Source organism: Mastigocoleus sp. MO_188.B34 (assembly GCF_030065675.1).
In the GTDB taxonomy this organism is placed as follows: domain Bacteria; phylum Cyanobacteriota; class Cyanobacteriia; order Cyanobacteriales; family Nostocaceae; genus Mastigocoleus.
On record NZ_JASJDK010000030.1, the window covers coordinates 1 to 49,842 of the forward strand.

The 49,842-nt window shown below is 36.5% G+C and carries 38 protein-coding genes, 1 tRNA gene and 3 pseudogenes; 24 read left to right on the plus strand and 18 right to left on the minus strand.

The genetic code is table 11. The features are described from left to right. Window positions 1–124 precede the first annotated feature (124 nt). The 3 genes from QNJ50_RS09875 to QNJ50_RS09885 all read right to left on the minus strand — a co-directional run bounded on the left by QNJ50_RS09875 (window position 125) and on the right by QNJ50_RS09885 (window position 2,450). Window positions 125–640, minus strand: coding sequence for a YdcF family protein (locus QNJ50_RS09875; RefSeq protein ID WP_300634800.1), 516 nt, complete (start codon window positions 638–640; stop codon window positions 125–127). 515 nt (window positions 641–1,155) lie between these two features. After that, a tRNA-Arg gene (locus QNJ50_RS09880) sits at window positions 1,156–1,229 on the minus strand. 45 nt (window positions 1,230–1,274) lie between these two features. Further along, window positions 1,275–2,450, minus strand: coding sequence for a tocopherol cyclase family protein (locus QNJ50_RS09885; RefSeq protein ID WP_300634802.1), 1,176 nt, complete (start codon window positions 2,448–2,450; stop codon window positions 1,275–1,277). A gap of 41 nt (window positions 2,451–2,491) precedes the next feature. Here QNJ50_RS09885 and QNJ50_RS09890 point away from each other — a divergent pair, with 41 nt between their 5' ends. Then, on the plus strand, window positions 2,492–3,214 hold the full coding sequence (locus QNJ50_RS09890; RefSeq protein WP_300634803.1) for a DnaJ domain-containing protein: 723 nt from the start codon (window positions 2,492–2,494) through the stop codon (window positions 3,212–3,214). A gap of 24 nt (window positions 3,215–3,238) precedes the next feature. Here QNJ50_RS09890 and QNJ50_RS09895 read toward each other — a convergent pair whose 3' ends face one another. From QNJ50_RS09895 to QNJ50_RS09900, 3 genes and pseudogenes are all read right to left on the minus strand, one after another. Further along, window positions 3,239–3,733, minus strand: a complete 495-nt coding sequence (locus tag QNJ50_RS09895) for a thiol-disulfide oxidoreductase DCC family protein (RefSeq protein WP_300634805.1) — start codon at window positions 3,731–3,733, stop codon at window positions 3,239–3,241. Window positions 3,734–3,836: 103 nt separating this feature from the next. Continuing rightward, a pseudogene (locus QNJ50_RS28560) lies at window positions 3,837–3,926 on the minus strand (ImmA/IrrE family metallo-endopeptidase); the annotation flags it as partial. 342 nt (window positions 3,927–4,268) lie between these two features. After that, the gene (locus QNJ50_RS09900) at window positions 4,269–4,421 is read right to left on the minus strand and encodes a helix-turn-helix domain-containing protein (RefSeq protein ID WP_300634807.1); all 153 of its coding nucleotides are present in this window, start codon (window positions 4,419–4,421) and stop codon (window positions 4,269–4,271) included. Between QNJ50_RS09900 and QNJ50_RS09905 the strand changes: the two genes are divergently transcribed. The 4 genes from QNJ50_RS09905 (at window position 4,407) to QNJ50_RS09920 (ending at window position 12,928) form a co-directional block, all read left to right on the plus strand. Beyond that, the gene (locus tag QNJ50_RS09905) at window positions 4,407–6,914 is read left to right on the plus strand and encodes a hypothetical protein (RefSeq protein WP_300634809.1); all 2,508 of its coding nucleotides are present in this window, start codon (window positions 4,407–4,409) and stop codon (window positions 6,912–6,914) included. The genes QNJ50_RS09900 and QNJ50_RS09905 overlap by 15 nt on opposite strands. 268 nt (window positions 6,915–7,182) lie before the next feature. Then, window positions 7,183–8,868, plus strand: a complete 1,686-nt coding sequence (locus QNJ50_RS09910) for an NAD(P)H-quinone oxidoreductase subunit 4 (RefSeq protein WP_300634811.1) — start codon at window positions 7,183–7,185, stop codon at window positions 8,866–8,868. Between the two features lie 538 nt (window positions 8,869–9,406). Then, window positions 9,407–10,960, plus strand: a complete 1,554-nt coding sequence (locus tag QNJ50_RS09915) for an ATP-binding protein (RefSeq protein WP_300634813.1) — start codon at window positions 9,407–9,409, stop codon at window positions 10,958–10,960. A gap of 387 nt (window positions 10,961–11,347) precedes the next feature. Continuing rightward, window positions 11,348–12,928, plus strand: coding sequence for a hypothetical protein (locus tag QNJ50_RS09920; protein WP_300634814.1), 1,581 nt, complete (start codon window positions 11,348–11,350; stop codon window positions 12,926–12,928). A gap of 89 nt (window positions 12,929–13,017) precedes the next feature. Here the strand turns inward: QNJ50_RS09920 and QNJ50_RS09925 are convergent, their stop codons facing one another. Continuing rightward, window positions 13,018–13,506: an NADAR domain-containing protein gene (locus QNJ50_RS09925; protein ID WP_300634815.1), complete on the minus strand. Its 489-nt coding sequence runs from the start codon at window positions 13,504–13,506 to the stop codon at window positions 13,018–13,020. A gap of 401 nt (window positions 13,507–13,907) precedes the next feature. On the opposite strand from QNJ50_RS09925, the gene QNJ50_RS09930 reads away from it, so the two are divergent. The 9 genes and pseudogenes from QNJ50_RS09930 (at window position 13,908) to QNJ50_RS09970 (ending at window position 21,805) form a co-directional block, all read left to right on the plus strand. Next, entirely contained in the window at window positions 13,908–14,528 is a 621-nt protein-coding gene (locus QNJ50_RS09930; protein WP_300634817.1) for a DUF4129 domain-containing protein, read from the plus strand. After that, window positions 14,528–15,868: a DUF4350 domain-containing protein gene (locus QNJ50_RS09935; RefSeq protein WP_300634819.1), complete on the plus strand. Its 1,341-nt coding sequence runs from the start codon at window positions 14,528–14,530 to the stop codon at window positions 15,866–15,868. Before QNJ50_RS09930 ends, QNJ50_RS09935 begins: the two co-directional genes overlap by 1 nt. A gap of 349 nt (window positions 15,869–16,217) precedes the next feature. Further along, window positions 16,218–17,729, plus strand: coding sequence for a hypothetical protein (locus tag QNJ50_RS09940; RefSeq protein ID WP_300634821.1), 1,512 nt, complete (start codon window positions 16,218–16,220; stop codon window positions 17,727–17,729). A gap of 159 nt (window positions 17,730–17,888) precedes the next feature. After that, window positions 17,889–18,299 (plus strand): hypothetical protein, encoded by a 411-nt coding sequence (locus QNJ50_RS09945; RefSeq protein ID WP_300634823.1) that lies wholly within the window; start codon window positions 17,889–17,891, stop codon window positions 18,297–18,299. Next, window positions 18,251–18,988 carry an NACHT domain-containing protein gene (locus QNJ50_RS09950; RefSeq protein ID WP_300634825.1) on the plus strand — a complete coding sequence of 246 codons (738 nt, stop codon included), beginning with the start codon at window positions 18,251–18,253 and terminating at the stop codon, window positions 18,986–18,988. The genes QNJ50_RS09945 and QNJ50_RS09950 overlap by 49 nt, the downstream gene beginning before the upstream one ends. A gap of 12 nt (window positions 18,989–19,000) precedes the next feature. Further along, window positions 19,001–19,336 (plus strand): hypothetical protein, encoded by a 336-nt coding sequence (locus QNJ50_RS09955; protein ID WP_300634827.1) that lies wholly within the window; start codon window positions 19,001–19,003, stop codon window positions 19,334–19,336. A gap of 23 nt (window positions 19,337–19,359) precedes the next feature. Then, on the plus strand, window positions 19,360–19,944 hold the full coding sequence (locus tag QNJ50_RS09960; protein WP_300634829.1) for a hypothetical protein: 585 nt from the start codon (window positions 19,360–19,362) through the stop codon (window positions 19,942–19,944). Between the two features lie 449 nt (window positions 19,945–20,393). After that, entirely contained in the window at window positions 20,394–20,552 is a 159-nt protein-coding gene (locus QNJ50_RS09965) for a transposase DNA-binding-containing protein (protein ID WP_300634831.1), read from the plus strand. A 54-nt stretch (window positions 20,553–20,606) separates the two neighbouring features. Beyond that, window positions 20,607–21,805: pseudogene (locus QNJ50_RS09970) on the plus strand (IS4 family transposase). Between the two features lie 250 nt (window positions 21,806–22,055). Here the strand turns inward: QNJ50_RS09970 and QNJ50_RS09975 are convergent. Further along, window positions 22,056–22,433, minus strand: coding sequence for a DUF4870 domain-containing protein (locus tag QNJ50_RS09975; RefSeq protein ID WP_300634833.1), 378 nt, complete (start codon window positions 22,431–22,433; stop codon window positions 22,056–22,058). Between the two features lie 116 nt (window positions 22,434–22,549). On the opposite strand from QNJ50_RS09975, the gene ureE reads away from it, so the two are divergent. From ureE to QNJ50_RS10000, 5 genes are all read left to right on the plus strand, one after another. Continuing rightward, a complete protein-coding gene (gene ureE / locus QNJ50_RS09980) occupies window positions 22,550–22,999 on the plus strand; it encodes an urease accessory protein UreE (protein WP_300634836.1) in 450 nt (149 codons plus the stop codon). Then, window positions 22,971–23,687, plus strand: coding sequence for an urease accessory protein UreF (locus QNJ50_RS09985; RefSeq protein ID WP_300634838.1), 717 nt, complete (start codon window positions 22,971–22,973; stop codon window positions 23,685–23,687). Before ureE ends, QNJ50_RS09985 begins: the two co-directional genes overlap by 29 nt. Window positions 23,688–23,821: 134 nt before the next feature. Continuing rightward, entirely contained in the window at window positions 23,822–24,418 is a 597-nt protein-coding gene (gene ureG, locus QNJ50_RS09990; protein WP_300634840.1) for an urease accessory protein UreG, read from the plus strand. Window positions 24,419–24,764: 346 nt separating this feature from the next. Then, the gene (locus QNJ50_RS09995; protein WP_300634842.1) at window positions 24,765–25,736 is read left to right on the plus strand and encodes an acetamidase/formamidase family protein; all 972 of its coding nucleotides are present in this window, start codon (window positions 24,765–24,767) and stop codon (window positions 25,734–25,736) included. A 262-nt stretch (window positions 25,737–25,998) separates the two neighbouring features. Beyond that, complete coding sequence (locus QNJ50_RS10000) at window positions 25,999–26,934, plus strand: sulfite exporter TauE/SafE family protein (protein ID WP_300634844.1); 936 nt, start codon at window positions 25,999–26,001, stop codon at window positions 26,932–26,934. 248 nt (window positions 26,935–27,182) lie between these two features. Here the strand turns inward: QNJ50_RS10000 and QNJ50_RS10005 are convergent, their stop codons facing one another. Both QNJ50_RS10005 and QNJ50_RS10010 read right to left on the minus strand, forming a co-directional pair. Further along, window positions 27,183–27,713 (minus strand): GAF domain-containing protein, encoded by a 531-nt coding sequence (locus QNJ50_RS10005; RefSeq protein WP_300634846.1) that lies wholly within the window; start codon window positions 27,711–27,713, stop codon window positions 27,183–27,185. 499 nt (window positions 27,714–28,212) lie between these two features. Then, window positions 28,213–29,397: an NAD(P)H-quinone oxidoreductase subunit H gene (locus QNJ50_RS10010; RefSeq protein WP_300634848.1), complete on the minus strand. Its 1,185-nt coding sequence runs from the start codon at window positions 29,395–29,397 to the stop codon at window positions 28,213–28,215. 310 nt (window positions 29,398–29,707) lie between these two features. Between QNJ50_RS10010 and rsmH the strand changes: the two genes are divergently transcribed. Continuing rightward, window positions 29,708–30,574, plus strand: coding sequence for a 16S rRNA (cytosine(1402)-N(4))-methyltransferase RsmH (gene rsmH, locus QNJ50_RS10015; protein ID WP_300634850.1), 867 nt, complete (start codon window positions 29,708–29,710; stop codon window positions 30,572–30,574). A gap of 66 nt (window positions 30,575–30,640) precedes the next feature. Here rsmH and QNJ50_RS10020 read toward each other — a convergent pair whose 3' ends face one another. From QNJ50_RS10020 to QNJ50_RS10030, 3 genes are all read right to left on the minus strand, one after another. After that, entirely contained in the window at window positions 30,641–32,920 is a 2,280-nt protein-coding gene (locus tag QNJ50_RS10020) for an EAL domain-containing protein (protein ID WP_300634852.1), read from the minus strand. A 410-nt stretch (window positions 32,921–33,330) separates the two neighbouring features. Next, window positions 33,331–34,725 (minus strand): HAMP domain-containing sensor histidine kinase, encoded by a 1,395-nt coding sequence (locus QNJ50_RS10025; protein ID WP_300634854.1) that lies wholly within the window; start codon window positions 34,723–34,725, stop codon window positions 33,331–33,333. Between the two features lie 556 nt (window positions 34,726–35,281). Next, the gene (locus QNJ50_RS10030) at window positions 35,282–35,578 is read right to left on the minus strand and encodes a GH3 auxin-responsive promoter family protein (protein WP_300634856.1); all 297 of its coding nucleotides are present in this window, start codon (window positions 35,576–35,578) and stop codon (window positions 35,282–35,284) included. 89 nt (window positions 35,579–35,667) lie between these two features. On the opposite strand from QNJ50_RS10030, the gene QNJ50_RS10035 reads away from it, so the two are divergent. Continuing rightward, a complete protein-coding gene (locus QNJ50_RS10035; protein ID WP_300634858.1) occupies window positions 35,668–35,931 on the plus strand; it encodes a hypothetical protein in 264 nt (87 codons plus the stop codon). After that, window positions 35,894–36,706: a CHAT domain-containing protein gene (locus QNJ50_RS10040; RefSeq protein WP_300634860.1), complete on the plus strand. Its 813-nt coding sequence runs from the start codon at window positions 35,894–35,896 to the stop codon at window positions 36,704–36,706. The genes QNJ50_RS10035 and QNJ50_RS10040 overlap by 38 nt, the downstream gene beginning before the upstream one ends. A gap of 111 nt (window positions 36,707–36,817) precedes the next feature. On the opposite strand, the gene QNJ50_RS10045 is transcribed toward QNJ50_RS10040, so the two are convergent. Both QNJ50_RS10045 and QNJ50_RS10050 read right to left on the minus strand, forming a co-directional pair. Continuing rightward, window positions 36,818–37,369: an RNA 2'-phosphotransferase gene (locus QNJ50_RS10045; RefSeq protein WP_300634861.1), complete on the minus strand. Its 552-nt coding sequence runs from the start codon at window positions 37,367–37,369 to the stop codon at window positions 36,818–36,820. 608 nt (window positions 37,370–37,977) lie between these two features. Beyond that, window positions 37,978–38,442 (minus strand): annotated as a pseudogene (locus tag QNJ50_RS10050) (S41 family peptidase); the annotation flags it as partial. A 131-nt stretch (window positions 38,443–38,573) separates the two neighbouring features. On the opposite strand from QNJ50_RS10050, the gene QNJ50_RS10055 reads away from it, so the two are divergent. Next, complete coding sequence (locus QNJ50_RS10055; protein WP_300634862.1) at window positions 38,574–40,061, plus strand: NAD(P)/FAD-dependent oxidoreductase; 1,488 nt, start codon at window positions 38,574–38,576, stop codon at window positions 40,059–40,061. Between the two features lie 115 nt (window positions 40,062–40,176). On the opposite strand, the gene QNJ50_RS10060 is transcribed toward QNJ50_RS10055, so the two are convergent. Together QNJ50_RS10060 and QNJ50_RS10065 are read right to left on the minus strand one after the other, a co-directional pair. Then, complete coding sequence (locus QNJ50_RS10060; RefSeq protein ID WP_300634864.1) at window positions 40,177–42,033, minus strand: DUF3685 domain-containing protein; 1,857 nt, start codon at window positions 42,031–42,033, stop codon at window positions 40,177–40,179. Between the two features lie 1,336 nt (window positions 42,034–43,369). After that, window positions 43,370–43,816, minus strand: coding sequence for a Fur family transcriptional regulator (locus tag QNJ50_RS10065; RefSeq protein ID WP_300634866.1), 447 nt, complete (start codon window positions 43,814–43,816; stop codon window positions 43,370–43,372). Between the two features lie 1,027 nt (window positions 43,817–44,843). On the opposite strand from QNJ50_RS10065, the gene QNJ50_RS10070 reads away from it, so the two are divergent. Beyond that, complete coding sequence (locus tag QNJ50_RS10070) at window positions 44,844–47,096, plus strand: S8 family serine peptidase (protein ID WP_300634868.1); 2,253 nt, start codon at window positions 44,844–44,846, stop codon at window positions 47,094–47,096. Window positions 47,097–47,437: 341 nt separating this feature from the next. Here QNJ50_RS10070 and QNJ50_RS10075 read toward each other — a convergent pair whose 3' ends face one another. Next, the gene (locus QNJ50_RS10075; RefSeq protein WP_300634869.1) at window positions 47,438–49,261 is read right to left on the minus strand and encodes a vanadium-dependent haloperoxidase; all 1,824 of its coding nucleotides are present in this window, start codon (window positions 49,259–49,261) and stop codon (window positions 47,438–47,440) included. Between the last annotated feature and the right edge of the window lie 581 nt (window positions 49,262–49,842).

Here is a 49,842-nt window from a genome sequence, read left to right on the forward strand (position 1 = left end):
AGTGTAGAGAATTTGTGCATTACATAGATTTTGACTGACCATTAATCTTTCGGACAATACATCCTTTGGATCTGAGCAAAAGTTAATTAACAGCTATAGATACCTACTCCGAAGGTAATTAACGTTATTTGATTTTGAGAGACTTTTTGGTCACAGTGTAACCTGTTGTAACCCACAGTAAAGCTCTTGCACCGTCACGAATTGATGTCGCTACAGGTTCGGACTGTTTTCGGGAAGGAACCGGTACCGCTTTAAAATTAATTCCTCTGCTACCCAATATAATCTCACCGATGACTTTAGCCCGTCCCATATGGTATTTAGAGGTAATTAAATAAACACTTCTTATCCCGCGCCTTTCTAGATCATCAACCAATGTTGTAAAGTTACTAACCGTATCCACTGCTTCATGATCCAGATAGAGACGTTTTACATCAACTCCAGCTTTAGCAAATATTTTCTTTGTAGCTCCGTTGGGACTTCCACCAGAAATTAAAATTGGTAAATTGGGGTATTTACGAGCAAAACCAGCGGTAAATTTTTCGCGTTCTAGTCTTTTAGTTGAACCACCTAATACTAAAATTGCTTGGGGTTGAGTCAAGTTATTACGAATCTCTTTATATCCCCATAGTGATAACAACATGAGGAAAATTAAGGGAAGTTGGAAAGAAAAAACGTTGGGAAGTTTTTTATTCAAGGTTCTATAACTTCAGCCTATACAAGGTTTTTGAGGAAATAGTAATCTTAGATAATGAGCAAAGCTCGGCAAATAGTTTTAAGTATATTAAAATATGAGCCTAATTGACTAAGGTGTTTAACCCCTGACAATAATTGATTTATATAAAATAGAAACTAAGAAAATAGAGACTGACTGGAAGTATTAAATATCCAGTAGCGTTATTAACTTCATTATTGAACAGTAAAATTACGGTAAGTTCAGCCTTAAATGAAAAGCTCAAGTTTACCTAATATCAACTGCCAAGAGTATTTCACAAGTTCAAACGATTTTCAACAACTGCACCCTACAAGATTCAATTTAAATCAAATTGAGCGCCAAACAATTATCAAAATAAATACACAAATCAGATACCCAATTGTATCGACAATTGGAATCATGATGAAGTTTGGAAAACTACTTTATTTGATTTTTATGAACTACGGGACTGGCCAGATTCGAACCGGCGACCTACCGCTTAGGAGGCGGTTGCTCTATCCAGCTGAGCTACAGCCCCAATTACTATCACACTTAATTACTATCACGCTTAATATGATAGCACTTAAGATAAAGATGACCATGGGTCATTCCAAGAGCCGCCGCCTATTTCTAATCCACACAAGGAACTACGTGCCGTCAGGATAGTTTTTATTTTTTTACTATTTATTTCTCGCAATTCTAATTCTAATTTTCCTTGCATGGTATCGCGACAGCAAAATATCAAGCCATCTTGCGTAGGTGCGCGTAGTGGAGTTCCGGGTAAATCAGTCGTTCCAATTAACTTTATCTCGTAGTTGTCGTTTCTAGCACTCATTTCCCATTTACCCCAAGGTTGAATATCCCAAGTTACATGAGAACTCCAAGGAACAAATTCGTAGAATTTACCTTGGTAATGTAAGCCAATCATGGCGACAGATTCCATCCACCACAAAACACCACGTTTTCCACCACCTGCTGTTAATGCTAAGTCAGATTCGTTGTCAAAACTATTACAATTTAGCCAAAACCATTTTTGAGGAAAAGCACCGCCCCAATTTTTTTCGCCGTAGGCTGGAGCGTTAGTAAATTCATAAATTTTACCATTCCAGTCTATTACACCACTAGCTAAACCATGAGCCATCAAAATCTGCCAACCAGGTTCAAATATTTGTAAAAATGATACCCACCCAGCTGTTGATTGTTGAATGTTTCCTTGGTTACCCCAGCCGTAAATTGGTTTGATTTCATATTCCCAATAACAATACTTATTTGTACCCCGATCGCGAATTAAACCTTGGTTTAAAGTTGCTGTTGCTTGATACCCTTCTTTGATATGAGTCTTAAATTTTTCAGGGGAAAGATAACAGGGTTTTGAAGTAATATTTCCTGAACCAATATTTCCTGAACCAATATTTGTTGAGCCTATAGTTCTAGAATCTGTATTTTTCGAGTAAAAATCTGTTTTCCCCCAGTGACCTAAGGCTAATACATCAGGACTAGCCCAAAATTGATTCACATTAGGAAATGTTCTTACCAAATATTCGTCATTGGGTCCAAGTATTTGTGCTCCACCACCACTATGCTCTCGCTCGCCAACAGGATCTTCGATAGAGTACATAAAAGCAAAAGTTTGCTTCTGAGCAGGTAAAGTGACGCGGTAATACCAACCTTCAAAGAACCGGCGAGCACTACCGTCCCAATGATAACCACTATGAGGTGTTTGAATTGACAATAAGGAAGTTGTAGAAGGAACTATCATAGAAAAAGATTAACAAGATTGATTATTATTATTTTCCCTATATGAAAAAGCACCTGGATATAAAAAGTGCTTACTATATCTTGGGATTGGAACCAGGTGCATCTTTCGCCCAGGTTAAGCAAGCTTACCGTCAGTTAGTAAAGATTTGGCATCCTGACTGTTTTTCTGACCTCGATAAAAAACAACAAGCAGAGCAAAAAATTAAAACTATTAATGAGGCTTACGAGTTACTCAAATCTTATCAAGCGGACTCATCCAATCAACCCAAATTTTCTTCTAAGCAGCAAACAAATAAACCTGGTACATATAAACCTCGAACAAATAAACCCCAAGCAGATACAACTCAATCGAGTAAAGAAGAAAGTGAACCTCAAACAGAGAAAAAAACAACTAAAGTATATGTTTATCGTTCTAACGCCCAAACCTTTTATCAGTCAGGGGTAGACAAGGCTAATGAGGGCAGATACGAAGAGGCGATCGCAGATTTTAGTAGAGCAATTCACCTCAATGCTCATTATGTTGAAGCATATAAATATCGTGCTTTTGTTTGTCATAAGTTGGGATACAAACATAGAGCTAATGCCGATTTAAATCAAGCTGCTAGGATCGAAGAAAATTTTCAATTTAACCGAACGAGAGACTCTAGTCCAGATTTAAACTCGACCTGGAGGGAAGCTGTACGTTACCGAAAGAAATCATTTCTAGAAAGATTGTGGGATAATTTCAAAGCATTTTGGAAAAAAATTTTTTTGGGAAAGTTTTAGTTTGGGAGATTGAGTAATAGTTAATTAATCAGTTCGACAGCGTCCCTCAGTGTCAATGCTACACTCAAGTCGCTGCTGACGTTCTCGAATAATAGTTTCTAAATTCGGTCTTCCGGTTAGAGCAAGTCGCCATTCAGCCCAAATACCATAAATGAAATTTGCGATCACGCCAATTATAGGTAATTTGGTGATTGCATAAACCCAACCCATTCCCAAAGCTTCATAAACGCGGCGAAAGACTTCCACATTTTTAATTACTGTACCGTCGGGTAAGACTGCATGAATCCGTCCCATTGCAGCTTCAAAATCAACTCCACCATTTTCCTCTGGGTTGTAATCATCATCTGCAATATCTACAAATGCGACTAAATTTCTCCCAGCATCGCGTTTCTGTAAAAAGTTAACTTCACGCACGCACAGGGGACAATTACCGTCGTAAAGTAGCTTAATTTCCCATGATGATGAAGACTGATTCAAGTTTTGGTCTGAGTCATGGACAACAGTATTTGGTGAAGACATAGAAATTCTAAATTATCTTAACGAGTCTAGTCAGGGAAAAACCTCCACTATCTAACTTATCTCAGATCGTTAAGAAAAGTAAAAATATAAAACTAAATGTAAATTATTTAATCGTTAGTAGAAAATGTCCTATCTCATGGGTGATTGTAAATCTTCGTCTATTTAGAGGGTGAGAACTATTTACACCAATAACAGCACGGTGTTTTTTTAAATCTCAAAGCAAAAACCCAGATAGTTTATCATCTGCGGGTTCATATTGTATTGCTATCCCTAAAGCGCCTACCAATTCTTCTACAATCACTGGGGGTGCTTTAATATTATATTCATTGAGAAGTTTCTCTGCAGTAGAGCTTATATACTTACGTCTAACTGGCACTAATTTTCTTTTTCCTCTATAGACGTGACTGCAGCTTTAATCCAGTCTTGTTCTTCTGGGGGACGATTTTTCAATAAATCTTAAGTTCGACTTCAAATTTTGCGCGATAGTTAGGAAGCAAATCAACAGGCTCAACCTGCAATGCTACAGCTAGATCCATTAAGGTGTGAACCAAAATTTTTCAATATTTGTCACCGATGTTCTAGTAATCGAAACAAGGGAAGCAAGTGCTTCTTGACTCAATCCTATGTTTTTTCTCGCTTGCCGAATACTACTACCGACTTCTGCATAAAATTTTTGGTTATCAATCATATTCAATCTGGAGATGAATCGAAACAAAAACTAACCTGGAAATATCGGATATCCAGAGTTATTTTAGAGCTTGTTAGTGAAGACGCTAAAAGTCTCTTACTTTCAGAGAATCTAACTATAGAGGGATTGATAAATCTCATCGGTATGGTTTCATATGGTAAATCTACACTGATGATAGTATTGTCCGTGCTATTGGCAAGACGTGGACTTTATACAAGTATTGTTCTTGGAGATGTAATTAGTGTTTTAGAACAAGCAAAAATATTTCATAAATTGGGTATTTCAGTTGCTCCTGTGTTAGGGGCTTCAAATCGGGATAGACATGCTAATCGTTTACATAGAGCATGGCATTCACAAAATTCGAAGCAGCCTTTAAACTTAGCACATCCCGGATTTCAATGGTTGAGTACCTCTTGTCCTCTAAGCGAATTACGTAGAGATGCACCTCGTCCTTTTAAGATGAGAGAGCAACCCTGTATTGGATTAACGACTTTAAGCAACGATGAAGAAAGAGAAAAAGAGGCTGAAGATACTGAGGATGAATATGCTTGTCCGATTTATAGTGCTTGTCCATTTCATAAAGCACAACGGGATTTAGTCAAAGCACAAGTATGGATTGCAACACCGGCAAGTTTGGTATATACTCGTGTAGCTTCGCAGATAAATCGCGAGAGTATTCGATTTTTAGAGTTGGTTTATCTTCGTAGCGATTTAGTAATTATTGATGAAGTTGACCAGGTACAGGTGCAACTCGACAATATTTTTTGTCCCAATCAAAAGTTATTCGGTGCTGGAGGAGATGGCTGGTTTAGCAAAGTTCAGCAACCTGTAGTGGAACAGTTGAATTTTAAAGGACGAGTACAACTTGCAGACGATGATACAGATAATTGGTCGCAAGCTCATGCAACCGCACAAATTGCAGTTGACCGGATTTATAATTTGTTACTAAAGAATCCTCCAGCTTTGAAAAAATGGAGCGAACGTGGCGATTATTTTACTTACTGGTTGATTTTATCAGAAATTGCAAATTCTTTATGCGGAAAAATTACAAGTAGTGGAAACGACGATCAGGTTAGTGAAAGACTAGTAGACTTATTTGGTAGCTATCTTAATGACCCCCTTGGCGATCACAGCAACCATCCTCTCGCTGAAATTAGCCACAAACTTCTATTAACAACAGATAAAGATTTGGCTCGACAGAATTTACGAGAATGGATTCTCAATCATCAAGAGTCTAGTGGTCTGAGTGAAAAGGTGTTAGATAATACTGTTGTGAAGATGGAATTTGCCCTGTTAGTAGCGGTACTTCAACAACGGTTTAATTCGATGCTGCGGGATTGGAAGTTGGCGGAAGAAGTATATAAATTAGAAGGTGGAAGTTCCCTACTGTTTCAGACTCCACCCAGAGATTATGAACCAGTAGTACCGACAGCACCTATGGGTAATATACTGGCATTTCAATATGTACAGTCTACTGAAGACGCACCTGGGGACTTACGTTTTTTCAAATGTTTGGGTGTGGGACGCTGGTTATTACTTCATCTCCACGAACTTTATGCTGGTGAAGGTATTATTGGACCGAATGTATTGTTACTTTCAGGTACGAGTTGGGCTGGTAAATCGCCAGGATATCACATTCAAGTTCCCGTGGCTGGAGTGTTGCGTTCCCCAGAAGAAGAGTTAAAAGCAATAGAAAAAAGTAAATTTCGTTTTGAGCCTTATTTTTATGACGATTTGCAACAACTTCCAATTAGAGTATCGGGAAGCAAGAATAACGAACGCGATATGGCTTTAAAGGAATTGCTCAATCAATTAGCGCAGCAGGGTGGCTTGGGAGGACCGAGTAAATTAGAAGAAGAACGCACGAAACTACCGAAACATCGTCAGCGAATTTTATTACTTGTAAGTAGTTACGAACAAGCAAAATTAGCACAGGAACATTTAGAGAAAATCCGTCCGGAATGGCGCGAACAGGTGATGCGTTTGGTATGCGACGATGACCAATTTGAAACTGACTGGTGTGGTAGTGGACAAAGCATACAGCGCGGACTTGTAAGTAAATTCCCCAGCACGGAAGCTTGGATTTTAATTGCACCTTTGATGGCAATCGAACGCGGACATAATATTCTGAATGAATTTGGTAAAGCTACATTTGGTGCAGCTTATTTCCTTGTTCGTCCCCATCCCCGTCCAGATGATATCAATTATGCCATCCACTCTATCAATCGCTGGGCTGTAGAAAAGCATAATGATGCTTTCTGGTTAACCGATAAGTGTGAAAATGATTTACTAACAGTTAACAATGCCTTTCTCAATGCTACATATCGACATTGGCGTTATCTACTGCGATTGCCAATGATTTACAGTTTGGGCAATCTTGGTAACGAGCTTCAACTCGATTCAAATATTAGCAGCATAAGACAGCGACGACGTGAAGCAATAAATCAACGCTGTAGAGATAGAACAATATATTCCTTAGTTTTAAAATATTGAGATTGAAATTACATATCTCGAACTTCTCTCGAATAGATTTTGTGAAATATAAACAGAATTTACCTAATTTATAAGTATTTAAACTTTTTTACAGCCTATTAATTTGTAAACTCACAATACAAGTAACCTATCAAAGCCTTGTAGCTCATAGCTTATAGATTGCTCCCAAACATATCTATAATTATCCATGACAAATATCTATACATAAATTGTTACAAATTTTAGTATGATGAGATCATAAGCAAAATGAGTATTTATTCTTATTCACATGACAGCGGAACAATTTCCTTGGCTTACCGCGATTATCTTGTTACCACTCCTTGCAGCTCTCCTCATTCCCTTGCTGCCTGATAAGAATGGTAAATATGTACGTTGGTACGCCTTAGGCGTAGGTATAGCAGATTTTGTCTTAATGTGTGTTGCCTTTTGGCAAAATTATGATTCCAGTAGTGCAACTTTCCAACTAACAGAAAATTATGCTTGGGTTCCTCAATTAGGAATAGACTGGGCTGTTTCGGTTGATGGTCTATCTGTTCCCTTAGTGCTTTTAGCAGGTTTTGTCACAACCCTTTCCATGTTTTCAGCTTGGCAGGTTGACCGTAGACCCCGTTTATTTTACTTCCTAATGTTAGTGCTATATGCGGCACAAATTGGGGTTTTTGTAGCTCAAGACTTGTTGCTATTTTTCATCATGTGGGAAGTAGAACTAGTTCCTGTGTACCTACTGGTATGTATTTGGGGTGGTGCTAGACGTCGTTATGCAGCAACTAAGTTTATTATTTATACAGCAGCAGCTTCCATATTTATTTTAGTCGCAGCGATCGCAATGGCATTTTATGGTGGCGGTGATGTGACCTTTGATATGGCTGCTTTGAAGATGAAGGATTTTCCACTAGCTCTGGAATTACTTCTGTATGCAGGTTTATTAATTGCTTTTGGCGTTAAACTGGCTATCTTCCCATTGCATACATGGTTACCAGATGCTCATGGCGAAGCTTCTACTCCAGTGTCAATGATTTTGGCAGGCGTACTCCTCAAAATGGGTGGATATGGATTAATTCGCCTTAATTTAGAACTTCTTTCCGACGCACATATTTACTTCGCACCTGTTTTAGCAATTCTTGGTGTAGTCAACATTATCTACGGCGCGTTGAATTCTTTTGCTCAGACAAATATGAAGCGTCGTTTAGCATATTCCTCCGTTTCCCATATGGGTTTCGTCCTACTAGGTATTGCATCCTTCACTGACTTGGGAATCAATGGGGCAATGTTGCAGATGATTTCCCATGGTTTGATTGCTGGAGTGCTATTCTTCTTAGCTGGTGTGACCTACGACCGTACCCATACAATGGCAATGAAAGAAATGGGTGGTCTGGCGTTAGCAATGCCAAAAGTATTTGCTCTATTTACTATAGGTGCAATGGGGTCTTTAGCCCTTCCCGGTATGAGTGGTTTTGTTGGCGAACTTTCTGTCTTTATAGGCTTGACAAGTAGTGATATCTATAGTTCAACATTCTGTACCGTAACTGTTTTTCTGGCAGCAGTAGGAATTATTCTGACACCGATTTATCTTCTCTCAATGCTCAGAGAAGTATTTTATGGTACAGGTAAAATGACCTGTGACATTACTAATGCCTTGCTCGAAAACAAGGAAGATGAAGGAACAGTATGTTTTGGTACAGATTGTCTCTTACCTACTGAGTCTGTTTATCGCGATGCTAGTACCCGTGAAGTGTTTATTGCAGCCTGCTTCTTGGTACTGATTGTTGGTATTGGATTTTATCCTAAGTTTGTCATGCAGATGTATGACGTCAAAACAGTCGCTATCAATACTCAAGTCCGTGAATCTTATACCTTAGTTGCTGAAACAAATCCTAATATTTACGAGAAAGGATTTTTGACGCAGGAACTTGCTAAAGCTGAAATGTCTTCTGTTTTGGGGACTTTAGATTAACCCGTTTGCAATCCTGGTACTGCTGCGCGGAAGTAAAAAGTAAAAAGTAAAAAGTAAAAAGTAAAAAATCATTAGCATAGGGTGTCCGTAGGACATAAGTATTGTGTTCTTTAGCTTTGAAGTTTTCTAAATGGTTGGTTCATTTCCACCAACCTGTACTAGTTTATTACTTGTACCTGTGTTATTCGCTGAATTTTAATTTACAACAGTGAAACCAGAAAAAATAAGCTTCAAAATATAAGCGTCAAAACATAAGCTTAGAAAAAATGTTCCAGACGCAGGTTAAAGATTAAGAGAGAAGAGAGTAGGAACACTAAGTTAATTCCGATGTTCAAAACTAAGCGGTTGCTTTTCGGGAGTGAAAGGCGATCGCTTCGAGGCGCTTTAAGCGTTCGGCTTGGCGCGTTAAAACGCCTATGCACTGAGCCGCACCTGCGGTGAATGTGCTTATCGCTATTTTAATTGTTATTTGTTTAGATCCAGGTATTTCTCTAATTGCTAAACTGAATGCATCTCCCTTGGTTGTGAAATTCCTATTATGACTCGTTGGTTCAATACTGCTGGTCCTTGTAAAGCTGATATCCACTACATGTTACCGCCGACGCTTCGGTTACCCAATTTAGAGCGGTTAATTGACCAACAAAGTTATTTTGTCATTCATGCACCTCGCCAAACTGGTAAAACTACCGCGATGTTGGCGCTAGCAAAACAACTAACAGAAAGTTGTAAATATATAGCTGTTATGGTTTCTGCAGAAGTTGGTGCACCTTTTAGTAATGACCCAGGTGAAGCTGAAGTTGCGATTCTTGATGCTTGGGTGTCAAGCACTCAGTTAGATTTAGCTCAAGATTTACAACTTCCTTTAAAATGGAAGAATGCAGAGCCAGGAAGAAGAATACAAGCTGCTTTACAGTCTTGGTCACAAGCCTTATCAAAGCCTCTAGTATTATTTGTTGATGAAATTGATTCCTTACGAGATGAAGCTCTAATTTCAGTTTTACGACAATTACGCGATGGTTATCGCCTCCGTCCTAACAATTTTCCCATATCACTTGGTTTAGTAGGTTTACGTGATGTCAGAGATTACAAGGTCGCGAGTGGGGGTAGTAACAGATTAAATACTGCAAGTCCATTTAATATAAAAGTCCGCTCCCTAACCCTGAGGAATTTTACTGCTACAGAAGTTGGGGAACTATACCAACAACACACTGATGATACCGGACAAGTTTTCACAGAGTCGGCAATCGAAACAGCCTTTCATTTGACTCAGGGACAGCCTTGGTTAGTAAATGCTTTGGCTAAGGAAGTTGTTGAAGAGATGGTAACAGATACGAATGTCGCCATTACATCAGAGCATATTCATAAAGCCAAGGAAATTTTAATTAAAAGACAAGATACTCATCTCGACTCCCTTGCAGAGAAATTACGAGAACCAAGGGTAAAAACAATTATTGAACCGATATTATCAGGACAAACATTGGGGGTGACCTCATCGGACGATCGACAATATTTGCTGGATTTGGGTTTGTTAAGAAGAGATCCTGCGGGAGGATTGATAATTGCAAATCCGATTTACCGAGAAGTTATTCCCCGCGTGTTAGTACAAGGAACTCAAGATACATTACCTCACATCAGTCCGAGTTGGTTAACTCCATCAGGGGAATTAGATACAGATGCTTTACTCAAGGCATTTATAGCATTTTGGCGACAACATGGCGAACCGTTGCTTGGTAGTGCTGCTTACCATGAGATTGCCCCACATTTAGTATTAATGGCATTTTTGCATCGCGTTGTGAATGGGGGTGGAACCTTGGAGCGGGAATACGCAATTGGGCGCGATCGCATGGATTTATGTTTGAAATATGGAAATGTAACTTTGGGAATAGAACTCAAGACTTGGCGAGATAAAAAAGGAGATCCGTTAGAATCGGGTCTGGAACAGTTAGATTCCTATTTGGCGCGGTTGGGAGTAAATTTTGGTTGGTTGGTGATTTTTGATTTGCGTGGGAAGGCTTTACCCATAGAGGAGCGTTTGAGTACTGAGGTTGTGACCAGTGAGAATGGGCGCTCTGTTACCGTTGTTCGGGCGTGAAGTATAAATTTTAGATGTCTTCACGAGTAATCAAGTAGTAATCCGGGTATTACTATCGAAAATATTGGTTAAAGTGCTTGATCGCAGCTTGTAGAGAATCTAGAAAGCTGTTTGAAAGATAAAGTAGATTTATATACAAAAAACAAATACTAACAATAGTAACAATACATACTTGATACACCTGCGAAAGCGTGTTAAATAACTGTTACTTGATTGATTATGCGAGCAGTTAATAACATTAAATGTAACTATTTCCGGAATTTAAATGGCTAGTAATATAGTTATTTATACTTATAAATTAAATAGCATCATAATAGGTTAGTATTTCCTTTTAATAACAACTTTTATCTTCTTATTGAAATAAAAATTATATTTAGGAGTTCTAGTATGAGTTTATATATTTATGAACCTAGAATACATTTGTTTGCTTTTTCTAATAAAGAAAATACAGAAAATAATAAGAATAAAAATTGGTTTTGGGATAAATGCAATGAAATTATTTCTAAAGCAACTCTAAGTCAAAATTTTGATATATTCGAGCACATTAATCTGGATACAAATAATACAAATTTAATCAAAAAATTTCAAGACGAGGATGCTTACCAACCGATTTTTTTTGATGAAAATACTAATATAATTACTGATAAATTTAACAAAGATGAAGATTTAATTTTACAACATACTAGTAATAGTAGTATTTATGCCGTACAAGTTGATGATAATTATGGATTATGTATTAATTTCAATTTCAATCATCCAAGAATAGTAACTCAGGGGGTTGAAGTTAATCAATTAAGATTTTTAAATCCAAATAATGTTTTAACTCTAGAAAATGAAAGAAATGAAAGTTGTCAATTTGTAGGTCAAACCTTAATAGTTACTGCTCAGCTTTTAGAACAAGATAATAATAAAACAAATAAAGAACTTAGAAATTTAGCTAAACAATGTATTAAAGCTATCTTTCCCAATAAACACTATACTTTTAACAGACAAGGTCAGTTATTTAATAGTCCAATTTTTGAATACGGTAGTCTTAGGCGTAAAAGCTTAGGACGTTATCAACATATTTTAATTTGGTTCTTCTATGATAGGCAAGAAAGAGAAAAATTTTATAAAAATTATAATGATTTTTTAGACTTGTTTTTATACAGATCTAGAATAATAAGTGCTTTTAAAGAGATTCGTCGTCAAGAAAACTTAATAGCAAAAGACCTTAAAGAAATTAACGATCAGATAGATAGTTTACATTCTCGCAAAAATAATAAAAACCCAACGGAAGAAGAGTTATTCTTTTTAAAAGATAAGCTTACTAAGCTTCCAAAAATGGCAATAGAATACGGCAAAAAAATTGGCGCAATGTATGATTTGCAGTCTAGAACAGTAGTTGAAGATAACTTGTTACTTTATAATCATAAACTGATAGATTTAGAAGATACCACAAATATTTTTAGCGAAAAAGACATTGACTATTTCATAAAATTTACGGAAACAAATTGTAGAACTTTTCTAGAAAAAACTATTGCAAAAAGTAGGTATTTTGAACACAGTTCTACACTAACAGATAATGCGATCGCATCAGTCAGAGGTCAAATTGCAATTGAACAAACAGAACTAGAAATTCAGCGACAAAAACGTGAAGCAAAAAGCCAGTATAAACAGCAAATCACAATCCTAGCCATAGGTAGTGGTATTGCTGCTGGAGAAATTTTTGCATCTAGTTACGATCTAATAGGTGAAGAGAAATTACCCCTACTAACTTCATCCTATATTCATCCCTTTTTCTTATCTATTTTCTACAGTTTACTATTCGGCTCCTTTGTAGCAATACTTATTTGGACAACACCTAACATATGGAATTTTAGAAATCAGACACGGGAGTTAACAAAGATAAAAAAAATTCCAAGCTTTAAAGTTGTTCAGAGACTCCTACATAATAAAAATAATAGAAGAAATAATTCCTCCCGCTAATCTTCTTTTGCTTGTATAGTTGTGTTCCTTATTCTCTCGCTTCAAAGCAATCCACTCACTACCTACCTAAATTTTCTGTTGCTTTATAACTAGGTTTTATGGGATATATTTCTGACTGCTGTAGACAAAGGTAGTAAATTACGAATTTCTTCCCTAACACTCATCAGGATTTTACCAAGATGATTTTGTCCGCTTCTATCCGCACCACATCCCCAAAAATAATCCCTAGCAGAATCTTCCACTAATAATCTATCCCCAGTACCTAACAATATATCCCTGATATCGGCGTGGGTAATAAATTTGGTCAAGACAGCTTTTCGCATCACTTCAATTTTGCGTATATCCCACTCCGGATGTGGTTTCCGTGTCGAACAACGTCCTAAACTAGCTGCTTCTTCTGGGGTACTTACTTTGTGAATTATTGGTATTACAGCTTCATACTCAGTGTCAACAAATTTTTGTGCTTGGTAGTAGTGTTCAACCGTTGACCAGTAAGCACCTTGAATGAAGATTCCATGCTTCGAAAAATTGGAAAAACAGCCGTAAGGTTGCCAAACTTTGTAAAAATAAATAGTCATGTAAAATGTGTTTTTTATGAATCGATTTCTAAGATTTTGCAGACAGTCGCAAAGTTTCGGAAGATAAAAATTAAGGGTTTTAAGTTCAAGGTTGTAGATTCAAGGTTGTAAATTCAAGGTTGTAGATTCAAGATTTTAAATATAAAGATTTTTACATTATCACCGCTATCGTACATCTATTTTTTCTTATCGCAAAAACCACCAGTTAAGCAGTTACTTTTCAATCTATTAACATTTTAGTTATTAAATATAATAATAGATAATTTTTGTAAAGATGTAATAATTTATATCAAACTTCAGATATTTGATAATGGGTAATAAGTCATTGGTAATAGGTAAAGAAAAGCAATTACCATACTATGGACTGAGGAGTCTTCATAGTAAATATCCTCTAATGTCGTATGCTTGCAAGCAATTATGAAATAAGTGGCTATGAAAAAAGTAATTGGGGCTGGGTTCTGTCGCAGTGGCAAAAACAAATAGGAGAATGGATTCAGTATCAGTTACAGCGCTTCGATCGCACTTTACCTGACTGGTCACCTAATTGGTCGATTAGTAAAAACTTTGTAGATTTTCTCGGTATTTTATATTGGATTATTTTGGGCTTATTTTTCATTTGGGTCATTTGGCGTTTATGGCGAGAGTTTAGCCCTTATATTTATGCTTGGTTAGCTGATGAGCGTTTTTCACCCGAACAAAATGGAGAAAAATCTACCCCGGATTTATCTGTAGAATCATTAATTTCGCGATCGCAAAGTTTGTATCGTCAGGGAAATTACTCAGAAGCTTGTCGCTGTTTGTATGTTGCGATGCTGCAAAAATTACACGAAAAGAAAATTTTACGTCATAAATCCAGTCGCACCGATGGAGAATATTTACAGTTACTTCAATTATCTGTTACTCCAATGCAACCCTATGAAACTTTGATTACGACTCACGAGCAATTATGTTTCAATAATGCAGAAATTCAAGCGGAAAATTACCAACAATGTCAGCAAGCATATCGGGAAATTGAAGACTAATGAAACGTTCAAATCGCCTTGCTTGGTTTGGAGGAATTGTCATTCTTGCGATCGTTATTTTGACTTTGTTTAGCGCTCCTTCAGCGAACAAAATCCGTCAAGGTTCTACCTACAGTCGCTCTCCCGATGGTTATGGTGCTTGGTATGCTTATATGCAACAGCAAGGAATTAATATTCAACGCTGGCAAAAACCTTTTGCACAATTAAAGCAAAATAAAGTAAATCAAGCAAAGCAAAAAAGTTTAAAGTCAGAAAGTTTGAAGTCAGAAAATTTAAAGTCAGAAGATTTAAATTCAGAAGATTTAAATTCAGAAAGTCTAACATTAAAAGAAAATCCAACTACTTTATTACAAATTTATGGTGCTTTGGTACCATCAGAACCCAATGACTTGGAACGAAAATGGGTTAAAGCTGGTAATACTTTAATTGTGCTTGGCGTTAATCAACCTCCAACCGGTGCAAATTTTTCTACTTTACAGAAATCTTCCCAGGGTGAGATCAAAATCGAAACTACCAGACGCTATCAAGCTGAGGGAAGAAAATCGACCAGTACGAAACCCAAGGAACAAGTACAAATATCTTTAGGCGATCGCTTTGGGGCTATAGTTTGGGAACAGAAATTTGGTAAAGGAAAAATTATTTATTCAACTACTCCTTATTTAGCAGCTAATGCTTATCAGGATTATCAAAGTAATTATCAATATTTAGCTGAATTGGTAAATCAACAAGGTCATCAGCTATTTGTAGATGAATATATTCACGGTTATAGAGATAGTAAACAAAATGAAACTAAGAAAAACAGCGGTGCTGCTCAAATATGGGAATATTTAGCAAATACACCAGTTTTTCCCATATCTATCCAAGCAGGAGTTTTACTTTTAGTATTGGTATTTGCTCAGAACCGTCGGCTAGGAAAAGCTATTTTTTTAGATAAACCTGTTGTTGATAATAACGAAGCTTATATCGAAGCTTTAGCAGGAGTACTACAAAAAGCCGAATCTGCTAATTTTGTTGTAGAAATGGTCGGTAAAGAAGAATTAATTCAGTTACAAAAAAAGTTGGGATTAGTTACCAGTCGTAGTGATGGAAATCCTCAAATAGATCGTGAAGAGTTACTGAAAGCTTGGCGAAATCATACAGGAACTTCTGACACTCAGCTAAGTAAAATTTTACAGGTTTATTCTCGGTATTCTCAAAATTCTCAAAAGCGTTCAATTAAAGATAAAGAATTAATAGATTGGTTAAATAATTGGGAGCAAGTAAAACAAATTTTGTCTCACAAGGGAAAAGGGAACAGGGAACAGGGAAAAGAAAAAAGCTTTTTAACCCCTAACTCTTAACTATTTACTCACGGTTTGCTCATTTAAAATCGAGTTAGAAAAAAGCTCAACGATTAAATCAGGGTTTTTGGCTATAACAAAGATCCACTACTCCACCTTAATTATGAGATTGGATAAAAATAGAGTTTTTAGAGTTGGGTGATTGTTTGAGAAGAATTATTATAAATCGTTCAAATCCTTACAGTAAATAGATTTTTCTATTTTTTGGCGATTTCTCTAACTCCAAAAAAAATGGGCGAACCGGGAGTATTTACTCCTTATTTCTTACTTTTTACTTTTTACTTTTTACTTCTTACTTCTCACTCCTGACTCCTGGGAAAACTTAAAATATAAGATACCAGGTGTTCAAATGTACCGCCTTAATAAACAAGCCTATAATATCCTCATAGAAGAAGTTCAAAGATGCGCTGCAAAAGACGAAATTGGTAAAACTGAAAAACAAATTGTCGTCAAGCGTTTAACAAAAATGCGCCTCCAGAAAGGTGAACCAGCAAAATTAGACGAACTACGCGACACCATATTTGATGTATATCCCCAATTTAGCGAAAAGGTACTCAAGCAAGCTGCTGCATTAAATCAACCCCCAAATGGGTTCAATAAATTCATCAATCAAACTATTTGGATCGCTGCATTAATCTCGATTCCAGCAGGAATATTATGGGTTATCAATTTACCCTACCCAATGATTCGTAAACCTGTAGCTCAAAAAGCACCCATTTTACTTTTTCCCAGCTTTTGGACTATGGATCGCAGTTATCGCGGTGCAATTAATTCTCTAAAACAAGCAGAACAATTATTAAATAAATCTACCAGCACCGCTGACATTGAAAGAGGTTCTAAGAAAGTTAAGCAAGCACAAAAGCATTTAAATAATCTTCCTGTCTGGTTTTTGGGATACTATCCCCAGACATATTGCACCATGTTTGGCTGTGTTTGGAAATTTACTTTTGATGAGTTTAAAGTTGCGCGAGAACGCGCAGCACGGTTAGAAGCGATCGCATTTCAAGATACAAACGCTTTAAAACCACTCAAAGCAGTAGAAGAAAGTATTAAAGAAGCAAAAAAACAATATCAACAAGCAAAAAATATTTCAGATCGAGAAAAAGCGATCGCTAAATGGCAAATATCAATTAATCAGTTAAATTTAATACCTCAACAAACCCTTGCAGGAAAAACAGCAAAAGCTAAGCTCAAAGTCTATCAACAAGATTTTCAAAATGCTGTGGTTTCTTCCTTTATCAGTGCTGCTGAGGAATTTAATACCGAAGCGGAAAAAATTACAGCTACACAACCTCAAGTTGCAGCAGAGTTATTAAAACAAGCTGTCACGCATTTGAATAAAGTACCTACAGATAATCCCCGATATTTAGAAGCACAAAAACTGTCAGCGATTTACCAAGTAAAAACAAAAACACTTGCTAATTCTAATGGTGGTAATTATATTAAAGCAGCAAAAGGATTTGCGATCGCAGCGGCTAAAGCATCACAAAACCCACCTCATAGGGCTGAAACTTGGGGAGAAATCGCTAAGTTATGGCAAAAAGCAATTGAAAAACTGGAAAAAATTCAAGTTAGGGAACCAAGTTACAGTGAAGCACAAAATTTACTAGCAACATACCAGACAAATTTAGGTACGATTAAAACTCGCCAAAAGTTGGAAATTGAAGCTCAACAAAAATTACAGCAAGCTCACAGACAAATTCAAAATTTAATTGCAAATCCTGGCTCAAATCCTCAACAATTTAAGGCTCAAATTCAAGGTGTAATCAATCAATTGAAAACGATCAGTGCGGGAACTACTGCTTATAAAGAAGCGGAACAGTTATTAAAGTCAGCATATGACAAACTAAAACAAACTTGAAATTGATATTAGGCGTTAACCAACAATCCTTTGTAGAGACGTAGCATGCTACGTCTCTACATTTTTGGGATTTACTGAAAAATGCTTAATTTATGGACTATTAACACATCAATGTGCTAGCAATTAATTCGCACTAAGTCTTATCCTTGAGTCTCCTCTATGAAAAAGCTGCTTATAAATCCCTTATTTTTATTCATATTTGGTGCGATTGCAGCTACGGTCATTGGCTATTTAATCAATCAATTACCTAACATTCCTAATTTCCCTCACAAAACCGAAATACTGTTTGCTGCTGTATTTATCTTCACTATATTGACTGCTTTAGTTGCATATCAACAATCACAGCAAAAACCAGAAGATGCATCTGCAGATATTGACCCCACAATTCGTCCCAGATTACTCGAAGCAGAAGGTACAAAAGTCAAACAAAGACTGCATGATTCTTTACATCACTCGCTAATGCTCGATTTGAGACGGGAAGAACAACCGCAGCAAGTTGGTCGAAAACCGCTTCAGACTTTTTGTATACAGTATCGGTTAACAACACCACTAGTCAGCCGAAGGTACTAGACAAAATAATAGATGTATTGCGACGGGATGATATTGGTGGACGTTTATTAATTTTAGGAAAACCAGGAAGTGGAAAAACCACAACCTTACTGGATTTAGCTGAAGAATTACTCGAGCGAGCAAACAATAATGATAGCAAACCTATACCGATAATTTTTGAACTTTCAGCTTGGCGCGATGACAGTATAGATATTTTAGATTGGTTAATTATTCAACTCAAGCAGGAATATAACCTTGCACCAGGGATAAGTCGATTTTGGTTGGAACGGGGTGAAGTTTTACCATTATTGGATGGTTTGGATGAATTGGGTTTAGAAAAACAGAGAAAATGTATTCGAGCAATTAATGAATATTTAGCAAAAGATGCGAAGCGGAATTTGGTAGTTTGCTGTCGAGAGGAAGAATATATTGCAGGGGATGAACAACTTTCGGAGTTGCATAGTGCTGTGTGTTTGCAACCGTTAAGCAATAAACAAATTCAAAATTATTTAGAAGTATTTGATCGAGGGGATTTATGGCAAAGTATAGAAAATAATCCTGAGTTTTTGGAGTTAGCAAAAACTCCTTTGTTACTGTCAATTATGGTGGTTGCTTATCAAGGACAAGCAATACAAACTAAGGAAGAATTATTTGATGCTTATATTGAGCGTAGGTTTGAGGTTAATCCTGCAAATAAAGAGGAGCCATAGCGTAGAAAAATAATGCAGTTTTTGAAGTTTTTAGCAAATAAACTTCGAATAACACAGACAGAATTTTTAATTGAGAATATTCAGCCTAATTGGCTACTAAATAGTAGGCAAACGTTAAATTTTAAGCTAGTTTTTGGGCTGATAATATCGTTAGTCTATGGATTTTTAGGGTTCATTTATGGTTGTATTTTTGGGTTTATGACTCCTGGGCTTATTTTTGGACTGATTATAGGCTTTATCGTCGGAATAACTTATGCACTTATTTCTGGTCTAGATAATATTAAAACAGTAGAAGCAATTCAATTTTCTTTCACACCAACCAAACTTAAATTTTTTTTGCAAGCTTAATATTAGAGCTCAAAAATAGGTTAATGATGACTTTAATTGTAGGTCTAATTTCTGGAATTATTTCAGGCTTAATTGTAAGTATTGTTTATCTTGAACCTATTTATGGACTGATTTATGGACTAGTCTTTGGAGCAATACTTGGACTGATATCAGGACTCATCATAGCAATAATTTATGCTTTTATTTCCGGAGGTGTTGTAAAAATTGAAAGTAAAACCATCAGTAAATTAGTTCCTAATCAAGGTATTTGGGCTTCATTTAAAAATATGATTACAATCGTGATTTTATTTAGTTTGCCTTTTATTTTGGGAATACTTTGGTTTTTATTTTTTCATAATATTAAATTAACGATAATTCTAATACTTTTACAATTGTTTATAATACTTATAGCTTTTAGTCCTAGTGGTGGACTAGCCTGTATTCAACACTTTTCCCTCCGCTTAGTTCTTTGGCACAATGGTTATATTCCCTGGAACTATGCCAAATTTCTCGATCGTGCTGCAGAACGTCGTATAATCCAAAAAGTAGGTGGTAGCTATCGCTTCATTCACCGTTTACTACTCGACCACTTTGCCGATATGCCTATTTCTACAAGTTCACTAAAATAGACAAAGAAATTAAATTATGTATTATTTAATTGCAATATAAAGATGCATTACTGCGCAGCGAGAAAGGTGACCAAAAAAAATTCTCTTGCGTATATGAATCCTTGTATATGACTTTTAATCACAACGGTGCATTACGGTGCAATTGGGGATTATCTCGTAAATCCAATATTTATTTTTGCACCTAACAGCACCCTACAATTATTTTATTTTTGATTTATAAATACATCTGTTTCAAGCATTAGATAATTAAGCAATTAGAAAAATAATTAGGGATTTCCAAACAATAATTCATACCATAATTTTTAGCTGTAGGGGCACACCGACGTGCGCCCAAAAATATATCTGACTTTTCCCGTTAACTCTGGAAAAGCTTACCCAGCTTGAGATTCTGGAGCAATTACGGTATGTAGAGTATAGTAATGAAAATTGGGTGCAAAAGGTAAAAATTGATGTTGGACTGGTGGGAGAAAAATTTTGCGACTTGTGAGTTGGGTGACCGCCGACTGAATGAGCGTGGGATGTTGATAGGTAAGACTTTGAGTGAAGGTTTTGGCAAAGGGCTGTCGGAAATTTTCAACTGCAGAAGGTTACTAAAGAGAGAGGACTGAGTTTTTGCCAACCCAAAAGTGGAATTTTGTAAGATAATTGGACCCCACTGTCAAATGACGGGGGAAACTGTTGCTGAATATGATGCAGTGCTATGTGTGGGAGACACTACCTTTCTGGATTATGACAAGATTGTAGCTAAAAGGGAAGGTTATGGTCCCATTGGTAAGGGAGGTAATGGTTTAATATTACACAGCGCTTTAGCAATTGAGCCAGGTAATGGTCAATCAATGGGTCTGTTGTGGCAAAAACTGTGGAATCGAGAACCAAAACAGAAACCACCAAAAGATGAAACACTGGCCCAGAAGAAAAAACGGCAAGCAGCATCCCGTAAAGCAGCACGAAAACGCCCTTTTGAACAAAAAGAATCTTACAGGTGGGTAGAGGCGCTGACCACTGTGGAAAATGAAGTTAGTAAGTCTACCCGTGTAATTCATGTCTTTGATAGAGAAGGTGATATCACAGAAGTTTTCCACAAAGTTCGTCAACTCCAGCACACGGGAGTTTTAGTACGTGCCGCTCATAACCGTAGTTTAGATTCTGATAGTGAGCGGCTCTGGTCAAAGCTGGAAGCACAACCTATCCGTTTTGAACAAGAAATTGAACTACCTTCAACCAGCAAACGTTCTGCCCGTAAAGCCAAGTTAGCTGTAAGGTTTTGTCCTGTGAATCTCCGTACTCCCTACCGTTTTGACGACCGTAACCCAATATTAGTATATGCTGTTTATGCCACAGAAATTGATTGTCCAGATGGTGAAACGCCCATAGAGTGGATGTTATTAACTACGGAAGTTGTTGCAGATATCCACACAGCTTCTATGATTTTACGCTGGTATTCTTATCGTTGGCGGGTTGAAGAGTATCATAAAATTTTTAAATCTGGATGTCAGGTGGAACGATACAGACTTGCTGCGGTTCGTGGCGCAGCCGCGCGTCTTCCATGGGTATGAAAACCTTGATTGGTTTTTTGAGTGTGATTGCGGTAGAACTATTGCAGTTAACTTATCTACACCGTACTCAGCCCTTAGCCCCTGCAATTGAAATTCTCAATCCCCTTGAACTCAAGATTTTAAAAGCTAAGTCTCCCAAACTCCCCAAAGTGCTAACTGTTAGCTGGGCTGTTGAAGCTGTAGCTCGTCTTGGTGGCTACCTTGAACATCGAAGCAAAACACCTATTGGTATCCAGGTTCTCTGGCGAGGTTGGTTAAAATTGCATGACCTCTGTGAGGGTTGGCAGCTTGCAAAAGAGACTTAACGGGAAAAGTCAGAAAAATATATAAGACCAATTTATACCCTAAAAATATAGCGCTACGTAATTAGGTTGGAACTGGAACATTAATTAATGAACTCTAAAACCTATGATTAATAAAATTTTGTTCGCATCGCGTGACCAAAAGTCATATTTTAACTTTTAACTTTTGACTTTTGACTTTTGACTTGCGCGTAGCGCTACGATGGGATATTCTCCTATTTGGAATTCCCCTTAGCATGTGACGATACAAAACTTAAAATATACGGAAAATAAACGGATAGCGGAAAGGTTCGTCAGGATTACCCAAACAGCTTAACAAAGCCCAAATTGTTAATCCCCAGTGAAGTAAAAAACCGAAAGCTACTAAGGGGAAAAATAAAATTCCACCTAACCCAAAAGTAAGCCAAGATATAATACCTACCGGTACGCCAATTACAGTCGCCCAAAACCAAACATTGAGGTGAAAATTCATCGATTCTTTGGCGTTACTTTGAACAACCGGGTCATCGGAAATGATGCTGATTGTAAATGGAACTGCGATCGACAAAAACGCCGTGCTAAAAAAGATTGCTGCATGACACAAACAAGATAACAATCGACGCTTATCACGGTTATAAGTAATTTCTTGCATTCCGGAACTCCTTAGTTTATCTTCTATGGTCTATCTTCTATTAACTTGCTCTTCTAATTGCAATTTTAACGGGCAGATACTTAAGTTGAATATTGGAGTTTGCCGTACTCAAGAAAATGTTAACCTTTAACCAAATTCAGCAATCTAATTCAGAAGCAGTTATTAACTTTACATTAAGCCTCTCCGCAGAAGAACGTACTCGCTCCCGTCATCGTTTCGCTACTGAAGAAGGAGAAATTGTATGTTTGCGTTTACCTAGAGGAACTGTATTGCAAGATAGTGATATTCTCTTAGATGAAACTAAAAATTATTTAGCCAAAATTATTGCAAAACCAGAAGAAGTTATAACTGTATATGCCGATAGAAACATTGATTTAATCAAAGCTGCTTACCATTTAGGCAATCGTCACGTTCCTTTAGAAATTACTACAAATTATTTGAGATTGTCACCGGACCCAGTATTGCGTAAAATGCTGGAATCATTTAACTTGAAAATCAAAAAAGAAACCGTCCCATTTCAACCACAAAAAGGTGCTTATGAACACCAAGTATGGCATGCGCACTGAGGATGAGTATACATTTAATAATAATAATTTATTACATCTTTTACAGTTAGCTAGCCCAACTTTACCCGTCGGAGCATACAGTTATTCTGAAGGTTTGGAAACTTTAGTTGAAGTTAACACAATTTACGATCGCGATAGTCTTAAACAGTGGTTGACTGCAGAATTAAAATACGGTGCAATTCGTTTGGAAACAGCTATTGTTTTCAGAAGTTATAAATGTGCGATCGCAGGAGATTGCCAAGCATTATATGATTGGAATGTATGGCTATCAGCAGCAAGAGAAACTGAAGAATTACGTAATTCTAGTTGGCAAATGGGACGAAGTCTTTCTCAACTTATGAGTAAACTTCAACCCCAAGTAACACCGCTGATTGAAGCTGTGGGAGAATCTTGTAATTATGCGATCGCCTTTGGTGTCGCAGCAGCATTTTGGAAAATTCAAATACAAGCGGTCTTGTTGGGTTACCTTCAAAGTTGGTTAACTAATTTGATCGCGGCTGGAATTAAACTGATCCCCCTAGGACAAACAACCGGACAGCAGTTGTTAGTGGAATTTCAACCCTTATTAATAGAAACAATTAAAACAGTTCTAGAGTTAGAAGATGACGAACTTTCTTGTTGCAGCTTGGGCTTATCTTTAGCAAGCATGACGCATGAAACGCAGTATAGTAGGCTGTTTAGGAGTTAATAGTAATAGGTAATAGGTAATTGGTAATTGGTAATTGGTAATTGGTAATGAGCAAGTAACTTTCACCGTTCCCTGTTCCCTGTTCCCCGTTCCCTGTTACCTTTGAACTGATAACTGACAACTGACAACTGACAATGAATGCATTTCGAGTTGGAGTCGCTGGACCCGTTGGTTCTGGGAAAACAGCCCTAGTTGATGCTTTATGCAAAGCAATGCGTCAGTCCCATAATTTGGCTGTCGTAACCAACGATATTTACACTCAAGAAGACGCACAATTTCTAGTTCGTTCTCAAGCTTTAGATCGGGAACGCATATTGGGAGTGGAAACCGGTGGTTGTCCCCATACAGCTATCCGTGAAGATGCTTCAATGAATTTAGCAGCCATTGAAGATTTAGAAGTACGCTTTACCGATCTCGATTTAGTGTTTTTGGAAAGTGGTGGCGATAATTTAGCTGCAACTTTCAGTCCAGAATTAGTAGATTTAACAATTTACGTGATTGATGTTGCTGCTGGGGATAAAATCCCCCGTAAAGGTGGTCCAGGAATTACCAAGTCAGATTTGTTGGTTATCAATAAAACTGATTTAGCTCCTTATGTGGGTGCAGATCTCAAGGTAATGGAGACGGATACACTAAAGATGCGGGGTAACAAACCTTTTGTATTTACTAACTTAAAAACTCAAGATGGACTCTCACAGGTAGTTCAATTCATCTCTGATAGTCTTTGCTAATCACTAATTCAAGTAATACTTGAATAACATAGTAATTTAATAACAAAATTCCATTGTAAATCGTAATTATTGTCAGAAATTTATACAATGGATTACTTAATACCTGAGAGACTTGCAGAACAGAGGTAGTTGTGTTTTTTGACCGCAATTATCCTAACACTGACTCATTATTAAGATATTTTTCTATTTATCTGTCCCAACTTCCCTACTTACTTGCGTTTAAAAAATTAGCAAAGAGGTTATAAAACAGCTAATACAGTTATTTTTGGCTTCATAAATTAGCCTTATCAGCTATTCTAAGCAATAGTCACAATTAATCTTTAACTGTAATAGTCATCAAACCTCTATGAATCATCATAGCCTCAAAGCAACTAAAGAAACAGTACATCTAGGTGGTTTTTCTCATCTTTTAAAACCAGCTTTGACAGTAGAATCAGGCGATAAGATTGATGTGGAAACTTACACTGGCTACTATATTCATGATAAAGCTCCTGCTGATTTTATTACGCCAGAATTTACAGAAATCTGTAAAAATTTAACTCCGGAACGCAAAGTTGCAGGAGGTCCCCACTTACTGACTGGACCAATTTATATTCAAGATGCACAACCAGGTGATGTTTTAGAAGTAAAGCTAGAAGCAATTGAGCCAAGTTTACCGATTGGTTTTAATGCAATTCGCAAAGGATGTGGTGCTTTACCACAACAGTTTGGACAACCAAATTTAAGATTTATTCCCCTAGACTTAGATAATAGAATTGCTGAATTTCCCCAAAATAGCGGAATTAAAATTCCTTTAAAGCCATTTTTCGGTATCCTTGGTGTTGCGACTCCCCAAAGCGACCGCAATTCCATTCCTCCCGGTAATTATGGGGGAAACATAGATAATCGACATCTGCAAGCAGGTTCGCGAATATTTCTACCTGTGTTTGTTGAAGGTGGGTTATTTTCCATTGGTGACGGACATTCAGCACAAGGTGACGGAGAGGTGAACGTTACCGCAATTGAAACTTCTATGAAAGGTACCATTGAGCTTAAGCTTCATAAAGATTTCCATTTAACAACACCACTCGCTGAAACCACAGAACATATCATCACAATGGGTTTTGGTGAAACTTTAGATGAAGCATTCAAATTGGCTTTGCAAAATACAATCGAATTTCTCACATGTTTTGCTAATCTATCCCCTGAAGATGCTTATGTTCTGTGCAGTATAGCTGTTAATTTTCATATCACTCAGGTTGTTAATAGTCCTAACAAAGGAGTACATGGGATGTTAGCAAAATCAATGATTCCTGAGAATTTTCTTGATTTAACCTAAATCCTAAATGTTCAATTGATATTTGATGAATTTATGGGTTATTAATTTATAGTTTATGAGCTTATAGTTTATGAGCTTATAGTTTGTGAATTTATAGTGTGTGAATTTATGGATTATTAATTTATAGTGTGTGAATTTATAGTGTGTAAATTTATGGGTTATTAATTTATAGTTTGTGAATTTATAGTTTGTGAATTTATAGTTTGTGAATTTATAGTTTGTGAATTTATAGTTTGTGAATTTATAAGTACCAATGACTGTAATGAGTTTATTGTTATTGAAAAGTTGGTTAATTTTGCTTGGTGGTGGATTATTGTCAGGTATTTTAGCTGGTTTTCTGGGAATTGGTGGTGGTACGATCCTGGTACCACTCCAAAAAGCGTTAGGATTTACTACTATTGAAGCGGTTGCAACTAGCAGTCTTGCAATTGTAATTACAGCAACTTCTGGTAGCATTCAAAATTGGCGCATGGGTTTTATTTCATTAAAACAGGTACTTTATTTAGGTTTACCGGCGCTATTTACTGCTCAATTAGGAGTATTTCTAGCAAACATAATTCCAGAATTTGTTTTGTTGATTTGCTTTGGCTTGTTGTTACTCGCTAATATTTATTTAGTGCAACTACGCAAACGCCTTAAAAAAGCAAATAGTAAAAATATAAAACAAGAAGTTAAAGTTACACACTCACAAATAAGATATCCAGAAAATTCACAGTCAGAAATAACACAAATAGAAGCAATAAATTCACAAACTATAAGCTCAGAAGCAAGAAGGTCAAAAGGTGTAAAGTTAAAAACTAATCCTGCAGTTGCGAGATTGATTACAGGAGGTTTAGCTGGTACCCTCGCAGGATTATTTGGAATTGGTGGTGGGGTAATCATGGTACCCCTACAAATGCTGTTACTCGAAGAAACGATTAAAATAGCGATTCAAAATAGTTTGGGTGTCATCGTTATTACAGCCATTTCTGCTAGTATCGGTCATGGGATGAGTGGTAATATTTTATTTTCTCAGGGTTTAATTCTTGGTTTTGGTGGACTACTAGGAGCCCAAATTAGTACCAGATTCCTACCAAAATTTTCCGATAAAGTTATTAGTATTTATTTCAGAATATTGTTAGTATCTCTTTCAATTTATATGTTTTGGCAAGCATTAGAAGTTTATAAATATCAACAAATTAAAGATACTTTTATCTAATTTGTCAGCGTTATAATTTGTCAGCGTTATAATTTATTAACAATCCAATTACTTGAATATCTAATAGGTTTAGGACTTACGCAACTGGCATATTTTTTGGCTTAGGGTGCGTGAGATGCGAAAATATTTGAGCGTAGCAATAAGACTTATAACGTCACGCACCAACCACCGATTGTGACAATTGCGTAAGTCCTGAGGTTAAATATCAATCAATAAAATACCTAATGAATCGATTTTCTGAACTATAATCAATTTCCTGAAACATAGGGAGATGTAGCTAAAACTTCTGCTCCCCTCTTCATACCTTGAGTATCTGAAGATGACCAACAGCGAACTGCTTGACAATGATGAGCAACTAATAATCCCCACAAACCTTTTTTGAAAGTTAAAACAGGTACTACTAAGTTTGCACGAACTTTTAAGCCCTGAAGAAATTCACGGTGACATTCATGAATGGATTCAGTTTCAATATCATTTATTGCTCGCACTCTACCTTGCAAATACATCTCAGCATATTCATTATTGAAGCATTCATCTGGACCTATGGAACCAAGGATTGAATACTTGTCTTTACTTAAAGATTCAAAAATTACTTGACCTTGCCATTGAGCATAGAAGTAGTATAAAACGACTCTATCAACTTGAAGTAACTCTCGAAGGTTTTTGATTGTTTTGATAATTAATTCATCTCTTTCTATTCTTTGGTTGACTTGATTAAGAATCCTTTCTAAACCCACATCTATATACCTATTGTCTTCGGGTTGATTAAGATTTTCCATCGTATTAGATCGATATCATATTAGGTAGGTAAAGCTTGACGAGTTATGTTCGCACTATATTTGAATTGAGAACATTCAGATTGTGACACAAGTATTTCACCGCTAAAATATTGTTTGAGATGAATAGTGAATTATTCGTTCTGGACTTACAAAGAAATATCAAACACAAAAAACTATCAACCACAAAGGACTATCAAGCATAAATGACTATCAAGTTTATAACTTTTAACTTTTAACTTTTAACTTTTATAAAAATACCAATATATATCCTCAGTAGTTGTATTTTTTACAGTTTTTTTATGAATTATTATTTGTGTGAGTATTAGTGTTAGTAAATATTAGTTTTAGTGAAGATTAATTTTAAATTATGAATTGATGATAATGAATCATCACTAATGAATTCAAATAAATAAATCCAAATAATCGTAAATTTTACGACAGTACTATTTTCTTATTGTCATGAATAACTGAGTGGAGTTAAATCCACTCAGCCATTAATTTATCGGTCTACAGAACCCATAATTACGTCAATACTACCGAGAATCACAACGATATCAGCCACTTTTACACCTTTCAGTAGATGAGGCAAAATCTGGAGATTGTTGAAGTCTGCTGCACGAATCTTCCAGCGCCAAGGGAAGACATTGTTGTCACCTACTAAATAAATTCCGACTTCACCTTTACCACTTTCTACGCGAGAGTATATTTCGCCGTTGGGAATCTTGAAAGTAGGTGCAACTTTTTTACTGATGTACTGATAGTCTGGACCATTCCACTCAGACTTTTTACCTTCCATCATCCGCTTTGCTTCCAAGTTCTCGTAAGGACCACCAGGAAGACCTTTAATTGCTTGACGGATAATCTTAACGGATTCACGCATCTCACGCATCCGTACCATGTAACGGGCTAAGCAGTCACCGCTTGTTTCCCACTGTACATCCCAATCAAAGTCGTCATAACATTCATAGTGATCGACTTTACGTAAATCCCACTTCACCCCAGAAGCCCGTAGCATTGGACCTGAGAGTCCCCAGTTAATAGCTTCTTCACGGGTAATTACACCTATACCTTCAATCCGACGACGGAAAATAGGATTGTTAGTGACTAATTTTTCATATTCATCTACCTTAGGTAGGAAATAATCACAGAAATCTATACATTTGTCGATCCAACCATATGGTAAATCAGCAGCCACACCACCAATGCGAAAGTAGTTGTTATTTACCATGCGATAACCTGTAGCAGCTTCCCACAGGTCATAAATCATTTCCCGTTCGCGGAATTGATAGAAGAAAGGGGTTTGAGCGCCAACATCAGCCAGGAAGGGTCCAAACCACAGCAAGTGGTTCGCAATCCGGTTTAATTCCAGCATGATGACGCGGATGTAGCTAGCACGCTTAGGAACAGAAACATTTGCTAACTTTTCTGGAGCGTTTACAGTCACAGCTTCATTAAACATCCCTGCTGCGTAGTCCCAACGACTTACATAGGGAACATACTGGACATTTGTCCGACTTTCAGCAATTTTCTCCATTCCCCGGTGCAAATAGCCCAGCACCGGTTCGCAATCAACTACATCCTCGCCATCGAGGGTGACAATCAGTCTTAGAACCCCGTGCATTGAGGGATGGTGCGGTCCCATGTTCAGCACCATCGGTTCTGTTCTGGTTTCAATTCTTGCCATTAAAAGAGTTCTCTCCCCTAAATGAACGGTTTTTCACTCACCCCTAGGTCTTAATTTGCTTTAAGCTCGGATTTTTAGTAACAAAGTAATGTTGATATTTTTGTTACATAATCACCAAATTCAACAGATGAGTTCTGCAGAATTTAGGGGTTTAAGTTTGATTGACTAACTCTAATTATATTGATGCATAACTTTTTAATTGTCTTTGTCATTTGTCCTTTATCATTTTTTAGATGAGCAGCGACCAGCAAGTCCCGAACACCGATGAGTAAACAATAAACAACAAATAATCACAAGTGACAATTGACCAATGACCAATGAATTTTCTCACATTTCGGTTTTAAGTCGAGAAGTAATTAGCGGTTTAGAGATCTGTCAAGGAGGACATTATTTAGATGCAACTGTGGGTGGTGGTGGTCATAGTCGTTTAATTTTAGAAGCAGCACCAGATGTAAGGGTAACTGCGATTGACCAAGATGAAGATGCTCTTGCAGCAGCCAAAAAAGTTTTAGCAGAATACGCTCAAAGGATAACGTTTATTTCTAGCAATTTTGCCAGTTACCAGTTTCCTATAGGTAAATTCAATGGTATTATCGCCGATCTTGGAGTGAGTTCTTATCATTTAGATTCGCCGGAACGGGGTTTTAGCTTTCGTTATGAAGGTGAGTTAGATATGCGTATGGATCGGCGTCAATCTCTAACAGCAGCGGAAATAATCAATCATTGGGATGAAAAGACTCTAGCTAATATTTTCTTTGAATACGGTGAAGAAAGATTATCGCGACGTCTTGCGAGGAGGATAGTCGAACAACGTCCATTTCAAACCACTACCCAATTAGCTCAAGTAATAGCTTCTGGGGTCAGTGCAAAATATCGTCATGGAAGAATTCATCCAGCTACTCGGGTTTTCCAAGCTCTGCGAATTGCAGTTAATGAGGAATTGAAGTCTTTAGAAACTTTTATTGAAAAAGCGCCACATTCTCTAGTCCCCGGTGGGAGAATCGCAATTATTAGTTTTCATAGTTTGGAAGATCGTATAGTCAAGCATCGTTTTCGGGATTCACCACTTCTCAAAGTTTTGACCAAAAAACCAATTATTGCATCAGAAGAGGAAATTAAAATAAATTCTCGTTCGCGTTCGGCTAAATTAAGAATTGCCGAAAGAATCGAGGGATAAAATTATACTAAATAAGTGAAAATTCTGAGAAGAAATCTGAATTCAGTAATGAATAAATAATCTATTCTAATTCATGTTTTCTAAAATATTTTTTCTCAAATTCTCATACTTCTCTTGACTTAAGCGATAAATTTCTGGTCTAGGTTTACCAACAATATATCCCTGAATTGAGTTAACACCAATTTCTTTCAGACGATATAAGCTAATCGGTGTCGTTTCATCTACACCTTCGATAATTACACTAGGTGGGTTTAAATCATTTCCCGTTACTAATTCAACAATAGAACGGATAAGAAGATCGCTCTTATCATGATATAAAATATTTCTATCAATTTTTAAATGAGATGGTTTCAATCCAGCGAAACGAGATATTGAAGAATAACCAACACCAAAATCATCAATTGCAAACTTAATTTTTAACTGTCTCACATATGCTAGTAATTTTTTTTTAAAAAAAGCTAAGGGGTCTTTCAAACTAATTCCATCACTGTACTGTGGTAATTGTGTTTTTTCTGATATTTCCAAAATTAGGTCGCTAGCGGTTATAAAATTATCTCTGATGATCTGACGGACGGTTTTGAAATAGGAACTGCTAATTAAGGATTCTGGGTATACGTTAACTGATAGTGGTGCTATATCTTTCGCTCTATTTTCTTTTGCCTTTTTTCTTGCATCTCGATAACTTAGAACAGCAGTCTTTAAAAAATAACTATCTAGCTCAATGGTAAACCTTGCTCCCCACATTTCAGCAGCCTGAAATAAATCAATAGGAACTGTTAAAGTTTCAGGATTCCTAGCTAAAGCCTCCCAACTACTGATAAATAGTTTGTTAGGGTCTAGATTAAGAATTGGCTCAAAATGAACAATCATTTCTTGAAGGCGATCGCGAAATAATTTGAATCTCCGGTTATATAAACGGGCTGCAACAAATCCAAAATCTCTTTTCAAATCATCAATGATAGCTGCTTCGACTAGTACGGGATTAAGTGATAATTTTTGGCAAGCATGATAAAAACTTGATAAAATTCTTCCGTATACATCTCCTAAAAGATAAGAATTTTTAGGTATACCACAAATCACTATTACCTCTGCCTGTGGTAAAACTTTCAAAGGCACCATCACAAATGCTTTGACAATCCCATTTTTATCTTCATGCAATCTGTAGATACCGTGATAGGCAGGATTAAAGATTGATAATCGCGAAATATTAGGTAAGATATCTGAGTTTAAAGTATTGTGATAGAAATCATTTTCTATGTTATTCGCAAGATTGCTGTGGGATTTAAAATACCATTTATCTTGATTGTCAATACCTAGAATAAAAACAAAGTCTGCCTCGGAAGTTTGTCTAATTATATTTAAAATATATTGTTCTGAATTTCCATTAATATTAAAATCACTACTTCTTAAATCTGTAAGTTGTCGGATTAGTTTTCTGATTAATTCTTCATATGGTTCTAGAAAGTTATGCAACTGAAATGTTTTTGATGCTAGACTATACAGATTTCCTGATGGTTTTGCTATTCCTAAGCTTACTTCTGTTAAGTTCATGCTTTGAATTTCTTTATGTTGTTGTTCTGTTGTCAAATTATTTGTTTGAGCAATAAAAATATCAAAGCCTTTATCCTTCAATACAATGATTTTAGGCTTCATACTCAAAGCATTTTCTTCAAGTTTATTGCAAGCATATTCATGTAGTTCGCGTGCTGTAATTTTACCATCTCTATTTAAATCACCAGTTCCAGTTTCTATTCCTTCTACCAAGTGATGTGTGTATACTGAAACACCTCCTACTTGTTGTTCAAAGGAATATTGAGTCGAACTTGAGGATGTAAGAACAACTCGACCTTCAGCACCCAGTTGACTTTGTAAATCTACAGATCCATCATCTTTCGTTAATAATGAAGGGTCAAATGCTCCACTAAAACAACAATCAAGGATTATTACCTGTCGCTTAGAACGACTGTTATTTATCTGATCGTGAACAAAACTTGCAGCAACTGCAGTTGATTTGATTAGTTGATTATTTGGATTTTTACGAGTAATTCTAGTTGAGAAATACAATCTACCATTATCATCTTTGATTCCATGTCCAGAAAAATACAACAGCAGCAAATCTTCCTTATTAAGACCGGAAAAAAAAGTTTCTATTTCCTCCCTCATAGATTGAACATCAGGATTTACAAGGATTTTGACTTCATTAAATCCACCTATTTTTGAATCCTGTAAAACTCGCTGCATTGCTTTCACATCTTTTATTGCTCCAGGAAGAGAAGTGAACCCAGATTCATATTCACTTACCCCAATCAGTAATGCGACTTTTTTAGGATTGCTGTTTTTGACCATATCTATATATCTAAAAAATCTTTTGCTCCTTGCACTACTAATGCAAATTCTTTTCTGCTATTTGTTTCAATTCCTAATTCTTTCCCCGTGGGAGCTTTAACTTTGTTGTGTCACCTAATAGTTTTGTGTCGCCTAAGCAGTCTTGCTAAGGTGTCTGTAGAACAACTGCCATGATGACAGATATTGGATTCGCTAACTTCATATCTATACTGCTATTAAATAGCTAATAATAGCATAATCCAATAGTTTTTTTATTATTATTTGGTTGTAAAATATATCTCTTTCTGCCAATACTCGATGCAATCTACTGGCTCTTAAAAAAATTATGATTATATAGAGATAGATATTTTGCTTTTATTTAAAGGTTTACTTTTTGTTCTACTTAACTTAATTTGCAATTTGAGCGCTCATCAATACTGAATTTTTCTAGGTAGCTCAACGCAAAAACTAGAGCCTTGACCTGGTTCGCTTTGAACATAAATCTTACCTTCCATGATATCCACCAAGGATTTGCTAATAGCTAGACCCAAACCCGTACCACCATATTTGCGGGTGGTTGTTTGATCTACTTGGCGAAATAGTTCAAAAATATACTTTAAATCCGTTTCAGAAATACCGATACCCGTATCTTCTATTGCGATCGCAATTTCTTCTTGGTTAATCTCCCAAGCTTTAATTCTGATACTACCAGCTTCAGTAAATTTAATTGCGTTCAATAAAAGTTTAACTAAAAGTTGTTTTAAGCGAACTTTGTCATTGAATACGATGGGATTTATAAGTTCAATTTGAAAATTTAAGTTTAAATTTTTTCGTAACGCTAAAGGACGATGTTCTGAAATCAGGGTAACAATCAAATTTGTCAAGTTAAACTCTTCAAGATGAAAAGATAAGTTACCAGTTTCCACTTTAGCAAAGCAAAGCATATCATCAATTACTGTCAGTAGATGATTGCCATTATTCAAAATCCTTTGCACCATTTCTAGCTGTTGTTTCGATAAACTATAGCTACGTTGGCGTAATAAAACTTGTGCTAAACCTAATATTACATTTAAGGGAGTCAGCAATTCATGGGATGTTGTAGCCAAAAATTGATATTTTTGCTGGGTAACTTCTAAAAGTTCAAGATTCTGCAACTGTATATGATGTCTGTTTTTTTCTAAATCTTGATTTCGCTTTTTTAATAACTCATTTTCTTGGGCTAAACTTTTTTCTCGTTTAACTAGAGATTCGATAGTTCTAGCATTATTAATTGCGATCGCTACCACTTCACTAATCCCTGTAAGCAAGTTTTGCTGTTTGCGATCTAAAATAATAGACTTTTCTCTGCTACCAATACCCAGCACCCCCAAAGGTCCTGTTTGGGCTGAATCTATTGTCAAAGCATAAATATTACGAGGAAGTATATCCCCAGAAGATAAATAATTTATATCCTTATAATTATTTGTCGCAATTTGTCCTGAATCTGCTACAATTACTCCATCTTTACGATCATCTACTTGAAATATAAAAGGAACACCAGTTACAAAAACTTTTTTCAACAGACATGTTTCATGATGCACTTGCTGAAAAAGTTGGAACTGTTCCAAACTAATACCAAAACTTGCAGCCCAATCCAAACTATCTGCTTTATCACTATACAAACAAATAAAACAAAATTGAGCACCGTCAATAACTTTGCCAATTTCACTTACCATTAGTCCAAATAAACCGGTTGAGTCAGTTAATCGCTCGTTAAAAAGATTGGTTAACCTTTGGAGTTTTTCCGGTTTGTAAAGTTGCTGTTGGGATACTGATTTTGCCCTCACAATACCTTACTGTTATTTGCTAAGAATCATTGTTATTTGTTGGTGATATTCTCAAATACCACCAACAAAAATTCATGAGTTTGGAACTTACGCTTTTTTTAGCGACATTTTAAGAATTTTCAATAGAAATTTCTTCACAAACCTTCTCAGTCGTGTCTTGGGAAGATTTGTTGGAATGATTTGGATAATTTTCCAATTAACCTACAGACAAAATAACAACAAAATCAACATCGATAGATAAAACTAGCTTCTATCTAAGTAGTTATTGTATGTTTTTTGTCGAGCGTAAGTGTTAAAAATAAGACAGTGATAAGATTTTTCTGTTCAAAGTGTACGAATGAAATAATTTATAGTTACCTTAGTTTATCAGCTTGCAATGGTTATCCCAAGGTGCTTATGATTTTTTCCGTATTGACTACAGTAATCATAGTAGCTAAATTTACTGTTTTCCCTTTCTAGGAAGATTAATAAATCTAAGTTATCCTCATCATAAACAACAAATTCTAATTTGTTGATAAGTATAAATTTTTTTTAAACTTTGTTCTCTAATAAGCATTTAAAATTGACGATCTGGTATTAGCATAATGCGACCAAAAGTCATATTTTTTAACGTAAAGTTTTTTAATTTTTCCCCCACTAGGTCGCTAATTTCTTGAGTTCGTCCGAGAAATTCTAAGCAGGGTGTGGATTGATAAAAATGGGTCACGCGGACGCGATCGCCAATTTCCAATAGTCCTCGATCTGCAATTTCTATTTTTGGTGTCCAGTAAATACCTTCACCTACCTTTGAACCCCACAGACGCAACCATAAAGTTATCACCTCAGTCAAAAGTTCGGGAATCTCAAGTTCCAACTACACCATTACAACGGGACTTAGAAAATGAAAGAGAGAAATCCTTTAATCAAAGTCAAACCACCACAAATTACCAAGATTTTCAAATAATGGTCGATAAAAATAATAATATTCGCGCTTCCTCAGATGCAGGTGGTGAAGTTTCGGGTCAATTACGCTTGAATATGAGAATAATTAAACCGATTTTAAATCTGATTAAACGTGAGGAGATAGATAAGGAATTACTGGAAGACTTAGGTAATGAACTTTATCAAGCACTATTCCCCAACCAAATCAATGCTAGATTTCACGCCACGATGGCGAATATACAAGGGAATGAATACAGCGCCCGCCCGCTTACGCTTAATATTTGAATCTCCCGAATTAGCCGCTTTACCTTGGGAATTTCTTTATGATGAAGGAACTAATACTTTTTTAGCAAACAACAAACAAACCGTAGTCTCTCGTTATATTGATGTTCCCCTGCAAAAACGCGATATCAAAGCTGCTAGTCTACCCCTCAAAATTCTTTTAGTCATCTCTACTCCAAGTGACTTAGCCAGCTTAGACGCAACTGGTGAAGCAAATCTGATTCAAGAAGCACTGAAAAAACACATAGAAGCAGGTCTAATCGAGTTAGATCTAGTAACAGAAGCTACCACACGCAACATCAGACGCAAGCTTGATGAAAAAGCTTACAATGTATTTCACTTCATCGGTCACGGTGTCTTTAAAGATAATAAAGGTCAAATTGCCCTTGTGGATGAAAATGGTAAATCTAAATTATTAGATGACGAAAGATTTGCAAGTTTCTTTTTAGGCGATTACAAAATAGGACTCGTACTACTAAACTGCTGTAAAGGTGCGACAGTATCTACGAATAAAACATTTGCAGGTACAGCACCAAACCTAGTACAGAAGGGAATAGCCGCAGTAATTGCTATGCAATACACCATACTCGATCGCACCGCTAAGCTATTTGCAGATGAATTTTATAGTTACTTAGCACAAGGTAATCCTGTAGATACAGCGATCCAAAAAACCCGCAATGCTATTTCTCAGGATGTTGGATTAGATCGCGATTTTGCGACACCGGTCTTATATATGCGGGCTAAAGATGGAGTAATTTTAGATTTTGATGAGTTGTAGAATGACCAGAATATTAGAATGACCAGAATATACTTTGAAGTTTCTACATTCGACTATGCAGTAATTGCAATAGGTTGAAATTTTCATTCCACCAAACACAAATTTTCCAAGCTAAGTTTCTTGTATTTGTAGGTATTTGGGCGGTACATTATCTACTAGCCAAACACCATTATCAGAACAATAAAACAGATAACCGTTTTTATGCATTGCCATCGCATGAACTAGTAATACTATTGGTTTACCATGTCTCGCACCAACTTTTTGTGCCGTTGTAATATCCGCAGACAAATGTACGTGATGACGTGACATCTTCGACAAACCATTAGTCAATATTGATTCTATACTTTTATGTCCTGTCCCGTGATACAAGATATCAGGGGGAATTTGACTTACTAATTGCAAGTCAATTTTTACACTATGCCCTTGATTTGCACGAATCAGATTACCTGTTTCATCAAAAGAAAAACGTTTTTTGTCGTTGTTAGCAACAACTTCATCTAACTCCCAACGACTTATAGGAAATCCATTTTTCTTACAAGCCCTCAAAAGCTTATCAACTTCCACCCAACCACCTTTTTTCAAAGTAATTCCTATTTTTTCTGGTTGATGGCGTAGATGTCTACTAAGATATTTACTAACTTTTATTAAGCGAGTACTATTCATTAACTAACACCCAATGGGGGTGATTTTCTCATTATTCAACTTTGAAGCAAGTGTAACACAAAATAATTCATACTAAACTACACCACATTATATGTGTTGTTCAAAAAATAAATTTTGCGATCGCAAACATTTTTAAAATATAAAAATTTGATCCTGATTTTGTTCGAACAATTATTATGTGAAAAATATGATATGAAAAATCAGCAGCTTCCAGTATTCTTCACGAGAAAGCTACTGATGGAGAGTCAAAAAATGCGTACTGTATTATCATAAATTTAGTTTAAAAATGGTAATAATAAAATCACCCTTTGGGGTTATTTTTATCCTTGGCCGGAATTAAAACTCGAGTATTTATCTATTTGCAGAATATTTTTAGGCAAATATGTTACCTGTGAGGGGTGACACCCATGCAGGTCTTAGCCCCATAGCGGTTCTCAGATACTTTTCCTAAAATGAAGCCTCAACAACAATCAACACAAGCGCCAGGTTAAGGCACCGTATTTACTGGCGCTTTTATTTTATTCTTCAAAGTGCTCAATAGTGCAGATGTCCTTCACCCCTCAGGGTAGACGCACCGCAATAAAATTTTTTCTCCTTTTCCCCAGTCACTAATCCCTAATTCCTATTACAGCTTCCAAAGCAACTTTGATCGCTCTTTCTTTTTGGGGATCTACCCCTTGGGAGTATTCCAAAGAGAAAGGAACGCTGATATCAGGTTTTACCCCATTTCCCTCCAAACGGTATTTATTGTTAATCAAAACATCTGCTACAGCAAGGTAAATAACACTACCATCTTTCATAATAAAAGGACTACCTCCAACCACAGCTCCAGCAGTTTGAGAGCCAACTATTGGACCAATTTTATGCTGTTTGAAACCAAATGCTAAAATTTCCTTACCGCTTCTACTACCTTTATTCACCAATAAAACTACTGGTTTTTTCCATTGAAAATTACTATTTACAGGCTTGCGATCGCGTCTAATGAAAGTAATACTCGGGCTTTCACCAGTAAATATATGAAGATAATCTGGATCTGCTCCACCCCAACCATCTCTTAAATCCAAAACTAGTCCATCTGCATCTTTTTACTTGCGCGTAGCGCAATATCTCAACTCAACAAGTTATGAGCGCGAGGTTTGTGCCTTCGAGCTAAACTATATGAGTAGAATTCCTATTTCATAAGACTTTTGTCTAACATCAAAGAATGACTATTGACTACGATGTCGTAATTATTGGTGGTACTTTAGCAGGACGTTATGCTGCTTGGAGCGCAACCCAGTTTAAAGCTAGAGTTGCTTTAGTTGAACCGAATGTTAGCCAAGAGCCGATTAAAAACTCGATTAAAAATTATACTTTTACTCAAACGAGTAAATTTTTACAGAAATTAAGTAACCTACCCGGTTTTGGTATTGATGCTTTGTGTTCTGGGAGCAAATCTGAGACAAAAGAACAATGTCAAATCCTTTGGAATTGGGATCGGGCAATGTTATACGCTAATGGCATTGTTGCTAATACTCATCAACAACTTTCGCCAACAATGTTAGCAGCACAAGGGGTAGATGTTGTTACCGAACAAGGTCAATTTCAAACATCACCAAATTTGAGCTTTGTTGTAAAGGATCGCTCCCTGCGCAGTCGTAGTTATTTACTCGCAACAGGTGCTATCCCAGCAATTCCGGATATAGAAGGGTTGGAATCTGTAGGTTATGTGACTCCCTTGAATATTTGGGATTTGTTTGCGCGATTATCGCAGTCTACACCACCAAAAAACTGGACTATTGTTGGTGGTTTACCTCAAAGCATTGAAATAGCACAAATTTTAGTACGCTTAAATTGTCAAGTCACCTTGATATTGGAGCATCCTTATATTTTTCCCCAGTTGGATCCAGAGATTGCTTTACTCATTCTTGCTGAATTAGAAGCTGAGGGAGTACGAATACTTCAAGAAACTGTAGTTACCCAAGTACGACAGATTGATGGGAAAAAATGGCTTCAAGCAGGAGATAAAGCAATTGAAACCGACGAAATTGTAGTAGCAACTGCACAACAACCAAATATTGAATATCTTAATTTGGCTGCAGTAGGGGTCAAATGGTATCAAAATCGCCTTGTAGTAAATAAAAAATTACAAACAACCAACCATAAAATTTATGCTTGTGGGGATGTAATGGGAGGTTATAGTTTTACCAACATTGCTAATTATGAAGCAAGAGTTGCACTCAAAAATGCTTTATTCTTTCCCCTGTCTAAAGTTAATTATCGTAGTATTCCTTGGGGAATGTCTTCCCAACCAGCAATTGCACAAGTCGGTTTAACAGAACCACAAGCTAAACGTCGATATAGTCCAAAAAAAATTATAATTTTAAAACAATATTTTAAAACACTAGCTAAAGCCCAAGTCCAAGATGAAATCACTGGTATTTGTAAATTAATAATCCGTCCTAATGGGGAAATATTAGGTGCTTCGATTTTAGGTAAAAATGCAGGAGAAGTAATTAATATTATTGCTTTAGCGATCGCCAAAAAAATCAAAATTAAAGAACTATCATCTTTATCTGCAATCTATCCAAGTTACTCCGAAATATTGGTACAAACAGCCCAAATGTGGGAACGGGAAAAACTCAATCGCAATATGGGTCTAAAGGACTTTCTCGAAAATTTCTTCCACTTCCGTCGTTCTTGGAAAATTTAGCAGGTTGAGGATTGGGGACTGGGGATTAGGGATTTATTGACGTTAGTGCAGTACATTTTTTTAGCGCAACTCTATCTTCCCAATCGCTTGTCGCCGATACCCAATACCTAATATCTTATTTCTTCCTTTCCGTCAAAGAAACACTACCAATACCTTGAATAATACCGCGACCAATTAATCCTAAACTACGACCAACAACCTTGGTAAGTACGAAAACAACACCACTACCAAATAAAGAGAAAACAGCTTGTAATCTTGGTTTAACTGCATCACTAAACTCAAGCATTAAAGTAACAATCAGCGGAACACCACCAAGTTGATTTAGCTCTTCACCACGCGGTGCATAAATTGAGATTTTAGCTAAACCTCTCGGTCCAAAAACAAATAGTTCGTAACGACTTTCAAAAATTGCTTTTGGTTCGCCAACATAGTTTTGGAGACGATATTTCCAAGATAAATTATTTCTGAAACTTTCTATCTCTCTGGTAGAAAATAATTTTGGTTCGTAGTAAGTTTGTTTAATTACTTCCAAATCTCCCAAGGAATTCAATAGGGGTTGTACTGCAGCATTCCCAACCTGGATCAATAAATTCTCTAGGACTATTGAACCATGTTCATTTGCCTCCGCACTACCTGCTGGATAAGAATTATTATTGATGTATAAATCTGTTTGAAATAGAAGATAAGCGAGTAACTCTGGAACTAGAGGAATTTTTTCTAAAATTTCTTCTTCTATAATCTCAACACTTTTGAGTAATACATCAATAATTTCTACTGGACGTTTATCCACATTAATTAAAGAAAACTTGCCATAAAATTCTGTAATTGTTTCTTGCCATAAATCTCGTAATATTTTACTTCTTAATTCTGGTAGGCGAGTAATAGCAATTTTAGCAAATCTCAAATCATCAAGAATATTCGCAAATTTCTGCAAAATTAAATAAATTAATTCTCTTTTTTTTGTTTCACGAAAAATATCAATTTCTAAGGGAGTATCTGTAACATTTTGTAAGCTAAATTGTAGTTTATTAATGCAAGCAGAAAATAAAATTGATTGTAAAGCTCTGGGGCTAAGTAAAGAGGGTGTTGATAGAGGTTTAGGTTCGGAATAGGTAGCGATTGCACTATCTGCAAAAGATTCTGTAGATAATTTTGTTCTAAAGAGATTATTCGCTCTTTGTGCTTCTTGGGTGGGTGAAGATGGAGCTACCAAATGTTGGAGTAACCAACGAGCTGCAAATAATTCTCGTTGTCTCCCGGTAAGAATCGCTCGATCTAATATTGGAATCCCTGGAACTTGTAATTGTGTTCTCACTTCTGTCAAGGATTTATTGATATAACTACTCCCTGACGAATAAAGATAACTGCGCAGTTTAATTAAACGATTTGATAAAGCTTTGATTTTATCCTGTGTATTTCCAAATTCTTCTGTAACTTCTATTTGTTCTGGAAATGTCAAGTTTTGCGTTGAAGATGCTGACTCTGTTTCTACTTGCTTTTCCTGTTGTTTTTCTATATTTTCCAGACATTCTTCGTTATTGGTGGAACCAAACCAATAATTCTGACCTGAAGCGATAATTTCAATTGCAGAAACAATCTGATTTAATGGGGTACCTTTGGGACAATAACCATCTACCCCAAGTGCTTTTGCTCCAAGGAGTAATCCCTCATCCTGACAGGAAGTAACTAGCAGCAATGGTAAGTTAGGATATAGGGCTTTGATCTGTCTACATAGTTGTAAACCCAACTGCTGACTTTCATCCGAGCGACCATTACCCAGTTCTAAAATAACTAGATTTACTTGGTTAGGGTCTTTAAGAGCAAGTTCTGCTAAGATTTGCAAAGCAATAATATCTGTTTGGGCTTCTGATATTACTTGCAAATTAGGCTCTTGTTCTAGTGCGATCCGCAACCCTAGTCGAAAAATAGGGTCTGGATCTATTAACAATAAGTTTAAAGGGCGATCGCTCATAATTTTTTTTTAACAACACCGCCACTGTTTAGATTTTTTGTGGTCGTAATTTCGGTCGTAGTTCCATAAATAAGCCGGTTTTTTCTTATTTCGGTCTGTTCACATAAACTGGGAAACAGAACATAATTTGTTTAGGAAACTATTGAATTTTTAATTAAAATCGACTCAATTCTTAGGTACCGCTTAGCAGAATATTATATTGAAATTCAGAATTTATGAATTTTACAGATGGTTAAGAGCCAGGAATCGCATCCAAATATTATTCGATATATAGATTTCAAAATCAATATTATGCATTTTTGCACGCCTATTCTAGAAAAAGTATCAATCAATGTTATTTTTGGACAAATATTAGAAAATAGTTTGAAATCATATAAATTTGTTACTTTGTGTGACTTAACAGCAAAATTTACAACAAATTACAGATTAGTTAACAATACGTAGTTAAGCAATAAAATTTCCTATTTTCCCACCTCAATATAAATAAGTGTTAAAGCACGAAGTATTAAATTAAATCTCTCGATTTTGGTGAGAGCAATGCCACCATTGACCCAATGCGAGCGAGATAGAATAATGAAGCTTCTATTTCAGGATACTAAACAACAGTAGCGATTAAAAACCTCAGATAATGATGAATATGAAATGCTTTTATGCCTGAGTAAAAATAACTAGATATTCTGATTTATGGTGATTTTTGTTTAAATTTGGTGTATCCTTACCCATATTGATGGTGCTGGGCTGAAAATTTCTTGCTTGCTGTAATTGTTATATAAGCCTAAATAATTAGGTTATGACATCTATGAGTGCTGTTTGTCGTAGACGCCCTAAAACTTTACGCAGTAATCTTTAGACGCGTCCAACTCGGTACGCTTGCGCGCTTGCGCTAATTAATTGCACGTAGTGCTAATGCTAATTCGTGATTTGTTAAATATGGTTGTAGAGCCCCAAGTCAAGTGTTGCAATTGCAGATTTTGGATTCTACGATCATAGATATTTATATCTTCGCTTTTGCTTAGCTTGCTGTTTAGTAAAGTTAATAATTATATGTGTTTATTATATGGGTTCACAGAAATTTTAATATATCAATCCAGTAACATTTGAGTTATGGCGTGAAGATCTAAAATAAAGCTAAGGTAGCACTGAAAACTGAACTGTAACCAAACCTAAATTTAAACAACACACTAAAAATTAGGTTGATTTAGCGTTAATAAAAAAGTTTTATTTGATGGGATCGTAGTTAGTTAAAGATTGAGTGATATAAATTCCGACCCCATGCTTGAAAATATATTCCATCTGGCTGGCTATGGTAACTTGGCTGCTAATTCCAGATTTTGACTTACTCTTGCGAATCTTGGCGGTATCCAAAAAAGTTGATGCTGTATTCAGTAATTTTAACCCCTGTTTGCTTTTCCACTTCCTGAATTAGTTCTTTTGGTAGTTGGACGTGGACATCTAAAATTTGTTGAGTATCTAAACAGTTAACATGACTGTGAGGATCTGTTATATTACCATACAAACGTCCATCAGAATGCTCTATGCATTCGATAATATTTTGAGAAGACAAGGCTTCTAAATTCTGATACACGGATGTGTGACCAATTTCCTTACCCTCTTGGTTGAGGCGATCATAAATTTCACGAGCTGATAAATGCTCTTCAGCTTGCCATAATAACTCTAGAATAAAGCGACGCTGACGGCTAACTCGCATCCCAAGTGTTTGACAACGTTCTAAAGCATCTTCTAGAGAACGAATAGGTTTTGAAGTTATTGCTGATTCTGACATATTTTAGTTTGTTAATAATTGGATTTTTTTTAAGACTGTTCTTTGATGTACCACCGATAGCTATGCTCTATTCAAAGGTGCTTGGTTAATTCATTACTTGCGTCCTCCTTTATTGCAAAAATTACAAAACAACATAATTAAATGCTTTGATTGATATTATTTTGCCTAAACAAACTCATTACCACTTTAACTTAAAACCTTATTCAGCGTCTACTTGGAAGCGGATATTACAAGTGGATTAAGTAGAAATTGATTAATAAAAAAGAGCTATAAGCTGTCAAGTTATTAGTAGTTAAAAAACTCAAGAAGCTAATTTAACTTTTGAAATTAAAAGTCTAAAGAAACTATAAAGAAAATCTTGGTATTTATTATTCATGCTAAATTGGGCAGCTTTGATAATTGTTCGTGTAGAGATTCTTACTGTTCATCATAAGTCAATTTTGTTTAGCAATGCTACAAAAAAGTACTGCCGGTAACAAATAAAAATAGTAAATTAAATAACTCAAAATTTAGCAGTATTTTGTTCTGTTAATAAATTCATCATTACAATCTCAAAAGTTTACATACGGTGATCTATTGTTTCGTTGCTGTGCGATCGAGTTGTACGAGATAAAGATATTTTACATTTATAGTACAAAGGCTCTATCCATTATATTGCTTGGTAATATTTTTCACTCATCTATTACTGCTGTCATGGATCGAGAAATATTATTTTGTTGTTATTTTCCGGAAAGAATCTTGTTTTATCACATGCAAGATTAAATGATTACCTTATTTATACTGAATTACAATGCAAATCGCTAAATAATCTTTCAGTATTTATACTAATTTACATAGAATCAATAAATACACATAATTGCTTTCAAAGCGACTTATTGTCGAGCAAAGGGACTAATGTATAGCTTTTCTACGGAGAGCTAGCGTTTGGAAACAACATCTACTTGAGTAATTATCCTGAAAGGCTGTAATTACGGCACAGAGTAATTACGAAGCATAAAAATATCAAATCATCCAGGGTGACGGATCTATGTCTTTAAAGACAAATAATGGGAGCAGCAACAATAATCTGAATGCTGACAAGATGCCATCTGTTGATATGAATTCACCATATTGTAGAGGTGAAATGCCCAATGGTGAGATGAGTTCTAGTCAGTTAGAGGATTCAAAACTTCACGTTCTAGTTGAATTACGCACATCCAACTCTCAAAGGAATTTGCAAACTCTTTCTAGTGCTGTAGCAGGAAGTGTTACAAGTTTCCAACTAGATCTCAATTATGAGCCAATACCAGTTAATCCCAGTAATAGATTCGCTGCAAATATTGGTTCGGAAGATGAAGAAACCATTCTTGTCCGGGGTGCAATAGATGAGCATCAGATACGAGAACTGGAGGCACAGCCAAATGTTGTTAAAGTCTATAAAGATACACCAATTGCTCCCTTTGACCCTACTAGTACATTAGTAAAAAAACCTGCTCGAGATTTAGTTGAACCAGTTAGTAATACAAATAACTGCCCAATTGGAACCTGTGATTGTGCGGTGACCCAAGCCAAAGGAACGATCGCTGATGTTGCAAAATATTTGGGGATCGATAAAATTTGGGCTCGCGGATATAAAGGTGAAGGTATTGTTGTAGGAATTGTTGATGGTGGGATTACAGCAGAAGGTCGATCAGTTGGACATGGAGAAACCGAGCGTCGCATCCCGAATGTAATTGGTGGTCCCGATTCTGACTGGGGTACCAAAGCCCGTTCTTGGGGAGAGCACGGTAATATGTGTGCCACAGATGTATTGGGTATGGCTCCAGAAGCCAAACTTTATGATTGTCGCCTCGCTGGTGGTGATGCTATATCCAATGCTTTAAGAGTATTTGAATGGGCAATTAAGCAGCACAAAACTGATGGTACACCCCAAATCCTGACCAACAGTTGGGGAATTTATCAAAAAAATTGGGATGAGTTTTATGCAACTAATCCGGATCATCCTTTTACTCGCAAAGTTGTAGAGGCTATTGAAGAAGGTATTTTAGTACTATTTGCTGCGGGTAACTGTGGTGGTAGTTGTCCGAGCGATCGCTGCGGTCAAGACTTTGGTTCGGGTAAAAGTATTTGGGGTGCAAATGGACATCCCAGAGTTATCACAGTTGGTGCTGTAAATAAATATGAAGAATTTGTTGGTTATAGCAGTCAGGGACCTGCAGCATTAGATGAAAATAAACCTGATTTTTGCTCCATTACTCATTTCCAAGGCTATTTTGATTGTGATAACGGTACTTCTGCAGCAACACCAATCGCTGCAGGTGCAGTAGCTCTGCTCAAGCAAGCAAAACCTTCCTTAACCCAAGCACAAATCAAAGATGCATTTAAGAGTACCGCTAAAAATATTGGTGAAGCCGGTTTTGATCAGCATTCTGGTGCTGGAGTAATCCAACCCCTAGTAGCTTTAGAAAAGATTTTACCCGAACAACCGAAATGCTCTAAACCCGTCAGATTGGGTGGTACATGTTTTTCTGCAGCAGGTGCAGCTTCTTGGGGGACAAACCGTCTCGATACATTTGTCCTGTCTGCTGATAGTTCAGTGCATCATAAATATTGGGATGGTAAAACCTGGAGTGATTGGTTAAAAGTAGATGGCTTTAGTTTGAGGGCACCTGCAGTTATTGCTCCTGAAGAAAATAATCTTAATTTATTTGTAATTGGTCAAAAACGTCAGTTACTCCATAAGAAATGGAATGGTTGTAAATGGGGAGAATGGGAAGATTTAGGTGGTTTGTGTAAAAACGGTGTAGCTGTTAGTGCTTGGGGTTGCGAACGCCTTGACATATTTACAGTTGCTGCTGACAATGCCCTATGGTACAAGTATTGGAACGGTGACACTTGGAGTAAATGGCAATCTTTAGGGGGCTTTTGTTTGGGAGCACCTACAGCAGTTGCAACTGCACAAAATCGTATTGATGTATTTGTTCGAGGTCACGACCATAGTATTTATCAAAAATCTTGGAATGGTTCCACTTGGAGCAGTAATTGGCAAAATTTAGGTGGTCTGTGGTTGCATTCCCCAACCGTAACTTCCTCAAGTGAAAATCATCTAGATTTATTTGCTGTAGGAACTGATAATACTTTGCATCGAAAATTTTGGAATGGCTTGACTTGGAGTCCCTGGAAAAGCATAGGAGATGATATTGCGATCGCAGCGCCAAGTGCTGTTTCCTCAGGAGATAACCACATCAATATTTTTGTAGTTGGTTGCGACAATGCTCTCTACCACAAAAGTTTTGCTTAGCAAATCTAATATCTGAGTTACAAAGATATGGCGCTACGCGCAAGTAAAAATTCAAAGGTTTGTAGTAGTGCTTTAGCACTTTAATCTAAAGCCCAACTACAAACTCCTCAAAACTAACGAGACAAAGTATTGCCTGAAAATTCTAATAAAAGATTTTAAATTTCTCTACAATATTCGGCTAAAACGACAAAGACGTCACAGACGCGAGCGATCGCGTCTTTACTTGTATCAATACAGCCTCAGTAAAGAATAACCTCGGGAAAAATTAAACAGTAGGAGCGCACTTCTGTGCGCCCTAACTTAGTAATATCTGTTACGTTTAGGTCAGATAGATTCTTTACCTAGATGCGAACAGTTCCACCATCAAAAAGTGGTACAGTCATCGAGAAATTTTCTCTATAGGTCAGCTTTTGCTCTTCAAGAATACCCAAAGCAATTTGTTCGCCAAGACGAATGGACTCAATATAATCAGTAAAATAATGTACGCCAGCCCAGTTCCGCCCAATAGATATATTAGAAGCTAACTTATTTAGTTCACCTTCAACTGTCAATGCTTCTTGTGGTTTTAATGTTTGGATTGCTGATTGCAAACAAGAACCATTAGGAGAAGCCTCATAAGCATAGGGGTTGCCATTTGTGTCTCGTAATTCCCAACTGTGGTCGAAAAATGCTTTGAGAATTGTTACACAAGCACCTGCAACGGTTGCATGACCTGCTCCATAGGATGGGTGCATGGGAGATCCTTCAGGAAATGCCATTGGTAAAAGGTAAGACCGCATATTAGCACTGGGATCGCAACTTCTATCTGGGTTTTGATTTTGCAAGTCATTATGTTTTACAACTTCGGCAAGTAACTCCCCATCTAAAGCTTGAACCAGAGTTTCGATGACCTCAATACCTTTATTATCTCTACTCTCATCCTTAAAGCGATGAACCAATCCACCTACAGCTTCGGGACGCAAACGACGATGTACATTAAATTTCTGGAAACGTACCGCTTTCAGAGCACGGGTAGCAACTTCTGTAACTAAACTGAGGATGTGAGGACCGCCAAACTGAGCAAACCCCTGTTGCTTATCAATATGGTCTGGTAACCGGAAAGGAAGACCTGGATCGAAAGGAACTTTCATTTCTAGCATTAATAAACAAGCATTTAAGTAAGCTTCATATAATGCGTCATAGTGAACGTAAGTTGCTAAATCTCTAGGAGTTGCTAAAAACCGGTATGCTAAAGGATCGTTTTGGTCAACGTATGTTTCTAACCCACGTACATCTGCACCATTTTGAACGTCAACCCAAGCTTCCCAGGTTGTCATAAAATCCAGATTCTCTTTTGCCGTACGTACCCGTTGGTCGATACGAACGGAACCATAGCGAATAAAACCGTCAGTACTTGGGTCGGATCCATTTCCAAGAGGTTGATTACCAATCAGCAAAAATTGAGAAATATAAGGTCCAACATCATCGCCTGGGGTAATACCTCTAAAAACATTTTGAGTACAGAAAGGACCGCGCCGGCGTTTTTGCTCCGCATCAGAGAGGCTTGAAGTATCAGGATATTTAATCCATGGAGAGTCATTCAATAATCGAATTGCTCTTTCAACTGTTTGTGATTCACCAAATCGAGCAAAAGGACAATCTCGTAATAGCGCCATTGAATAGTTTTCAATCATTTCTGTAACTAATTCGGCACTGTCCAACTTTGGTGCTGGAGGCATAGTTACAGATTGGGCGTCGGGACCTTCCAAATCAAAAGTAAGCCCTGCTCCTTGACTTTCCCAGGCTCTAACTGAAACTTTATTACTTTGGGCAAGCTGAGATTCCCAGTTCGGACATCTTTCTCCATCTTGTCCGGGAGGACCTAAAGGAGTATCTTTGAAATCACGAACATCCCCTGAGTCAATACCAGCAACAAACTGTTGATAATCATCGGAACTAACCAATAAACCAGTATTTACATCATGAGGTAATCCCTTAGTAAAATTGGCAATATGTGATGGTTTATTATTTTTTCGGGTTACTTCCCCTTTGCAGTTATTTTCTTCGTTGACAATACGATATTTAAACTCTTCACCATTACTAATATGCTCTGGATGTTTGCGTTCAAAAGCTACTTCTGCTGCTTGACGACGAATTTCTCTAGCTCTAAATTTGCGATCGGTCATATTGAACTCCTTATATTTACCAAATTTTCAAATTTATATAGTTACAATTGATTTCGACTTATATTCATCAAACATATTCAGTTCAGGCTGATTTCCAATTTACAAAGTTAATTTTGCTGAAAGATTTTTGTTGTACTTTGAGTAATATTTTGTATGTTGGCTCATTGAGTTTTATGCAACTAATTAACTTTTATGTAAGATCTATCAGATCCATTCGAGTCATTTTTCTTGGATGACTTTAATGACTTTTATGCCTACAGCATTGGCAAAAGCAATTTCCGAAAAATAGACATGGCTGGGTGAAATTGAAGATGTAACGAATCTTTCCTCATATTTACTCAATGATTATATTGAGGAATGTCATGCACTTTGTATGCAATTAACAACCCCGATAAATTCTCTTTTGCTGCCTGCCATATTGTAGGAAAATATAGAATCAGCAAGCTTCTCTCATAGTTACAGTTCTTATTTTTTGGGCGTTTAGTTATAGGACTTACGCAACCGGCACATTTTTCTTGTAGGGTGCGTGACACTCAAAACCTTATTAATAGGTTCAGATTAACTCGCTTGTGTCACGCACC

Coding starts and splice junctions, on each gene's coding strand:
- QNJ50_RS09930 (WP_300634817.1), top strand. CDS start 13,908: ATGCTTGCAAGCAATTATGAAATAAGTGGCTATGAAAAAAGTAATTGG.
- QNJ50_RS10060 (WP_300634864.1), bottom strand. CDS start 42,033: ATGAGCGATCGCCCTTTAAACTTATTGTTAATAGATCCAGACCCTATT.
- QNJ50_RS10055 (WP_300634862.1), top strand. CDS start 38,574: ATGACTATTGACTACGATGTCGTAATTATTGGTGGTACTTTAGCAGGA.
- QNJ50_RS09895 (WP_300634805.1), bottom strand. CDS start 3,733: ATGTCTTCACCAAATACTGTTGTCCATGACTCAGACCAAAACTTGAAT.
- QNJ50_RS09965 (WP_300634831.1), top strand. CDS start 20,394: ATGTTGGACTGGTGGGAGAAAAATTTTGCGACTTGTGAGTTGGGTGAC.
- QNJ50_RS10005 (WP_300634846.1), bottom strand. CDS start 27,713: ATGGAAAATCTTAATCAACCCGAAGACAATAGGTATATAGATGTGGGT.
- QNJ50_RS09915 (WP_300634813.1), top strand. CDS start 9,407: ATGACTCGTTGGTTCAATACTGCTGGTCCTTGTAAAGCTGATATCCAC.
- ureE (WP_300634836.1), top strand. CDS start 22,550: ATGTTAACCTTTAACCAAATTCAGCAATCTAATTCAGAAGCAGTTATT.
- rsmH (WP_300634850.1), top strand. CDS start 29,708: ATGACCAATGAATTTTCTCACATTTCGGTTTTAAGTCGAGAAGTAATT.
- QNJ50_RS09995 (WP_300634842.1), top strand. CDS start 24,765: ATGAATCATCATAGCCTCAAAGCAACTAAAGAAACAGTACATCTAGGT.
- QNJ50_RS09935 (WP_300634819.1), top strand. CDS start 14,528: ATGAAACGTTCAAATCGCCTTGCTTGGTTTGGAGGAATTGTCATTCTT.
- QNJ50_RS10010 (WP_300634848.1), bottom strand. CDS start 29,397: ATGGCAAGAATTGAAACCAGAACAGAACCGATGGTGCTGAACATGGGA.
- QNJ50_RS10000 (WP_300634844.1), top strand. CDS start 25,999: ATGAGTTTATTGTTATTGAAAAGTTGGTTAATTTTGCTTGGTGGTGGA.
- QNJ50_RS10070 (WP_300634868.1), top strand. CDS start 44,844: ATGTCTTTAAAGACAAATAATGGGAGCAGCAACAATAATCTGAATGCT.
- QNJ50_RS09925 (WP_300634815.1), bottom strand. CDS start 13,506: ATGACTATTTATTTTTACAAAGTTTGGCAACCTTACGGCTGTTTTTCC.
- QNJ50_RS09890 (WP_300634803.1), top strand. CDS start 2,492: ATGAAAAAGCACCTGGATATAAAAAGTGCTTACTATATCTTGGGATTG.
- ureG (WP_300634840.1), top strand. CDS start 23,822: ATGAATGCATTTCGAGTTGGAGTCGCTGGACCCGTTGGTTCTGGGAAA.
- QNJ50_RS09945 (WP_300634823.1), top strand. CDS start 17,889: ATGAAAAAGCTGCTTATAAATCCCTTATTTTTATTCATATTTGGTGCG.
- QNJ50_RS09960 (WP_300634829.1), top strand. CDS start 19,360: ATGATGACTTTAATTGTAGGTCTAATTTCTGGAATTATTTCAGGCTTA.
- QNJ50_RS10045 (WP_300634861.1), bottom strand. CDS start 37,369: ATGAATAGTACTCGCTTAATAAAAGTTAGTAAATATCTTAGTAGACAT.
- QNJ50_RS09975 (WP_300634833.1), bottom strand. CDS start 22,433: ATGCAAGAAATTACTTATAACCGTGATAAGCGTCGATTGTTATCTTGT.
- QNJ50_RS10075 (WP_300634869.1), bottom strand. CDS start 49,261: ATGACCGATCGCAAATTTAGAGCTAGAGAAATTCGTCGTCAAGCAGCA.
- QNJ50_RS10020 (WP_300634852.1), bottom strand. CDS start 32,920: ATGGTCAAAAACAGCAATCCTAAAAAAGTCGCATTACTGATTGGGGTA.
- QNJ50_RS09955 (WP_300634827.1), top strand. CDS start 19,001: ATGCAGTTTTTGAAGTTTTTAGCAAATAAACTTCGAATAACACAGACA.
- QNJ50_RS09875 (WP_300634800.1), bottom strand. CDS start 640: ATGTTGTTATCACTATGGGGATATAAAGAGATTCGTAATAACTTGACT.
- QNJ50_RS09940 (WP_300634821.1), top strand. CDS start 16,218: ATGTACCGCCTTAATAAACAAGCCTATAATATCCTCATAGAAGAAGTT.
- QNJ50_RS10065 (WP_300634866.1), bottom strand. CDS start 43,816: ATGTCAGAATCAGCAATAACTTCAAAACCTATTCGTTCTCTAGAAGAT.
- QNJ50_RS10035 (WP_300634858.1), top strand. CDS start 35,668: ATGGTCGATAAAAATAATAATATTCGCGCTTCCTCAGATGCAGGTGGT.
- QNJ50_RS09900 (WP_300634807.1), bottom strand. CDS start 4,421: ATGATTGATAACCAAAAATTTTATGCAGAAGTCGGTAGTAGTATTCGG.
- QNJ50_RS09920 (WP_300634814.1), top strand. CDS start 11,348: ATGAGTTTATATATTTATGAACCTAGAATACATTTGTTTGCTTTTTCT.
- QNJ50_RS09885 (WP_300634802.1), bottom strand. CDS start 2,450: ATGATAGTTCCTTCTACAACTTCCTTATTGTCAATTCAAACACCTCAT.
- QNJ50_RS10040 (WP_300634860.1), top strand. CDS start 35,894: ATGAATACAGCGCCCGCCCGCTTACGCTTAATATTTGAATCTCCCGAA.
- QNJ50_RS09910 (WP_300634811.1), top strand. CDS start 7,183: ATGACAGCGGAACAATTTCCTTGGCTTACCGCGATTATCTTGTTACCA.
- QNJ50_RS09985 (WP_300634838.1), top strand. CDS start 22,971: ATGAACACCAAGTATGGCATGCGCACTGAGGATGAGTATACATTTAAT.